This is a genomic window from Streptomyces sp. NPDC004327 (genome assembly GCF_042873935.1).
In the GTDB taxonomy this organism is placed as follows: Bacteria; Actinomycetota; Actinomycetes; order Streptomycetales; family Streptomycetaceae; genus Streptomyces.
This window is the reverse complement of record NZ_JBIAME010000001.1, coordinates 57,672-115,342: the sequence shown is the minus strand read 5'-3', so window position 1 is coordinate 115,342 and position 57,671 is coordinate 57,672. Positions and strand designations below refer to the sequence as shown.

At 73.6% G+C, this 57,671-nt stretch carries 36 protein-coding genes and 1 riboswitch (2 of these 37 cut by a window edge); of the genes, 17 read left to right on the top strand and 19 right to left on the bottom strand.

Annotated elements, in window-relative coordinates; all coding sequences use genetic code 11:
- Positions 1-1,148 carry the end of an ATP-dependent Clp protease ATP-binding subunit gene (locus tag ACFYU9_RS00435; RefSeq protein ID WP_389209417.1) on the top strand. 1,366 nt of this gene lie to the left of the window's left edge, so only the last 1,148 of its 2,514 coding nucleotides appear in the window; its start codon lies off the left edge, out of view; the stop codon is at positions 1,146-1,148.
- Positions 1,149-1,189: 41 nt separating this feature from the next.
- On the opposite strand, the gene ACFYU9_RS00430 is transcribed toward ACFYU9_RS00435, so the two are convergent.
- On the bottom strand, positions 1,190-2,455 hold the full coding sequence (locus ACFYU9_RS00430) for a YhgE/Pip domain-containing protein (protein ID WP_389340926.1): 1,266 nt from the start codon (positions 2,453-2,455) through the stop codon (positions 1,190-1,192).
- 130 nt (positions 2,456-2,585) lie between these two features.
- Between ACFYU9_RS00430 and ACFYU9_RS00425 the strand changes: the two genes are divergently transcribed.
- Positions 2,586-2,957, top strand: a complete 372-nt coding sequence (locus ACFYU9_RS00425; protein WP_389340923.1) for a hypothetical protein — start codon at positions 2,586-2,588, stop codon at positions 2,955-2,957.
- A gap of 95 nt (positions 2,958-3,052) precedes the next feature.
- On the opposite strand, the gene ACFYU9_RS00420 is transcribed toward ACFYU9_RS00425, so the two are convergent.
- Entirely contained in the window at positions 3,053-7,390 is a 4,338-nt protein-coding gene (locus tag ACFYU9_RS00420; protein ID WP_389340920.1) for a ricin-type beta-trefoil lectin domain protein, read from the bottom strand.
- Between the two features lie 391 nt (positions 7,391-7,781).
- Here ACFYU9_RS00420 and ACFYU9_RS00415 point away from each other — a divergent pair, with 391 nt between their 5' ends.
- On the top strand, positions 7,782-14,729 hold the full coding sequence (locus tag ACFYU9_RS00415) for a ricin-type beta-trefoil lectin domain protein (protein ID WP_389340918.1): 6,948 nt from the start codon (positions 7,782-7,784) through the stop codon (positions 14,727-14,729).
- Between the two features lie 87 nt (positions 14,730-14,816).
- On the opposite strand, the gene ACFYU9_RS00410 is transcribed toward ACFYU9_RS00415, so the two are convergent.
- From ACFYU9_RS00410 to ACFYU9_RS00400, 3 genes are all read right to left on the bottom strand, one after another.
- Positions 14,817-15,701 (bottom strand): geranyl diphosphate 2-C-methyltransferase, encoded by an 885-nt coding sequence (locus ACFYU9_RS00410; RefSeq protein ID WP_389209408.1) that lies wholly within the window; start codon positions 15,699-15,701, stop codon positions 14,817-14,819.
- 18 nt (positions 15,702-15,719) lie between these two features.
- Positions 15,720-16,985, bottom strand: coding sequence for a family 2 encapsulin nanocompartment cargo protein terpene cyclase (locus ACFYU9_RS00405; RefSeq protein ID WP_389209406.1), 1,266 nt, complete (start codon positions 16,983-16,985; stop codon positions 15,720-15,722).
- Between the two features lie 74 nt (positions 16,986-17,059).
- Complete coding sequence (locus ACFYU9_RS00400) at positions 17,060-18,472, bottom strand: family 2B encapsulin nanocompartment shell protein (RefSeq protein ID WP_389209404.1); 1,413 nt, start codon at positions 18,470-18,472, stop codon at positions 17,060-17,062.
- Between the two features lie 635 nt (positions 18,473-19,107).
- On the opposite strand from ACFYU9_RS00400, the gene ACFYU9_RS00395 reads away from it, so the two are divergent.
- Positions 19,108-19,800 carry a class I SAM-dependent methyltransferase gene (locus ACFYU9_RS00395; RefSeq protein WP_389340915.1) on the top strand — a complete coding sequence of 231 codons (693 nt, stop codon included), beginning with the start codon at positions 19,108-19,110 and terminating at the stop codon, positions 19,798-19,800.
- 67 nt (positions 19,801-19,867) lie between these two features.
- Positions 19,868-23,056, top strand: coding sequence for an ABC transporter substrate-binding protein (locus tag ACFYU9_RS00390; protein ID WP_389340912.1), 3,189 nt, complete (start codon positions 19,868-19,870; stop codon positions 23,054-23,056).
- On the opposite strand, the gene ACFYU9_RS00385 is transcribed toward ACFYU9_RS00390, so the two are convergent.
- The 4 genes from ACFYU9_RS00385 to ACFYU9_RS00370 all read right to left on the bottom strand — a co-directional run bounded on the left by ACFYU9_RS00385 (position 23,046) and on the right by ACFYU9_RS00370 (position 27,914).
- The gene (locus tag ACFYU9_RS00385; protein WP_389340909.1) at positions 23,046-24,878 is read right to left on the bottom strand and encodes an ABC transporter ATP-binding protein; all 1,833 of its coding nucleotides are present in this window, start codon (positions 24,876-24,878) and stop codon (positions 23,046-23,048) included. The two genes, ACFYU9_RS00390 and ACFYU9_RS00385, sit on opposite strands and share 11 nt — an antisense overlap.
- Positions 24,879-24,991: 113 nt before the next feature.
- Complete coding sequence (locus ACFYU9_RS00380) at positions 24,992-26,290, bottom strand: cytochrome P450 (RefSeq protein ID WP_389340906.1); 1,299 nt, start codon at positions 26,288-26,290, stop codon at positions 24,992-24,994.
- 131 nt (positions 26,291-26,421) lie between these two features.
- The gene (gene thpR, locus ACFYU9_RS00375; RefSeq protein ID WP_389340903.1) at positions 26,422-27,021 is read right to left on the bottom strand and encodes an RNA 2',3'-cyclic phosphodiesterase; all 600 of its coding nucleotides are present in this window, start codon (positions 27,019-27,021) and stop codon (positions 26,422-26,424) included.
- 80 nt (positions 27,022-27,101) lie between these two features.
- The gene (locus ACFYU9_RS00370) at positions 27,102-27,914 is read right to left on the bottom strand and encodes a transglycosylase SLT domain-containing protein (RefSeq protein WP_389340900.1); all 813 of its coding nucleotides are present in this window, start codon (positions 27,912-27,914) and stop codon (positions 27,102-27,104) included.
- Between the two features lie 4 nt (positions 27,915-27,918).
- A riboswitch (cyclic di-AMP (ydaO/yuaA leader) is annotated at positions 27,919-28,109 on the bottom strand.
- Positions 28,110-28,434: 325 nt separating this feature from the next.
- On the opposite strand from ACFYU9_RS00370, the gene ACFYU9_RS00365 reads away from it, so the two are divergent.
- Positions 28,435-31,161, top strand: coding sequence for an aminotransferase class I/II-fold pyridoxal phosphate-dependent enzyme (locus ACFYU9_RS00365; RefSeq protein ID WP_389340897.1), 2,727 nt, complete (start codon positions 28,435-28,437; stop codon positions 31,159-31,161).
- 14 nt (positions 31,162-31,175) lie between these two features.
- On the opposite strand, the gene ACFYU9_RS00360 is transcribed toward ACFYU9_RS00365, so the two are convergent.
- Together ACFYU9_RS00360 and ACFYU9_RS00355 are read right to left on the bottom strand one after the other, a co-directional pair.
- Positions 31,176-31,817 (bottom strand): hypothetical protein, encoded by a 642-nt coding sequence (locus ACFYU9_RS00360; protein ID WP_389340894.1) that lies wholly within the window; start codon positions 31,815-31,817, stop codon positions 31,176-31,178.
- Positions 31,814-32,119: a hypothetical protein gene (locus ACFYU9_RS00355; protein WP_389340891.1), complete on the bottom strand. Its 306-nt coding sequence runs from the start codon at positions 32,117-32,119 to the stop codon at positions 31,814-31,816. The genes ACFYU9_RS00360 and ACFYU9_RS00355 overlap by 4 nt, the downstream gene beginning before the upstream one ends.
- Before the next feature lie 195 nt (positions 32,120-32,314).
- Between ACFYU9_RS00355 and ACFYU9_RS00350 the strand changes: the two genes are divergently transcribed.
- Genes ACFYU9_RS00350 through ACFYU9_RS00340 form a run of 3 tightly spaced genes read left to right on the top strand, consistent with a single transcriptional unit; the run spans position 32,315 to position 37,229 of the window.
- The gene (locus ACFYU9_RS00350) at positions 32,315-35,905 is read left to right on the top strand and encodes a CHAT domain-containing protein (RefSeq protein ID WP_389340888.1); all 3,591 of its coding nucleotides are present in this window, start codon (positions 32,315-32,317) and stop codon (positions 35,903-35,905) included.
- Positions 35,902-36,564 (top strand): hypothetical protein, encoded by a 663-nt coding sequence (locus tag ACFYU9_RS00345; RefSeq protein ID WP_389340885.1) that lies wholly within the window; start codon positions 35,902-35,904, stop codon positions 36,562-36,564. The genes ACFYU9_RS00350 and ACFYU9_RS00345 overlap by 4 nt, the downstream gene beginning before the upstream one ends.
- Positions 36,564-37,229 carry an RES family NAD+ phosphorylase gene (locus ACFYU9_RS00340; RefSeq protein WP_389340882.1) on the top strand — a complete coding sequence of 222 codons (666 nt, stop codon included), beginning with the start codon at positions 36,564-36,566 and terminating at the stop codon, positions 37,227-37,229. Before ACFYU9_RS00345 ends, ACFYU9_RS00340 begins: the two co-directional genes overlap by 1 nt.
- 28 nt (positions 37,230-37,257) lie before the next feature.
- Here the strand turns inward: ACFYU9_RS00340 and ACFYU9_RS00335 are convergent, their stop codons facing one another.
- From ACFYU9_RS00335 to ACFYU9_RS00320, 4 genes are read right to left on the bottom strand one after another with little or no spacing between them, the layout of a single operon-like run.
- A complete protein-coding gene (locus ACFYU9_RS00335) occupies positions 37,258-37,758 on the bottom strand; it encodes an FHA domain-containing protein (protein ID WP_389340879.1) in 501 nt (166 codons plus the stop codon).
- Positions 37,755-39,803, bottom strand: coding sequence for an AAA family ATPase (locus tag ACFYU9_RS00330; RefSeq protein ID WP_389340876.1), 2,049 nt, complete (start codon positions 39,801-39,803; stop codon positions 37,755-37,757). The genes ACFYU9_RS00335 and ACFYU9_RS00330 overlap by 4 nt, the downstream gene beginning before the upstream one ends.
- On the bottom strand, positions 39,800-41,545 hold the full coding sequence (locus ACFYU9_RS00325; RefSeq protein ID WP_389209377.1) for a hypothetical protein: 1,746 nt from the start codon (positions 41,543-41,545) through the stop codon (positions 39,800-39,802). The genes ACFYU9_RS00330 and ACFYU9_RS00325 overlap by 4 nt, the downstream gene beginning before the upstream one ends.
- Positions 41,542-43,914 carry a protein kinase gene (locus tag ACFYU9_RS00320; RefSeq protein ID WP_389340873.1) on the bottom strand — a complete coding sequence of 791 codons (2,373 nt, stop codon included), beginning with the start codon at positions 43,912-43,914 and terminating at the stop codon, positions 41,542-41,544. Before ACFYU9_RS00320 ends, ACFYU9_RS00325 begins: the two co-directional genes overlap by 4 nt.
- A gap of 200 nt (positions 43,915-44,114) precedes the next feature.
- Between ACFYU9_RS00320 and ACFYU9_RS00315 the strand changes: the two genes are divergently transcribed.
- Positions 44,115-45,344: a macro domain-containing protein gene (locus ACFYU9_RS00315; RefSeq protein WP_389340870.1), complete on the top strand. Its 1,230-nt coding sequence runs from the start codon at positions 44,115-44,117 to the stop codon at positions 45,342-45,344.
- On the opposite strand, the gene ACFYU9_RS00310 is transcribed toward ACFYU9_RS00315, so the two are convergent.
- Entirely contained in the window at positions 45,319-46,029 is a 711-nt protein-coding gene (locus ACFYU9_RS00310) for a 4Fe-4S single cluster domain-containing protein (protein WP_389209371.1), read from the bottom strand. The two genes, ACFYU9_RS00315 and ACFYU9_RS00310, sit on opposite strands and share 26 nt — an antisense overlap.
- A 223-nt stretch (positions 46,030-46,252) precedes the next feature.
- On the opposite strand from ACFYU9_RS00310, the gene ACFYU9_RS00305 reads away from it, so the two are divergent.
- From ACFYU9_RS00305 to phaZ, 5 genes are all read left to right on the top strand, one after another.
- Positions 46,253-47,122, top strand: coding sequence for a hypothetical protein (locus ACFYU9_RS00305; RefSeq protein ID WP_389209369.1), 870 nt, complete (start codon positions 46,253-46,255; stop codon positions 47,120-47,122).
- Entirely contained in the window at positions 47,119-47,895 is a 777-nt protein-coding gene (locus ACFYU9_RS00300; protein WP_389209367.1) for a hypothetical protein, read from the top strand. Before ACFYU9_RS00305 ends, ACFYU9_RS00300 begins: the two co-directional genes overlap by 4 nt.
- Positions 47,870-49,594, top strand: coding sequence for a hypothetical protein (locus ACFYU9_RS00295; protein ID WP_389340867.1), 1,725 nt, complete (start codon positions 47,870-47,872; stop codon positions 49,592-49,594). Before ACFYU9_RS00300 ends, ACFYU9_RS00295 begins: the two co-directional genes overlap by 26 nt.
- Positions 49,595-49,688: 94 nt before the next feature.
- A complete protein-coding gene (locus ACFYU9_RS00290; RefSeq protein ID WP_389209363.1) occupies positions 49,689-51,410 on the top strand; it encodes a PHA/PHB synthase family protein in 1,722 nt (573 codons plus the stop codon).
- A complete protein-coding gene (phaZ, locus tag ACFYU9_RS00285; protein WP_389340864.1) occupies positions 51,410-52,228 on the top strand; it encodes a poly(3-hydroxyalkanoate) depolymerase in 819 nt (272 codons plus the stop codon). Before ACFYU9_RS00290 ends, phaZ begins: the two co-directional genes overlap by 1 nt.
- Here the strand turns inward: phaZ and ACFYU9_RS00280 are convergent.
- The 3 genes from ACFYU9_RS00280 to ACFYU9_RS00270 form a co-directional block, all read right to left on the bottom strand.
- A complete protein-coding gene (locus ACFYU9_RS00280) occupies positions 52,150-53,241 on the bottom strand; it encodes an AraC family transcriptional regulator (protein ID WP_389340861.1) in 1,092 nt (363 codons plus the stop codon). The two genes, phaZ and ACFYU9_RS00280, sit on opposite strands and share 79 nt — an antisense overlap.
- A 158-nt stretch (positions 53,242-53,399) precedes the next feature.
- Positions 53,400-54,797, bottom strand: coding sequence for a hypothetical protein (locus ACFYU9_RS00275; RefSeq protein ID WP_389340858.1), 1,398 nt, complete (start codon positions 54,795-54,797; stop codon positions 53,400-53,402).
- Between the two features lie 65 nt (positions 54,798-54,862).
- Entirely contained in the window at positions 54,863-56,170 is a 1,308-nt protein-coding gene (locus ACFYU9_RS00270) for an MFS transporter (protein WP_389209354.1), read from the bottom strand.
- Positions 56,171-56,580: 410 nt separating this feature from the next.
- Here ACFYU9_RS00270 and ACFYU9_RS00265 point away from each other — a divergent pair, with 410 nt between their 5' ends.
- Complete coding sequence (locus ACFYU9_RS00265) at positions 56,581-57,498, top strand: acetaldehyde dehydrogenase (acetylating) (RefSeq protein WP_389340855.1); 918 nt, start codon at positions 56,581-56,583, stop codon at positions 57,496-57,498.
- Positions 57,495-57,671, top strand: the start of a protein-coding gene (gene dmpG / locus ACFYU9_RS00260; RefSeq protein WP_389209350.1) for a 4-hydroxy-2-oxovalerate aldolase. It continues 837 nt past the right edge of the window; only the first 177 of its 1,014 coding nucleotides appear in the window; its start codon is at positions 57,495-57,497; its stop codon lies beyond the right edge, outside the window. The genes ACFYU9_RS00265 and dmpG overlap by 4 nt, the downstream gene beginning before the upstream one ends.

Below are 57,671 nucleotides of genomic sequence, written 5' to 3'. Positions count from 1 at the left end.
AGCTGCGCCGCGAGAAGGACCAGGCGGTGGCGGGCGAGGAGTTCGAGAAGGCGTCGGAGCTGAAGAACGAGATCGCCGGGATCGAGGGCGAGCTGGCGGGCATCGAGGAACGGCGCGAGGGCGTGGTGTCGGTGACGGCCGCCGACATCGCCGAGATCGTCGCCCGCCGCACCGGCATTCCGGTCGCCCAGCTCACCGCCAGCGAGAAGGAGCGGCTGCTGAAGCTGGAGGAGGAGTTGCACGAGCGGATCGTCGGCCAGACCGAGGCGGTCACGGCGGTCTCCGAGGCGGTGCGCCGCAACCGCGCGGGCATGGGCGACCCGAACCGCCCGGTCGGCTCCTTCCTCTTCCTCGGCCCCACCGGCGTCGGCAAGACGGAACTGGCCAAGACGCTGGCGGAGCTGCTGTTCGGCGACGAGAACCGGATGATCCGCTTCGACATGAGCGAGTTCCAGGAGAAGCACACCGTCGCCCGGCTGGTCGGCGCGCCGCCCGGATACGTGGGGTACGAGGAGGCCGGCCAGCTCACCGAGAAGGTGCGCCGCCAGCCGTACAGCGTGGTCCTCTTCGACGAGGTGGAGAAGGCCCACCCGGACGTCTTCAACACGCTGCTGCAGATCCTCGACGACGGGCGGCTCACGGACGGCCAGGGCCGCACGGTCGACTTCCGGCACTGTGTCGTCATCATGACGTCCAACATCGGCGCGCACCGGATCCTGGCGCACCAGGGTGACGCGGCGGAGCTGAAGGACGAGCTGATGGAGGATCTGCGCGGCCGGTTCCTGCCGGAGTTCCTCAACCGGATCGACGACATCATCGTCTTCCACAGCCTCACCGAGCAGGACCTGTCGGAGATCGTGGAGCACCTCCTGGACCGCAGCAAGCGCCGCGTCCACGCGCAGGGCATGACCCTGGAGGTCACCGAGGCGGCCAAGAAGCTCCTCGTCGCCCACGGCTACCAGCCGGAGTTCGGCGCCCGCCCGCTGCGCCGCACGATCCAGACCGAGCTCGACAACCGGATCGCCTCGCTGCTGCTCGGCGGCGAGGCGGGGCCCGGGGACACGATCGTGGCGGACGTGGTGGACGACTCGCTGCACTGCGTGATCCGCAAGGGCGAGCCGGCCGGGACGGACACGGCGGCGGCGTAGGACTCGGCCGCCCGGGCTCCCGCGGCCCGTGGACCCGGTCGCTAGGCTCCCGCGGCCCGTGCCCCGGCCCCGTCCGGCGGCACGGGCTGCGGCACGTAGCGGGCCAGGCCCCGGCGGTCGTAGTAGGACGTCATCGCGAAGCCGAACAGCAGCGCGCCGACGACCGCGATCGCGATCATCGCCCAGGCCCGGCCGAGCCCGGCGTCGGCGCGCGCGTCGAAGTAGAGGATGGCCCGCACCCCGCCGGTGACCTGCCGCATCGGCTCGAACGCGCCGAGGAAACGGTAGAAGCCGGGGACGGCCTGCAGCGGGATGGTGGCGCCGGACGACGGCAGCGCGAGCGCGATGAAGACGAACATCGACACCAGCTGCCCGATGCCGCCGAAGGCCGCGTTGATGGCCTGCACGCCCAGGCCGACGGCCACGGTGGCGCAGTACGAGAAGATCCACAGCAGCGGGCGGTGGGACGCGTCCATGCCCAGGATGCCGATCGACGCGACCATCAGGAGCGTGGTGGTGAGCAGCGCGATGCCCGCGGTCATCAGCATCTTCAGGATCAGGGTCTGGGTGCGGTCGATGGGCACGGTGGCGTGCCGGGTGTGCCAGGGGCCGATCTCGCTGTCCGCGTAGCCGAGCGCGGTGTCGACGCCGGTGTGGATGAGGTTGCCGCCGATGAAGCCGGACAGGACGAGCAGCAGCGTGTAGTAGAACGCGGTGAGCCCGAGCCCGCTGTGCCGGCCGATCGGATGCCCCACCCGGGTCACCACGGCCACCGGGTCGGAGAGCAGCACCCTGGCCGTCGGGTCGGGCGCCGCCGCCGCGAGCCGTTTGCCGATGGTCACGGACGCCTGGTGTGCCACGGCCTGGTTGAGCTGCGCGGCGATCGACGAGCCGAGGCTTCCGACGCCCGGGTTGGTGAGGACGGTGATCGTGGGCCGCGTGGTCGCCCCGCGCGTGGTCAGCGCCTGCACGGACGCGGTGAAGTCCGCCGGCACGACCAGCGCCCCGTACACCTTCCCCGACGCCAGCATGTCCTGCGCCTCGGCGGGCCCGGCCGTCCGCCACTGGACGTGCCCCTCCGGTGCCGCCTTGCCGAGCGAGCCGGTGATCTCCTTGCCGAGCGCGCCCCGGTCCTGGTCGACGACGGCGATGGGCAGGTGGTGCAGGTTGTCGTTCGGGCTGAGGATGCCGCCCAGGTAGAGCAGGGCGAGCACCATCGTGACGAGTCCGCTGAGGACGGTCGGCACGAGCCAGAGCTTGGGGCGGCGGACGAGCTCGCCGGCGCGGCGGGAGGACGCGGAGGCCATGGTTCTCCGAGGTGGTGGAGGGTGTGGGAACGGTCCGCTGCCCATCGTCGACGCACCTGAGCGATTTGCCCGGCATTGACACCGCCAGGCGGGGTAGGCGCGCAGGCGGGGGCGAAGGAGGCCGGCTCCCATGGCACGCGTGGGCGTGGAAGGCAGCGAGGTCGTCGTCCGGCTCGGGCTCGGCGAGATGCCGGCCGCGCGGCGGCGCACGGTCCGGTTCGCCGTGTCGGCGCTGCGCGAGGTCGGCGTCGAGACCAGCTGGTGGCGGGTGCTGCGCGGCGAGGCGGGCCGGGGCCGGTGGCTGCCGGGCCGCTGCGTGGGTCTACGGCACGGTCCTGACGGCACCGACTTCGTCGCGCTGAGCGCCGACGGCCCCGTCCTGTGGATGGATCTGGACCTCGCCGCCCCGTTCAGCCGCGTCGCCGTCTCCGTCCCCGACCCGCGGGCGACGGAGCGTGCCCTGCGCGCCCTCATGCCGGCGAAGCCGCCCCCGGAGCCGTGACAGACACGGGCCCGACAACGCGAACGCCCCGTCCGTGAGGGACGGGGCGTTCTTGCTGGGTACTACGGGGTACTACCGGGTGCTACGGCGGGGTACTACGGGTTGACCGGCAGCTCCGGCGTGAAGATCGCCGGGACGCTCCACTGCTGCGCCGGCGTGCCGTTGCAGTCGAACATCTGGAATGCGGTGCCCCAGCTGCGGTTGGCCCACGGCACGTCGAGGCAGCGGCCCGACTGCGGGTTGTAGATCGAGCCGTCGGCGCGCGGGAGCCACTGCTGGCCGCCCTCGCCCAGGCACTGCCAGAAGATCACGGCCGTGCCGGACGCGGTCTGGTTGCCGCTGGCGGCGACGCACTGGCCCTGCTGGGTCAGGGTGCCGTTGGCGTTGACGCTGATCTTCTGCGCGTCGGTGCCGTTGCAGCCCCACAGCGCGGGGTGCATGCCGTTGCCGCTGTTGTTGCCCGGGGCGTCGACGCAGATGTCCGGGGAGGGGGCGAAGCGGATCGGCGTGCCGGCCGTGGTGACCTGCGGGGTGTAGCCCTGGTAGACGGCCAGGTTGCTGACCCGGCCGGCCAGCCAGGCGGTGGGCTGGCTCTGGTACTTGTAGCGGCCCACGACCAGCTTGCCGCTCGGCGCCGGGCTGGTGCCCGCCGCGTGGTAGGCGCTGGCGGCGAGACGGCCGTTGACGTACAGGCTCATGGCGCCCGTGGTGGCGTTGTACGTCGCGGTCAGCTGGGTCCAGACGCCGGCCTGGAAGGCGTTGGCGGCGTTGGCGGTGGCGGTGTAGTCGTACGACCAGCCGTCGTCGTCGCTGCGCGCCAGGGCGAAGCGGTAGCCGTTGGCGTCGGCCCAGAGCATGAACGCGCTGCCGTGGAGCATGTCCTGGCTGACGATCACGCCGTCGGGCTTGTCCATCTTCGCCCAGGTGCTGACGGTGAAGCTCTGCCGGGTGTCGACGACGCTGTTCGGCGCGGTGAGGCTCGACTTCAGCGTGTCGCTGAGGACGGCGACGGTGGCCGGGCGGCCGTCGACGGTGTCGGCGGCGTAGCTGATGTTCGCCTCGGTGCCGTCGTTGCCGGCGGGGATGGACTTCTTGTTGTCCAGGCGCCACTGCACGGTCGGCGCCTGGGTGGTGCCGCGCACGTGGTAGCCGCCGAAGCCGTTGACCGCGCCGGCGTTGACGGTGCCCGCCCAGGCGTGCAGCGTGCCGGCCGTGTCCAGGGCCCAGAAGTCCGGCACGCCGTCGTCGGTGACGTCGCCGTCGGATCCGACGCGCGGGAATCCGTCGCCCTTGATGCCGTAGCCGATGCGGGCCGCGGGCTGCGCGGTGACGCCGGTGATCACGGTGTACGTGACCCCGAGGACGTCGTCGGTGCGGGTGCCGGTGGCGAGCTTGTACTGGAAGATGTCGCCGCTGGTGCGGTTGCGCACCCACAGGGCCGGGGCGGTGTCCGCCGTGGTGGCGGTGCCGATGTCCAGGGTGTTGCCCGGGATCATCAGGTCCTTGTCGTCCCAGTCGCCGGTGCCGGACACCAGGGTCGGCGGGGCGAGCGTCTGGTTGGGCTTGACCGGGTAGAACCAGAGCTTGCCGGCCTCGACGGCGAGCAGACCGGTCGCGTCGGACACCTTGCGGCTCGGCGTGCGCGAGGTGCGGGCCGGGCCGGTCGGGGTGATCTGGCTGGAGTACTGCCAGGTGCCGACGTTCTGGTAGCCGGCGCAGGAGCTCGCGTACGCGGTGTCGCAGTCCGGCTTGTCGACGGTGTGCTTGGTGCCGAGGGTGAACACCCCGGGGTTGGACAGGGTGTTGTCGTAGGCGAACAGGTCGCTGCCGCCGAGGGCGCCGACCGTGGCGGGCTCGCGGTGGACGAAGAGGTCGTCGACGTTGCGGCCCGGGTCGAGGGAGCCCCGGTGCGCGATCCGGTAGTCCTTCCAGGTGCGGCCGGAGGTCACCTCGGGCGCCTGGAGGGCGGTCGCGGCGGTGCCGCTGGGCACGTAGCTGGCGCTGGTGCCGTCGCTGGCGCGGCCGTGGGTGACCAGGTTGCCGGCGTTGTCCGGGACGAGGATGTCGGGCCGGGCGTCACCGGTGGTGTCGCCGAAGGCGACCGGGCCGTCCTTCCAGGGCACGTAGAAGGCGTACGAGAGGGTCTGGGAGGCGTTGCCGGCCTCGTCGAGGACCCGCGCGTAGACGATGTTGGTGCCCCAGTGGGTGGGCTTGACGCTGATGCTGCTCACGCTGAGCGGGCTGCCGCAGTTCTGCTGGAGCCCGGCGAGCTGCGGGTCGAAGCTCCACTGGACGCAGGCGAGGCCCGAGGAGCGCAGTCCGGCGCCGGGGCTCGGGTCGGAGGCCGAGACCGGGATGGAGCCGGTGTCGCCGAGGCGCAGGTTGGTGATCTGGCCGTTGCCGGCCGGCGGGTACTGGGTGTTGGGGTCGGTGAACTTGCCGAAGGCCATGACCGGCGGGGTCATGTCGACGGCGAAGTGGCAGGTGGTGCTGGACGGGCCGCGCAGCAGACCGTCGTCACCGTGGGTGGCCCAGGCGTAGTTGTGGCCGTTCTGCAGGGTGCCGACCGGGATGGAGTACCGGGCCTCGGACCAGTTCGGCACGAAGCCGGACCAGCCCTGGTTCGCGGTCGCGTTCGCGGTCTCGTCCCAGACGTCGGCCCACTCGGTGAGCTGGCCCTGGTTGGGGCTGCTGACGCGGGAGACCAGGTCGGCGTGGGTGTCGGTGACCCAGCCGTACGCGGACTGGGGCACCGAGCCGCACGCCTGGGTGTCGCCGGCGACGACGCGGCGCGGGACCGGGTCGGCGCGCAGGTTGTCCGGGGTGCCCGGCGGGAAGTCGTACTCGGTGCTGAGCGTGGCGTTGTAGTTGAACCGCTTGAAGCCCATCTTGTCGCCGGTGCCCTCGTTGCCGCGCAGGGCGAAGGCGATCGGCTTGCTGGTGTCGCGGATCGCGTCCCGCATGGCGCCGGTGACGTTGAAGTCGACGGGGATGTCGTTGTAGCAGGCGGAGTTGGTGCCGTTGCCGGGCACCCACTTGCCGTCCAGCCACTCGCGGACCTCGTGGTTGTTCCAGGACACCGATCCGTCGAACTCGCGGGCCCGGTAGACGTTCACGGGGTACGTCGTGGAGCAGGACCAGTCGGAGGAGATGTACTGGTTGACGCGCAGGTTGGCGTAGTTGATGGTCGAGCCGTAGTACCCGTTGATGTCGAACTCGAACAGGGCGCGCTCGATGCCGTACGGGGACTCCCAGCCCTGGAAGCCGGAGCCGGGGTGGTCCCGGTCGTTGGAGCCGGAGCGGTCGAAGTTGCTGGTGCCGGGCCAGGCCTGCATGACCCAGGCGTGGTGCTGCTTGCCGCGGGAGTCGCGCGACCAGTCCGGGTCGATGTAGACCGGGTAGCTGGTGTCGGCGCCGTCGAGCAGGTCCATGGTGGGGGCCAGGGCGATGGCGCCGCGCCCCTTGCCGCCGGCGCCGTTGGCCTTCGCCTGGGTGACGGGGATCTTGGCGACGGTGGCCCGGGCGCCGGGTCCTTCGGGGCTGGACAGTCCGTCGATGGCGCCGTTGGTCTTGTCGAGGGGCGCGGAGGCGTCCAGGTCGGCGTTCTTGTTGCCGCGCGCGGCCGGCTTCCGGGCCTCCTTGGCCGACCACATGATCGGCGCGGGCGAGCGGAAGACGGTGTCACGGCCGTCGCCGGCGGTGAGGTTGCCGTCCTTGTCCTTGGCGAGCGAGAGGCCCTTGGTCTCCGCGGGGAAGACCAGGTTCCTCACCGCCGGGTTGGCGGCGGCGGCCGGGCTGCGCAGGATGACGACGGTGGCGTAGCCGCCCCACTTGGTGGCGGTGACCTTCAGGTCGGTGTCGGGCGCCACGTTCTCGAAGAGGGCGCCGTTTCCGGTGAGCACCGGCTTCGGCAGCGCGCCGGTGAACGGCGAGGAGACGGCGAGCTGCTGGCCGTCCTCGGTGGTCATGGTGGCCAGCGGGCCGGTGCCGCCGCCGGAGATCACCAGGTCGGAGTCGGCGGCCTTCGGGGCCACGGTGCCGTCCGCGCGGGTGACCAGGGTGTCGTCGAGGGTGATCCAGCCACCGCCCGTGCCCTTCATGCGCTGGGCTTCGAGGCTGCGCTCGGTGCGGAGCTTGCCCTGGGGCGTGACGACGGTGGTGCTGAACTCGTCGGTGAGTTCGGCGACCTGGACGTCCTTGCCGGTGGCCTTCGCCTTCAGCCTCGCCTGCTCCAGAGCGGTGCGGGCCGCCGTCGGCTTCGGGCGCCCGGTGCCCGCCTGGGCGGGAGCGGCCGGGGAGGCCGAGGGATCGGGCTCGGGCGAGGGCGCGGCCTGTGCCGCGTAGGGCGTGGCGGCCAGCATCGCCGCCGATATCGCCAGGACGGCGGCGGCCGCAACCGGCCGTCTCCGTCCGGCTCTTGGTGCAGTGGACATGCTCGTGTACTCCCCCATGCATGCGCGTGGTCCCGGCGCGTGGCGCGCAGAGATCGGGGGCACATTGACAGGCTCATGTCGGCCAATCAAATTCCGCCACATGGGTTGTGTCCGGCTTGTGCGTGACCTTCACCAATTGCGCACGGAGTGATCTAGAACACAGGCGCCTTTCAACTACTCATCACATACGTGAGGTTGGCGCGACTGCTACCTTCCCGTCCGATTGTGCCGTCGATTCGCGCCGATCGGTCGGACCGGCGGCCCTTGCCTACTTTCAACTTTCAACGGGGGATGAGCGATGCCTCGCTTTGGCATGCGCCGAACCGGGCGACTTTCACGGACACGGGCGACCGTTCCGCTGATCGTCGCCCTGACGGCGTCCCTTCTGGCAGTGCCGGCGGCCCAGGCCGCTCCGGCGAAGCCGGACTTCGACAGAATCTGGCAGCCGCCGAAGACGCCGCTGCCGCACACCGCCTCGATATCCGGGACCACGGCGAAGAAGCGCCGGCCGGTGGCCCCGCCGCACGCGGTGCCCGGGCGCGCCACGGCGGCTCCCGCCGTACCGGCCGTCACCGCGCTGAGCGGCACCGCGCTGCCCACCACGGCCCCGGCGCGGGCCGGCCGGCTCCCCGTGTGGGTCGGCCCGGCCGCGAAGGGCACCAAGGCCCTGCCCGCGGTGACCGTCGTGCGCAACGACGGCAAGGCGGCCCGCGCCGCCGGCGTGCACGGCCTGCTCTTCTCGGTCGCCGCGGTCGACCAGGGCGCGTCCGGCACGGTGAAGGTGCGGGTCGGCCTCGACCTGGCGGAGCTCCAGCGCGCCACCGGCGGGCAGTTCGCCGCGCGCGGCCGCCTGGTGGCGCTGCCCGCGTGTGCCGCGACCACCCCCGAGCGCGCGTCCTGCCGGGTCCGTACCCCGCTGGCCGCCCACTACGACAAGGCCACCGGCCGGCTGACGGCCGACCTCGCCGTGCCGGCCGTGGCGCCCGCGCCCGCCCGGGTCACCGGAGGCGCGGCCCAGTCGTCGCCGCTGCTCACGTCCGCCGCCGCGCCGGCCGGCGCGCCGATGCTGCTCGCCGCCGAGACCGGCTCCTCGGGCGGCGGCGGCGACTACAAGGCGTCCGGCCTCAACCCTTCCTCGGCCTGGGCCGCGGGCGGCTCCTCGGGCGCGCTGACCTACAGCTACCCGTTCCAGCTGCCGCCGGCCATCGGCGGCCAGGCGCCGTCGCTCGCGCTGGGCTACGACTCCTCGTCCGTGGACGGCCGCACCTCCGCCACCAACGCGCAGGCGTCCTGGATCGGCGACGGCTGGGACCTCAACCCCGGCTTCATCGAGCGCACCTACAAGCCCTGCGACAAGGCGGGCATCACCAACTCCGGTGACCAGTGCTGGGGCGGCTTCAACGCGAGCCTGTCGCTCGACGGTCACTCCGGGCCGCTCGTCCGCGTCGCCACCGGCGCGGCCGGCACGGACGCGGCGACCGGTGTGTGGCGGCTGAAGAACGACGACGGCACGAAGATCGAGTTCGGCTCCGGAGCCGCCAACGGCGTCCAGGACGGCGCCTACGCGAAGGTCACCGACTCCGCCGGCACCGTCTACTACTTCGGCGTCAACCACCTGCCCGGCGGCGACAAGAGCGACCCGGCGACGAACTCCGTGTCCAGCGTGCCGGTCTACTCCCCCAAGTCCGGCGACCCGTGCTACGACTCGGCCAAGGGCAACGGCTCCTGGTGCACGATGTGGCAGCGCCTCCAGCTGGACTACGTCGTCGACGCGCACGGCAACCTGACGACGTACACCTGGTCCCCCGAGACCAACTACTACAGCCGCGGCGGCGGCCAGAACCCCGGCGCCGGCACGCTCACCGCGTACACCCGCGCCAACACCCTGGCCTCGGTCGCCTACGGCCAGCGCCTGCCCGACCAGGTCGCGGCCAAGGGCGGCCTGCAGCCCGCCGTCCGGGTGACGCTCGGCACCGCCGAGCGCTGCCTCGACACGGCCGTCTGCGACCCCTCGCAGCGCACCGAGGCGAACAAGAACAACTGGCCCGACGTCCCCGTCGACCAGGAGTGCAAGAGCTCCGGCACCTGCGCCAACCTCTCGCCGACCTTCTTCACCACCCGCCGGCTGGCCTCCGTGCTGACCCAGGTCCGGGTGAACAACGCCTGGCAGGACGTGGACTCCTACGTCCTCAAGCACTCCTTCCCCGACCCGAAGGACGCCACCAGCCAGAAGGCCCTGTGGCTCGACTCGGTCCAGCGCACCGGAAAGGCCGGCAGCCCGGAGATCACGCTGCCCGCGGTGACCTTCGTCCCCGTGATGCTCGCGAACCGGGTCGACGGCACCGACCTCGTGCCCGCGCCGCCGCTGATGGACCGGCCGCGCATCCAGCAGATCAAGAACGAGACCGGCGGCGTCCTCAACGTCGACTACAACCTGCCGGCCTGCTCGCGCCGCAACCATGTGATGCCGTCCGCCGAGGACGACAACACCATGGCCTGCTACCCGGTCCGCTGGCTGCCCTCCGGCTCGGTCGTCGGCGCGGATCCCGTGCTCGACTGGTTCAACCACTACACCGTCGCCTCGCTCACCGAGAACGACACCACGACCGACGCCCCGCAGAAGATCACGAGCTACGCCTACGGCCCGGCCGGCTGGCACCGCGACGACAGCGAGTTCACCGAGGCCAAGTCCCGCACCTGGGGCGAGTTCCGCGGCTTCGCCACCGTGACCGCCACCACCGGCAGCGGCAACGACGGCCCGAAGTCGCAGGTGCGCACCACCTACCGGCAGGGCATGAACGGTGACGTCCGCAAGGACGGCTCGACCCGGAGCGTCCAGCTCACGGACGCGCTCGGCCGCTCCGTCACCGACCAGGACTGGCTCAGCGGCCAGGCGCTGCAGACCGAGACGTTCGACCAGGCCGGCGGCAGCGTCGTCAGCCGCACCGTCAACGGCGCCTCGGGCGAGGTGACGACCGCGACCCACGCGCGCGGCTCCGGCCTCCCGGACCTCGTCGCCCGCTACACCGCCACCAGCATCACCAACACCGCCGAGGGCAAGAAGGCCGACGGCACCTGGCGGTCCACGGTCACCACGACCACGACCGACCCGGCGCACAACAACCGGGTCGTCACCAGCCTGGAGCAGGCCGAGGGCCTGCCGGACCTGTGCTCGCGCACCGACTACGCCACCGGGCCCGACCCGCAGGTCACCGGCCTGGTGTCGGAGAAGCTCGTCGTCTCCGGCACGAACGCCTGCACGGCCGGCGCGACCGCGGCCAACACCGTCGCCCGGACCCGTACCTCCTACGACAATCTGCCCAACGGACAGGCCGCCGCCACCGGCGACGCGACGACCTCGGAGGTCCTGGACCGCTACGACACGGGCGGCACGCCCGTCTTCGTGCCGACGGCGGTCACGACGTACGACGCCTACGGCCGCGCCACCTCGGTCAAGGACCCGAACAGCAAGGACGACCAGCACCTGAACGGGGCCGTCACGGCGACGACCTACACGCCCGCCGCGACCGGCGAGCTGCCGTCCACGCTGACGGTGTCCGCCCCGGTGCCCGGCTCGACGAGCACCTGGGACACCGTCACCACGCTGGACGTACGGCGCAATCTGGCCCTGACCGTCCAGGACCAGAACCTCAAGACGACCACCGAGACCTACGACGCGCTCGGCCGCCTCACCGGCGTCTGGCTGCCCGGCCGCACCCCCGCGGCCAACCCGAACGCCAACATGACGTTCCAGTACGGCGTCTCCAACACGGCCGGCGTCCCCTCGACGACCACCACCAACAAGCTGACGAAGGACAGCCAGACTCCCGTCTACGTCAAGACGGTCGACATCCTCGACGGCTTCGCCCACACCCGGCAGACGCAGATGTCGCCGGCCAACCCGGCCTACACCGGCCGGCTGGTCTCCGACACGCTGCTCGACTCGCAGGGCCGCCCGCGCACGGTCAACGCGCCCTGGTACAACGACGTCTCGGGGCCGACCGGCACGCTGCTGCCCTCCGCCGAGGGCACGATCCCGTCGCAGACCCGCACTACCTACGACGGCCAGGGCCGCGCGGTGGTCACCGCCGCCTGGTCGCTGAACGTGGAGCAGTCCCGTACGACGACCGACTACAAGGGCGTCGACCGGACGGACGTCGTGCCGCCGAAGGGCGCGGCGCCGACCACGACCCTCACCGACGGCCGCGGCCGCACCAGCGAGCTGTGGCAGTACACCACGCCCACCGCGACGGGCGTGGCCGCCGACGCGACCATCACGCGCACCACCTACACGGCGGACGGCAGCCCGCTCACCCGCAAGGACGCGGCCGGCAACACCTGGTCGTACGGCTACGACCAGCGCGGCCGTCAGATCACCTCGACCGACCCCGACACCGGCACCACCACACAGAAGTGGGACACCGCCGGCCGGCTCGGCAGCACCACCGACGCCAAGGGTCAGACGGTCACCTTCACCTACGACCTGATCGGCCGGAAGGCCGGCATGTTCGACGGCACCGCCACGACCGGCAACAAGCAGCTCGCGGCGTGGACCTTCGACACCGCGACGGCCGGCAAGGGCAAGCCCGCCTCGTCGACGCGGTACGTCGGCGGCACCGGCGGCCAGGCGTACACCACCACGGTCAAGGGCTACGACGACGGCTACCGCGTCACGGGATCCACGGTGAGCATCCCCGGCACGGACGCCGGACTGGCCTCGGGCACGTTCACGTACACCACCAGCACGGTGTACGACAAGATCACCGGCAGCCCCAAGGAGACGGTGCTCCCGGCGCTCGGCGGCCTGCCGGTGGACGACGTCGTGTACTCGTACAACGACTACGGCCAGATGTTCAAGTACGCGGGCGCCACCACGTACGACACGCAGACGGAGTACGACGCCTTCGGACGTCCGGTCCGCTCGACCGTCAACCCGTGGGCCACCCAGGTCGTCTCCACCACCGACTACGACCAGGCCACCGGGCGGGTCAAGCAGCAGTTCACCGACAAGCAGACGTCCACCACGGGCGCCGTCCAGCAGACCGGCTACACCTACAACGACGTCGGCCAGATCACCTCGATCACCGGCATCGCCGACAACACCCCGGCCCAGACCGACCGCCAGTGCTTCGGCTACGACACGCTCGGCCGGCTCGCCACCGCCTGGACCGACAACGGCGGCCTCACCGCCCCGGAGGCGGGACAGACCCAGGACCAGGGCGGCTGCGCCACCACGACGCCGACCGCCGCGAACATCGGCGGCCCCGCGCCGTACTGGCAGGACTACGGCTACGACCTCACCGGCAACCGCACGCGGCAGGTCAGCCACGACCCGGCCGGTGACACCACCAAGGACGTGACCACCACCCAGACGTTCAACGCCCCCGGCACCGTCAACGCCCCGAGCACCGCGCCCACCACGGGCGGCGGCACGGGCGGTCCGCACGCGCTGCTCACGGCGACCGCCAAGACGGCGACGACCACCAACAACGACAACTTCCAGTACGACGCGGCCGGCAACACCACGTCCTTCCGCGCCGGCAAGGCCGGCACCAGCAGCCTGAACTGGAACAGCGAGAACAGGCTCACCTCGCTGACCACCGCCACCCAGATCAAGGGCATCGGCGGCAAGTGCCTGGACATGCAGGGCGGCAGCTCCGCCAACGGCAACCCGGTGCAGATCTACACCTGCAACACCGGCGCCGGGCAGAGGTTCGCCACCGCCGGCGACCGGCTCGCCACCGCCAACAAGTGCCTCCAGGCCATGGGCACCGCCGCCGGTTCGCCGGTCCAGATCCAGCCCTGCGACGGCACCACCGCCCAGACCTGGACCGCGCGCGCCGACACCACCTTCTTCAACCCCGCCTCCGGCCGCTGCCTCGCCGTCCCCGGCGACGTCACGACCGACGGCACCGACCTCGTCCTCGGCGACTGCGCCACCACGGTGCCCGCCGGACAGAAGTGGATCGTCCCCGACACCACCACGACCTACGTCTACGACGCGGACGGCAACCAGCTGGTCCGCCGCAACCCGGGCAAGACCACGATCAGCCTCGGCACCGACGAGCTGACCGTGGACACCTCCTCCGTCAACAAGCCGCAGACCGGCGTGCGTTACTACCCGATCCCCGGCGGCATGACCATCGTCCGCACGGGCGCGGGCACCGCGGCCGGAGCCTTCGTCGCGCAGGTCGCCGACCACCACGGCACGAGCGCCCTCGCCGTCGACCTGTCGACGCTGGCCGTCACCCGCCGCCCCACCGACCCCTTCGGCAACGCGCGCGGCACCCAGCCGTCGACGTGGGCCGGCGACAAGGGCTTCGTGGGCGGCACGAAGGACACGGCGACGTCCCTGACCAACCTGGGCGCCCGCCAGTACCTGCCGACCGCGGGCCGGTTCATCAGCACGGACCCGCTGTTCGACGGCGCCGACCCGCAGAGCTGGAACGCGTACGCGTACGCGGACAACAACCCCGTCACCAACTCGGACCCGGACGGGCGGCAGTGCCTGCACGGCTCGCCGGGCGGCGGCAAGGACGGGATCTGCGCGGGAGTCGGCGGCGACACCGACGGTGTCATCGGCGACAACTCCAACAACTGCGTGTGGGACTACTGCGCCGGACACGCGCAGGAGATGGAGGAGGCCGCGGACGCGGCGGGAGTCTGGAACCGCACTCCCCGCCGTGAGGGCTCCGGCCCCAACCACATGTCGGCGGAGAAGAAGGCCTGGAACGCGGCCCACAAGGCCATCCGCGTGGCCAAGGAGAAGGCCGCCTCGCGTCTGCTGGGCGCGGCGCGCTGGAAGATCGCCGAGGACTACATGTACGACGAGATCATGCGGAACCTGCGGTCGTCGGACTTCAAGTCGATCTCCCGCCTCAACGACCTCGCCGACTGGTACGTCCCGATGGCCGGCGGCAGCGCCCTGCTCGAGTGGACGGGCATGGTGAGGGCCGGGGCCCCGTGGGACCACAAGCCGAAGCTCAAGGCGATGATGAACCTCCGCACCTCGTCCGACTACTACTTCACGGTGCCGGGCGGCGAGGACGAGGCGTACTACGACATCTGGTCGAACGTGCACTACGGCTTCGTGGGCAACGCGGCGGGCTTCAGCGAGAAGGACCTGCAGGACGGTGCCAACGGAGGCATCCCCGGTACCGGCTTCCTCACCGGAAAGACCGACATCGGTGACGTCACCAGCGTCCGCAACGGCGTCGAGATGTTCAAGAAGTACGGCACCAACATGACCCGGGAGCAGTTCCACCAGGGCATGCTGGACACCGTCGCCGCGATGAAGAAGGCCGGAGCCGAGACCCAGATCCGGTCCTCGACCGGCTGATCCGGCAAGCTCCACCGCACGACCCGGGCGGCGGGTGCCCTCACCTCGGTGAGGGCACCCGCCGCCCGGCGTTTCGCCCGGTCGGCGTCAGACGCGGTCGGCCGCGATCAGCACGTACTGGAACGAGCCGTCCTTGTACGACTCGATGAACGCCTCCTCGATGCCGGTGACCAGCGACGACGTGGCGCGCAGCTCCCAGTACGGGAGGGTCTCGGGGGTCAGGTCGATGACGGCCTGGGGCACCAGGCGGTTGTCGGCCATGGCGCGCAGGTACTCGCGGCGGGAGTGGATGTTGCACTCGAAGTGGGCGTTGATCTGCGAGACCCACTTGGAGGGCTGGCCGTACTTCGGGTTCCAGCAGCCGGTGATGGTGACGTAACGGCCGCCGACCGCGAGGATGCGGGAGTGCTCGGCCATCAGGTCGTGCAGGTCGACGTACATGCTGGACTCGTTGTTCCAGGAGGCGGCGGCCTGGCCGGTCTCGAAGGGGGTGGCGAGCATGTTGCAGACCCGGGCGTGGACGTGGTCCTCGATGCCGAGCTCCTGGGCGCGCCGGTTGGCGAAGTCGGCCTGCGTGGTGGAGAGCGTGACGCCCTCGACCTTGCAGCCGAAGCGCTGGTGGGCCATGACCATGGAGCCGCCGCGGCCGCAGCCGGCGTCGACCAGCGTGTCGTCGCGGCCGACGGAGCCGAGGTTCTCCAGGAGGACGTCGGTCTGCGCCGACTCCAGACGGTGCAGCTCGGCGATCAGCTTCTTCTCGTACTCGCTGTCCTCGGGGCTGCCGAGGGCCGCGTGGTCGACGTCACCGATGCCGTAGTGGTGGTGGTAGAGACCGTCGACGTCGCCGAGGCGGAGGTTCACGGGCCTGGCCTCGGCGTTCCAGTAACGCGCGATGTCACCCTGGTAGGGCGTCGCCGGCGCGGGGACGAATGTCGAGGTGCCGTCGGCGGTGGTGAACTCGGTGCTGGTCACAGATAAAAGTCCGTTTCTTTACCAGAAGTCGGGCAGGCTGTATCGGTACGTGTTGGTCATGTGCCAGTAGTGGTTGCCGTCGACCCAGGCGGCGACGCCCTTGAGGAAGCGCGCCACGGTCGGTACGGGGCAGGCCGCGGCCAGTTCGGCGGCCTCGGCCTCGAAGGCGTGCATGAGGTCGTTGTGGACCTCGACCGCCTTCAGATAGGCGTCCTTCTCGCAGACGCCCTCGCGTTCGGCGATCACCACGGGCAGGTTGAGGTGCAGGCCGGGGCTCTTCTGCTCCTTGGTGTAGGAGTAGAGGTCGTTCACGATGGTCGTCGCGTTGCCGGCCAGGGCGATCACCCGCTGCATGGCGGGCTGTGCGTGCAGGTCCGCCGGCAGTTCGTAGCCGCCGACGGTGTCGGTGATGGTGGGGCAGGGGCGGAAGTTGTTGAACTGGCGCATCGCCAGGTACTCCCACACCTCCGGTACGGTCCCGGTCTCGGCCCAGGCGGCCTCGGCGAGGTACCCCATGTGCAGCCGGGCCATGTCGTGCCGGAACCGGTCGGCCTGGGACGGCGTGGCCAGCTGCGCGAAGTACTCCATGGCGGAGCGGTAGGCGCGCCGCGGGGCGTCGGCGTACAGGGACTCCGCCCAGGCCGGCGCGTACTCCCCGGTGGTGTGCAGCGCGTCGAGCGCGGTGTGCGCGAGCAGCAGCCGGCTCCCGAGTCCGATCGGCGATCCGCCGTGGTCCTCGCAGTAGCAGTCGTCGACCGCGTTCTCGGCGACCATCAGCCGGGTGGCGGCCATCAGGTGGTCGACGGTCGGCGCGTCCGGGTGGCAGGCGACCATGTAGCGGCCGACGGAGAAGCCGTCGAACTGGTCCTCCCACTCCGGCGGGTAGACCTCGGCCTCGTCGACCGCCCACGCCTTGATGCGCAGGCTGAGCTCCTCGACGCGGACCGGGTCGGGTTCCGCGACCGGGTGGTAGTAGAGGCCCGGGATCGGGGTGCCGGGTGCCGGAGCGGGCGGCTCCGCGGCCTCGGCGGGCGGCGCGGGCACCGGAGCGGCCTCCGGGGCCGGCGGCAGCGGCACGGGCTCCGCGGGGCGGGCGAACGACAGGGTGGCCGTGCCCAGACCGCTGGGTCCGCGCAGGATCCGCGCCAGTTCCGGTCGGGTGGCTGCGGCCGCGAGCGCGGCCTCCGGCCCGGCCGCCGTCCCCGTGCGGGGGAACAGGGCGGCCGGCGGGCCGGGCAGGGCGGGCAGGCTCGACTGCCCAGGGGAAAGCCCGGGGTCGGGCATCCGTGGCTCCTTGCGGGATGGATGGGGGCCCGGCCCGGACGTCCGGGCCGGATCGGGCCTGCGAAGCCTCTGCGCTAGTTGCGGCGGGCGATCTGCACGTTCTCCAGGACACCGAGCGCGTCGGGGACGAGCACCGCGGCCGAGTAGTACGTGGTGACCAGGTACGAGATGATCGCCTGCTCGCTGATGCCCATGAAGCGCACGGACAGGCCCGGCTCGTACTCCTCGGGCAGTCCGGTCTGGCGCAGACCGATGACGCCCTGGTTGTCCTCGCCGGTACGCATGGCGATGATCGAGCTGGTCTGCTCCTTGCTGATCGGGATCTTGCTGCAGGGCAGGATCGGCACGCCGCGCCAGGCCGGGACGGACTGGCCGCCGAGGTCGACGTGGTCCGGGTAGAGGCCCCGGGCGTTGAACTCGCGCCCGATCGCGGCGATCGTCTTCGGGTGGGCGAAGAGGAACTTCGTGCCGCGGCGGCGGCACAGGAGCTCGTCGAGGTCGTCCGGGGTGGGCGCGCCGGAGTGCGGCTGGATGCGCTGCTTGAAGTCGGCGTTGTGCAGCAGACCGAACTCGGGGTTGTTGATGAGCTCGTGCTCCTGGCGCTCGCGCAGCGCCTCGATCGTGAGCCGGAGCTGTTCCTCGGTCTGGTTCATCGGGCCGTTGTAGAGGTCGGCGACCCGGGTGTGGACCTTGAGGACGGTCTGGGCGACGGAGAGCTCGTACTCGCGCGGCTTGAGCTCGTAGTCGACGAAGGCGCCGGGCAGCACGGCCTCGCCGACGTGGCCGGCGGACATGGCGATCTCGGCCTCGCCGTGCTTGTTCTGCCGCTGCTGGGGCAGCGAGCTGAACTCCTCGATGTGCGCCGCCAGGCTGGGCGCCTGGGCCTTGATCGCCTCGAAGTCGGCGCGGGAGAGGGTGAGCAGGGTGCCGGGCGTCTCGGCGGTGGCGGTGTAGTCCCACGTGGCGTCGGCGTCCAAGAGGGCGTTCTCGCCGAACCGGTCGCCGTCGGCGAGGGTGGCGACGGAGACCTCGTCGCCGTACTTGCCGACGGAGGTCTGGTTGACCCGGCCGTGCGCGATGAGGTGGATCTGCTCGGCGGGGTTGCCGCGCTCGACGAGGACCTCGCCGGCGCGGAAGTCGCGCTGGACGCAGCGGCCGGCGAGGGCGGCGAGCACCTCGTCGTCGTCGAAGCCGCGCAGCAGGGCCAGTTCGCCGAGTTCGCGGGGGATCACCCGGACGGTGGCGCCGTCCTGGACGAACTCGATCACCCCGTCGCCGACGGTGTAGCTGAGTCGGCGGTTCACCCGGTAGGCGCCGCCCTTGGTCTCCACCCAGGGGAGCATGCGCAGCAGCCACCGGGAGGTGATCTCCTGCATCTGCGGGGCGGACTTGGTGGTGGTGGCGAGGTTCCGGGCAGCCGCGGTGCTCAGGCTGGACTGCGGCCGCGGCGGCTCCAGCTGAGTGTCCGGGCCGGTCTCAACGGTCATGGGGCGAGCGCTCCTTGAAAGAGGAAAAGCGGAAAAATCGACACAATCTGTTGGATTCCGTCTCAATCACTGGGAATCCGTCCAGATCCCGGGGAACAGTAACGGCCCGCGCTCCCTCATCAAGGCATCGGACCGGGAGCATTACCTCGATGCAGTGATCTTGTGCGGTGCGGCGTTTATTCGCGCGACCTATGACATTCGAGCCACCCGGTGCTACGAGCGCCCGGCGCGCGCTCCTTCGCCGCGCGCCCCGCCAACTTCCACCGGAAAATGGTCACATGACATGCCATCAGCGCGAACGTCGCGCCGCCGCCGGGGCACGCCCGGTGCACGCCCGCCGGTCGAGTGCTTCGCGCGCCGGTGGGCACGCAGGTTTCCGGCCAGAAAGGAGCGGTGAGCACCCGGCAAGTGGCGGTCTGCGGCCGAGGGGCTCGGTTCGCGTCGAAGAGCGCCCGAGCGACACGGTGGTGCCGAACCGTCGCGGAGCGAGCCGCCGGCTGCCGCTTCGGGGCGCCACGGGGGTGCTTCCCCTTCGGGGGTACGAAGCGCCCGGCCGACATGCGCCGGCCTCTCCATGGGTAGGCGACCTTGATCGGGGCCGCGACCGGACCGCCGGCCCACGGGAAGGGAGCGTCATGAGCGAAGAGGGTGCCGAGCGTCCCGGGGAGCGGACGCTGTCCGCGGCGGAGCTGTTCGACGGTCTCGGGGCGGACTACGAGAAGGCCTTCGTGCGGCTGCCCGAGCAGCTGGCGGCGGTCGACTGGCTCACCGCCCGCCTCCCCGCCGGGTCGCGCGTCCTCGACGTCGGCAGCGGCACCGGCCGCCCGGCCGCCGCACTCCTCGCCCGGGCCGGGCACGACGTCACCGGCATCGACGTGTCGGCGACGATGGTGCGGCTGGCCCGCGAGCAGGTGCCCGGCGCGCGCTTCGAGCAGTGCGACGTCCGGGACTTCGAGGCCCCGGCGGGCTCCTTCGACGCCGTCTGCGCCTTCTTCCCGCTCCTGATGATGACCCGGCGCGACGCCGTCGCCGCCCTGCGCCGGATGACGGACTGGCTCGCGCCCGGCGGCTGCCTCGTCAGCGCCACCGTCCCCGCCGACATCGAGGACGTGGACATCGTCTGGATGGGCCGGCCGGTCCGCGTCTCCAGCTTCCCGGCCGAGGAGTACGTGCGCCTGCTGCGCGAGGAGTGCGGACTGGAGGTGCTCCACCAGGCGGTCTCCGTCTTCCAGCCCGACGGGCCCGCGGTCGAACCGGAGGAGCACCTCTTCTGTTACGCCCGGCGCCCGGACGGCGACCACAACGAGAGGGAGGGGACGGGCCGATGAGACGCCCGGGTCTGATGTAATCGTCACCGGACGGCCTCCGGAGGTGGGGCCACCGGCGGGGGGAACGTTGGAAGAGCTGACCGCGGCCGACCCGAAGCGGGTGGGGCGCTATCGGATCCTCGCGCGTCTCGGCGCGGGCGGCATGGGCCGGGTGTACCTGGGCCGTTCCACCAGCGGCCGGATGGTCGCGGTCAAGGTGGTCCGGGCCGAGCTGGCCGAGGACCAGGAGTTCCGCCACCGCTTCGCCCGCGAGGTGGCGGCGGCCCGGCGGGTCACCGGCTTCTTCACCGCGGCCGTCGTCGACGCCGACCCCGAGGGCGACCCCGCCTGGCTCGCCACCGCGTACGTCCCCGGCCTCCCGCTCGACGCGGCGGTCCACGCCCACGGGGCCTGGCCCCGGCGCTCGCTGCTCTATCTGGGCGCCGGCCTGGTCGAGGCCCTGGAGGCGATCCACGGCACCGGACTCGTCCACCGCGACCTGAAGCCGTCGAACGTGCTGCTCGCGAGCGACGGCCCACGCGTGATCGACTTCGGCATCTCCCTCGCCACGGAGACCAGCGCCCTCACCCAGACCGGCATGGTCATCGGCACCCCCGGCTACATGTCGCCGGAGCAGGTGACAGGACGCCAGGTCGGCCCGGCCAGCGACGTGTTCTCCCTCGGCGCCGTCCTCGCCTTCGCCGGCACCGGCGCGTCGCCCTTCGGCATCGGCGCGCCCCACTCGGTGAACTTCCGCGCCGTGTACCAGGATCCGGACCTCTCCGGACTGCCCGCCGAGACGGACTTCATCGCCCGCTGCCTGGCCAAGGATCCGGAACAGCGACCCACGGTCGCGGAGTTGCTGGCCGAGTTCGCCCGGCTGCTCGGCGAGACCGGCGTACAGACGTACGGCGCCGGGCTGCCGCAACAGACGGACTGGCTGCCGGGCGCGGTGGCGGGGGCGCTGACGGGGCCGGGCGATGCCGGGCCGGGCGACGACCCGGCCGGTGCGCCCGAGCCGGCCGACGACCCGGCCGGTGCGCCCGAGCCGGCCGACGCCGCGCCCGTAGACCTGCCCGTGGCGGCGACGCCCCCGGATCCCCGGGACGCCCTGGCCAAGTGGCCCGCGCCGGTCCGCGACACCCCGGCTCCGCAGGCCCCGGCCCCACAGGCCCCGGCCTCCCAGGCCCCCGGCCCGCAGACGCCGGCCTCGGCATCCCCGGTCCCGCAGACGCCGGCCTCGGCGACCCCGGTCCCGCAGACTCCCGGCCCGCAGGACCTCGTCCCGGCGGCCCCGGCCCCCCACACCCCCGCGACGCCCGCCCCCTCCCCCGCCGCCTCCGCCGACGCTCCCCCCGCCGTCCCGCCGGTCACGCCTCCCATGCCGGAGCACGCGCCGCCGCGCCCCTTCGGCGATCCGCCGCTCGTCTCCTCCGCCTGGCAGCCCGGCCCGGCGGCCGCGCCCGTCGTCACGGCCGGGGCCGGGCGGGGCAGGGCCCGGCGGATCGTGGCGATCGCCGTCGCGGCGGCTCTCGTCGCCGGCGGCGGTGTCACCGCGGCCATCCTGATGAACCAGGGCAAGGACAAGGGCAACGACAACGCGGACAAGAACAGCGGTCCGACCTCGACCAGCCCCGCCTCCGGCTTCGACGCGGCGGTCGGCAACGTGGTCAACGCCTCCGCCAAGAAGGGCGGCACGCTCAGGCTGCGCAGCGCCTATGACGCCGACTCCTGGGATCCGGGCCGTGCCTACTACGGCTGGGTCTGGAACTTCCAGCGCCTCTACGCCCGCACGCTCCTCACCTACCGGGCCAAGCCGGGAGCGGCGGGCACCGAGCTCGTGCCGGACCTGGCCGAGGGCCTGCCGCAGGTGTCGGCCGACGGCCTGACGTACTCCGTGCGGCTGAGGTCCGGGCTCACGTTCGAGGACGGCACGCCGATCGCCTCGAAGGACGTGAAGTACGCGATCGAGCGGATCTTCGCGCAGGACGTCATGAGCGGCGGCCCGATGGATCTGATCGACGCCCTCGACCAGGGCCAGAAGTACGCCGGCCCGTACAAGGACAGGTCCGCGCAGGGGCTGCGCTCGGTCACCACGCCCGACGACCGCACGCTCGTCTTCCGCCTCGCCAGGCCCGACTCGCGGTTCCCGTACCTGCTGGCCGCCGGCGTCACGGCCCCGGTGCCGGAGGCCCACGACACCGGTGTCCGGTACGCGGCGAAGCCGGTGGCCTCCGGGCCGTACAAGTTCGCCTCGTACACGCCGGAGAAGTCCCTGGTCCTGGTGCGCAACGACAAGTGGGACCCGGCCACCGATCCGCTGCGCAAGGCGCTGCCGGACCGGGTCGAGCTGACCATGACCCAGGACCAGGAGAGCGTGAACGCCGCGGTGCTCGACGGCTCGGCGGACCTCGACGCGGAAGGGTTCGGCCTCACGCCGTCGGCCGCGTCACGGGTGCTGGGCGACGCACGGCTGAAGGCGCAGGCGGACGCGCCGTTCAACGGCCGTCTGACCCTGGTCGCGCTCGTGTCGAAGACGCCGCCGCTCGACAACGTGCACTGCCGCAAGGCCGTGCTGTACGCGGCCGACCCCACCGCTCTGCTGAACGCCCGGGGCGGCCCCCATACCGGTGCCCTGCACGGCAATCTGCTGCCCCCGACGATCCCGGGTGCCGACGCCTACGACCCGTACGGGCTGACCGCCGGACAGCCGCGGCCCGCCAAGGCGAAGGAGGAGCTGGCGAGTTGCGGCCGCCCCGGCGGGTTCACCACCAAGCTCCTGACGAAGACCACCCGGCCCCAGGACCTCCAGACCGCCACGGCGCTGCAGAACTCGCTCAAGGCCGTGGGCATCACCGCGCAGATCGTGCAGAAGGACGGCTCGGCGTTCTTCGAATTCGCCGGCTCACCGGACACCGTCAAGAGCCAGGGCATCGGCCTGGTCACGACCAACTGGTCCGCCGACGACCCGATCGGCACGACCTTCCTCCAGCCCCTGGCCGACGGACGCCGGATCACCCCGAGCGGCAACACCGACTACGCCCAGGTCGACGACCCCTCCGTCAACGCCCTGTTCGACCAGGCGAAGGCCGCGCCCGACGCCGGCAAGGCGAGCGAGATCTACCGGCAGCTCAACCACAAGCTCACCGACGGGGCCTACTACCTGCCGGTCGCCGCCAACAAGACGCTGAACTACCGCAACCCGCGGCTCACCAACGTGTACGTCAGCCAGGCGTACGGCATGGTCGACCTGCAGGCCCTCGGCGTCACGTCGTAGGCAGCGCGTCCGCCCCCGCCCGGGTCTCGTCGAGGAAGCCGCCGGACTGGTGCTGCCACAGCTTGGCGTAGGCGCCGTCGGCGTCGAGGAGCTCCTGGTGGCTGCCCTGTTCGACGATCCGTCCGCGGTCGAGGACCACGAGCTGGTCCATGCCGGCGACGGTGCTGAGCCGGTGGGCCACGACGAGCGCGGTACGGCCCTCCATGAGCCGCCACAGCGCGTCCTGGACGAGGATCTCGCTCTCCGAGTCCAGGGCGCTGGTGGCCTCGTCGAGCAGCAGGATCGGCGCGTCGCGCAGGATGGCCCGGGCGAGTGCGACCCGCTGGCGCTGGCCGCCGGAGAGCTTCACGCCGCGCTCCCCCACCATGGTGTCGAAGCCGTCCGGCAGCGCGTCCGCGAACTCCGTGACGTGTGCCGCCTCGGCCGCCCGCCGGATCTCGGCGTCGGTGGCGCCCGGCCGGGCGAAGGCGATGTTCTCCCGCAGGCTGCGGTGGAACATGGCCGGTTCCTGCGGCACGTACGCGATGAGGCCGCGCAGGTCGGACTGGGTCATCCGGCTGATGTCCTGGCCGGCGACGAGGATCCGGCCGGCGTCGACGTCGTTCATGCGCAGGAGCAGCCGGGTGAGCGTGGTCTTGCCGCCGCCGGACCGGCCGACCAGGCCGATCCTGGTGCCGGCGGGGACGTCCAGGTCGAGGCCCTCGAAGAGCGGCTTGCCGCCGCCGTGGGTGAAGCCCACCTTCTCGAAGCGGACGTCGCCGGCGCGCGAGCGCAGCGGCTCGGGCGTCTCCGGGTCGGTCACGGCCGGCGGCTCCAGGAGCAGTTCGGTGAACTGCGCCGCCTCCGTCATGGAGCTCTCCAGACGGCGGTAGATCTGGTTGAACTCGAACATGATGCGGGTCGCGTTGCCGTAGTAGGTGAAGGCGACGACGACCGCCTCCACGCCGTGGTCGGCGGCGCCGAGGGCGAGGGCGAGGACCAGGCCGATGACGTTGGTGAGCACGGACATGGGTGCCACGAGCGTGTCGACGCGCAGGTTGCCGTAGTCCCAGGAGCGCAGCGTGGCCCGGCGCGCCTCGGCGAGGCGGGAGCGGTTCTCGGCGGCCTCGCGCCGCTCGGCGGCGAAGGCCCGTACCGTGTCCATGTTCCCCAGGCTGTCGGCGACATGGCCGGACACCCGGGCGATGGCCGCCTCGCGCGTGGCGACCAGGGCCTGGCGGCGGCGGATCAGCGGGGTCACGCCGAGGGCGGTGACGGCGATCATCGCCAACAGGCCGACGACGAGCAGGGGTTCGTACGTCCACAGCACCACGCAGGCGAAGCCGAGCGGCACGAAGCTGCCGAGCACGTTGAAGGTGAGGGTGTCGACGAACTCCTCGAAGCACTTGCCGAAACCGATGACCCGCTTGGTCAGCGAGCCGGCGAAGTTGTCGTGGAAGAACGTGGCGTCCTTGGCGAGGAGTTCGTCCATTCCGACGACGGTGAGGTGCTCGATGCCGAGCGCGTCGACGCGGTTCAGGAAGTGCAGTCCGACGCGCCACAGGGCCTCGGAGAACAGCAGCACGCCGGCGATGCCGAGGACGTACGGCAGCATGGCGCCGGTCCAGCCCGCGCCGCCGGTGCCGCCGTCGGCGATCCGGGCGACGAGTTTGGCGACGATCAGCGGCGCGAGGTAGCTGATGCCGATGTTGCCGAGCGGCGGGAGCAGCATCGCGGGCACGGTCATGCGACGGAGCCGGGCCAGCTCGCGTCCGTAGTGGCGGAGGGCGAGCAGTACCGCGCCTTTGCCCGGCGTACTGCCGCTCGATTCAGACAATCCCATCACAACCCTGCTTTGTCGGACCGACTGGAGAGGGTCCGCAGTCTCCCGCGACGCCGCCCGCGCGGTCCACGCGTTTTTCGCCCGGCGGTCCGCCGCGGCCTGCGGGAGGGTCGCTAACCAGCCAGGACGGCAGGGGTGGGGCCGTCGGGCCGTACGGTGATGCCATAGGCGGCGCGTTCGGGGACCGACCGGAAGCGCGGGGCGTGCGCCGGGAGCAGGAGTTCGAGGAGCGCGACGGTCTCGCGGAGGGCGAACTGCGCGCCCAGGCAGGCGCGCGGGCCGACGCCGAACGGGAAGTAGCCGCCCGGGTGGGCGGGGCGCCGGCCCGGCACGGTGAACCGGGACGGGGCGAACTCCTCGGGATCGTCCCAGAGTTCCGGGTCGCGGTGGGTGAGGTAGGGGCAGACGACGATGTCGGTGCCGGCCGCCACCGCGTACCCGTCGAGCACGTCGTCCGCGGCCGCCCAGCGCGGCAGGATCCACGCGGACGGATAGAGGCGCAGCGTCTCGTGGACGAGCGCGGCGATCGCCCGCTGCCGTTCGGGTGAGCCCTCGGGTCCGGCGGCGAGCGCCCGTGCCCGTTCCCCGGGGTGGCGGTCGAGGAGCAGATGCAGCCAGGTGAGGGTGGTGGCGGTGGTCTCGTGGCCGGCGAGCAGCAGCGTGACGAGTTCGTCGCGGATCAGCCGGTCGGTGTACTCGGGGTGGGTGTCCGCCGCCTCGACGAGGACGCGCAGCAGGCCCGGCCCCTCGGGGCCCGGGCCGCCGTCGCGGGCGGCGGCGACGGCGCGGTGCGCCACCGCGTCGATCCTGGCCAGCTCGGCGGCGACGGCCCGCTGGGCACTCGCGCCGTCGGCGGGCAGGCTCGGCAGCGCGGCCACCACCTGTGGGACGGCGGCCAGTTCGCGGTCGGTCGCGTCGTCGAGGGCGTGTCCGGTGAGCGAGCGCCAGACGGTGTCCAGGGCGAAGCGCCGCATCTCCTCGCCGAGGTCGAAGAGCTCGCCCGTGCGGGCGTACGCGTCCCAGCGTGCCGCGGTGGTCCGCGCCGCGGCGGCGATCCGCTGCTCGTAGCGGCGCATCCCGCGCCCGGTGAACTGGGCCTGGAGCATGCGGCGCTGGCGCTGCCAGGCCTCGCCGGTCGCGGAGAGCACGCCGTCGCCGACGAGCACCCGGGCGCGGTGCGAGCGCTTCACGTAGACGTCCGGGCGCACGGCGAGCACCTGCCGTACCGCCTCGGCGCCGCTCACCACCACGGTGGGCCGGTCCCCGAGCCGTACGGCGGCGACCGGGCCGTGTGTGTCGCGGGCCTGCGCGAAGAGGTCGATCAGGAGTCCGCCGCCGGTCCGCCATCGTTCGACGGCGGCGGCGTCCAGCTCGGGCACGTCGCGGGACTCTTCGCGCTGGGGGACGACCACGGGCTGCTCCTGATTCGGCGGGCCGTTCGGCGGGACCGGTGCATCACGCACTGTAGGAGAGCGGCCGCGCGGGGCGACACCCGTCGTTTTCGGCCCCGGCGCGACCCGGTCGCCCGGCCGCCGGACAGGCCCTAGGGACCGCCGAGGGGCCAGGACTCGATGTCGCGGTAGCGGATCGGCCCGGGGCCGCGTCCGAAGTTGCTGCCGACCAGGTGCAGGCGCTCGGTCCGCCAGGGCCGGCCGGCGAAGCCGGCGAGAGCGGCGGCGACCTCGGCCACCGAGGCCGTGTCACCGCGGCGGGCCCGGGCGAGGGTGAGGTGCGGGCGCAGCGGCCGGTCCTCGAAGGGGATGCCGCGCGCCTTCACGACGGCGCGGACGTCCGCGGCGAGGCGGTGCAGCCCGTCGAGGTCGCCGGCGATGCCGCTCCACAGCACGCGCCCGTCGAAGTGCCCGCCGCCGCGCAGGGCGAGGTCCAGCGGCCGGCGGGCGGCGGCGAGCTCCGCGAGCGGCGGCCGCAGCGGCGGGACGGCGGCGACGGGGAGCTCGCCGAGGAAGGCCAGCGTGATGTGCCAGTCCTCGATGCGGTTCTGCCTCAGGGCCGGGTACGCCTCGTACGCGGGCCGCAGCTCGCGCGCCAGCTCGTCCTTGGCCTCGTCGGGCGGTGCCAGGGCGATGAACACCCGGACGGTCGCCTCCCGGGGGTTCGCGTGCTCCTGAGGTTGATCCTTCACGCAGGCCTTCGTACCTCTTTTCGTACCGCCCGGTCCATTCGGGGGCCGGGCGGTACGCGGTGGCGTCCTCGGACGCAGGCTCAGTACGCGCCGAAGACGTTGTCGATGGAGCCGTACTTGGCGGCGGCGTAGTTGCAGGCCGCGGCGATGTTGGCGACCGGGTCGTAGGGGTCGTTGGCGGTGCCGGCCACGTGGTAGGCCTGGAAGGTGGGGTCGATCACCTGGAGCAGGCCCTTGGACGGGGTGCCGGCGACGGCGTTGGAGTCCCAGTTGTTGATGGCCTGCGGGTTGCCCGAGGACTCGCGCATGACGTTGCGGTAGATGCCGTCGTAGCTGCCGGGGATGCCGTTGCGGGACATGACGTCGAGGGCCTGGCGGATCCATCCGTCGAGGTTGTTCGCGTACGTGCCCGTCGAGGCGGTCGTCGCGGCCTTGGCGGCGGCCGGGGCGGCGGCCTGGACCACGGTGCCCGTGGCGCTCGCGCCGGTGCCGGTGAAGCGCGGAGCCGTCGGGGCCTTCGCGGACGTGGGGTCGACGGTGATCGTCAGACCGGGCCGGATGAGCCGGGGGTCCTGGCCGATGGCCCGGCGGTTGTCCTGGTAGATCTTCTGCCAGCCGCCCTTGACGGAGTACTTCCGGGCGATAGCGGAAAGCGAGTCCCCGGCGATCACGGAATAGCGGACCGGGCCCGCCTGAACGGCCTTGATTACGGCCGGCTGGGTCACGGCCTTTTCGACTGCGACGGTGTGTGCCGCCTGCGGCACGGCCGCCACGGCGCCGGTGGCCCCGGCCAGCGGCAGGGCGAGAGCGGCGCTGCCGGTGATCCCGGCGAGGGCGAGACCGCGGGCGAGCGGGGTGCGCTGGGTACGTCGGTGCTTACCGTGTCCACGCATGGCGAATTCCTCTCCTCCGCCTGCGAGGTGAGCTGTCGGGTTCGGGCAGGAGATGCCCGGCCGTGCGCAGCACGGCTTCACCCCTAGCCGCCCCGGAATCCCGGGACCGGCGGCAAACCTGGGTCCCCCGCTCCTGCCGGACGAGTGTGGTGAGTGCGGTTTCCGGGCGGTGGCAGGATTCGGCGTTTCCGTCCGGTTGCGGCGTGACCGTATGCGAAAACAAACGGCGAATACAAGACGGAATTGGCGAACCGAAAATGACCTTTCACGGAAACACAAAAGGATCATTCCGCTTGACCGGGGCCGATTCGCCAATCCTTTTCCGGGAGTACGGACTTGACGCCGCACCAGCATCGGGCGGGCCGGGCGGGCCGTGACCCGAATCACCCTCCCCACCCCTGGTCCGCCTTATCCGCCAAATGCCCTCATAGGGCACCTCATCCGCATTTCGTCATTTGAAGAGAATGCGGGAATATCGTCCGGTTTGCGGGATAATGCACCCCCACCTAGCATCGCCCTCATGGACCCCTCGAAGCCCGCCGTCTCCGCCTACAACAGCGTTTCGCAGCTGCTCACCGACCTCTGGTGGTCGATCGCGGACAGCGCGCGCCATCTGGCGATGCCGAACCTCGACCCCGTCGAGCAGAGCGAGGGGCAGGCGGCCCTGGAGCGCGGCCTCGCGGACGCCGACGTGCTCACGTATTACCTGAGCCGTCCCGGCCGGCAGGCGGCGGCGAAGCTGCGCGCGCTCGCGGTGCCCGACTCGTACCTGGAGCTCAGCCGGGAGGCGGAGCGGATCGGACGCAGCCTGATCGGCGACGTGCCGCTGTCGGTGACGGCGGTCTCGGGGACCGAGGCGCCGGCCGCCGACGCGGTGGAGGCGGAGGCCGCCGTCGACACCCGGCCCCGGTTCGACGTGCTGGTGGTGGCCGACCTCTCCGAGGCCGAGCAGGCCCGGATCGCCCGGGACCTGCGCGCGCTGCGCCGCCGGGAGGACCCCTTCGTCTACGACATCGTCGCGGTGCCGAGCTTCGTCGACGCCATGGTCGCGGTCCTGGTCAACCCGTGGATCCAGGCGGTCGTCGTCCGGCCCGACCTCCGCGGCCGGTCCGCGCTCGACCTGTCGCTGCTCGACGACCTGGTGCCCGCGCTCGACGTCCCGGACATCGACTTCTTCACGGCGGCGGAGCGGGCGAGGACGCTGGCGACGGCGGTGCGGCACGAGCGGCCCGAACTCGACCTCTATCTGGTCGAGCAGGCCTCGGTCGAGCAGCTGGCCACCGAGATCGGGCGCGACTTCGACTCGGTCTTCCTCCAGCAGGAGGACGTCCTCGACCTGCACCTGACGATCCTGCGCGGGATCGGCAAGCGCTACCGGACGCCGTTCTACTCGGCCCTGCTGCAGTACGCGCGCAAGCCGGCCGGCGTCTTCCACGCGCTGCCGGTCTCCCGCGGCAACTCGGTGGTCCACTCGCCGTGGATCCACGACATGGCCAACTTCTACGGGCTGAACCTCTTCCTCGCCGAGACCTCGGCGACCTCCGGCGGCCTCGACTCGCTCCTGGAGCCGCACGGCCCGATCAAGGAGGCGCAGGACCTGGCCGCGCGCGCCTTCGGCTCGCGGCGGACGTACTTCGTCACCAACGGCACCTCCACCGCCAACAAGATCGTCACGCAGTCGCTGGTGGCGCCGGGCGACGTGGTCCTGGTCGACCGCAACTGCCACAAATCGCACCACTACGCGCAGGTGATGGCCGGATCCCACGTCGCCTACCTCGACAGCTACTCGCTCGACGCGTACGCCATGTACGGCGCGATCCCGCTGGCCGACATCAAGCGCACGCTGCTCACGTACCGGCGCGAGGGCCGGCTCGACAAGGTCCGGCTCATCTCGCTCACCAACTGCACCTTCGACGGCGTCGTCTACGACGTCCAGCGGGTGATGACCGAGTGCCTGGCGATCAAGCCCGACCTGGTGTTCCTGTGGGACGAGGCCTGGTTCGCCTTCGCCCGCTTCCACCCGGTGTACCGGCAGCGGACCGCGATGGCGTCCGCGGCCGCGCTCGCCGAGCGCTTCGGCACGGCGGAGTACCGCGCGGAGTACGAGGCGCACCGCGAGCGGATCCAGGGCATGACCGACGAGGAGCTGGTGCACGAGCGGCTGCTCCCCGACCCGGACCGGGTCAGGATCCGCGCCTACGCCACGCACTCGACGCACAAGACGCTGACCTCGCTGCGCCAGGGCTCGATGATCCACATCTACGACGACGACTTCAGCCGGCGCAGCGAGGAGGCGTTCCACGAGGCGTACATGACGCACACCTCGACCTCGCCCAACTACCAGATCCTCGCCTCGCTCGACATCGGCCGGCGCCAGGTCGAGCTGGAGGGCTTCGAGCTGGTCCTGCGGCAGGTCGAGCTCGCGATGACCCTGCGCGACCGGATCGCCGGCCACCCGCTGCTGTCCAAGTACTTCCGGGTCCTCGCGAGCAGCGACCTGATCCCGGACGCGTACCGGCCGTCGGGCCACGCCGACCCGCTGTCCATCGGGCCGGTGGCGATGGAACGGGCCTGGCAGACGGACGAGTTCGTCCTCGACCCGTGCCGGCTGACCATCGAGATCTCGGCGACCGGCATCGACGGCGACACCTTCAAGCACCGGCACCTGATGGACCGCTGGGGCATCCAGGTCAACAAGACCACCCGCAACACGGTCCTCGCGATGACGAACATCGGGACGACCCGCAGCGCCGTCGCGCACCTGCTGCGGGCCCTGATCGGCATCGCGGAGGAACTGGAGGACGGGATCGAGCAGTTGGCGCCGGAGCAGCGGCAGGCGTTCGACCTCAAGGTCGACTCGCTGGCCCACGACCACCCGCCGCTGCCGGACTTCTCCCGCTTCCACGACGCCTTCCGCGCCGACTCCGCCGGCGAGGCGTCCGACGGCGACATGCGCAAGCCGTACTACATGGCCTACCGCGAGGAGCTCTGCGAGTTCGTCACCTCCGAGGAGGCCCGCCGCCGCCTCGACGCCGGCCGTCCGGTCGTCTCGGCGATCTTCGTCACGCCGTACCCGCCCGGCTTCCCGATCCTCGTCCCGGGCCAGGAGTTCAGCAAGGACATCCTCGACTTCATGGACGCCCTCGACACCAAGGAGATCCACGGCTTCGACCCGGTGCGCGGCTACCGCGTGTTCGTGGAGGCGGCGCTGGAGGAGGCGGCCGGGGAGCAGGGCACCGCGGCCTGACCGGGCCGCTCGCGTCACGGCGCCGCGCAGGAGGCCACGGCCTTCAGGGTGAGGACCCTCCTCAGGTCGACGGACACCTCGCCCGTCTCCGTCTTGAGCCGGAGCAGCCCCCCGGCGGTCGCCAGCGGTTCGCCGCAGGACGTGCCGGCCGGGGTGGTGACGGAGAGCAGGGGGCCGTCCTTCGCCGGGCCGTACCAGGTCAGGGCCACGGCCGCGGTCAGCAGCACCGCGCACGCCACGGTGGCCCGTACGCCGCGGATCAGCGCGCGGGCCGCGCGCAGCGCCTCCGCGTGTCCGGCGGTGACGGGCCCGGCGGGCAGGGTGCCCGGGACGGGCGCGGGCAGGGCGGAGGCGGCCGGGCGGCCGTGGGCGGCCCGCAGCAGCAGGACGCCGCCGCCGGCGCCGCACAGCAGCGCGCCGAGCAGCAGCCCGCCGACCAGCGCCCCGTACGGCGGCGCGAGCGAGCCGACGTCCGTGCGGCCCTTGAGCAGCCCGAAGCCGATCAGGCCGGCGAGCAGCGCCCCGAGGCCGTTGCGCCAGGCCAGGGCCGCCTCGCGGACCCGCGCCAGCTCCCCGCGCAGCAGCAGCCGGCCGCGCCGGGCGGCGATCAGATCGGCGGGGGTCCCCTCGGGGCCGGGACGCGCCTGCCAGCTCATCGCCCCGTCCTCTCAAGGAGGACGTTCCAGTACGCGCCGCAGCCCTCCTCCTCGTCGGGGCGCCCCTCGTGGTGCGTCTCGCACACGCACAGGACGGGCACCGTGACGGTGTGCGCGGACCGGCCGCCGGCCGGGCGGTCGCGGTAGACGCGGCGGGTGTAGGTGAAGTCGAACGGGCAGGCGCAGCGGGGGCAGGTGCCGCTGAGCACGACACCGTCCGCGGTGTCGGTCATCCGCAGCCGGGCGGTGTACGCGGCGGCGTAGCCGGCGGCGGTGACTTCGAGGTACGGGAGCACGGTCAAGGACGGTCGCCTTCCCGGATTGACGGACCAGGAGCCTTCGCTCCCCGATGCTGCCACGGCCGCCGCCGGTCGATCGGGGCCGGCCGGGCGCGGGCCGGTCGATTCCCGGGCGGCTTCCGCGCGCCCGCGCAAGCCCTCCCCGCGCGCCGGTCGATGGGGCCATGATGGTCCGTATCCGCCTGCCGGGGAGGGGTGTTGGGAACACGGGACGAAGCGGCCGACCGCGCCAGGGACTTGGTACGGCGCTCCGAGGGCGCCCAGGTGATGCCGGACCCGCAGGCCGCGGCGAAGGGACCGTCGGCCGCCGAACGGGACGTGCTCATCGAGGAGTTGCGGGACCTTCTGCCGCGGCTGGAGGACGTGCCGCCGGGCGACGGTGTGCTGCCGGCGGAGGCCCGGGCCCGGCTCGGCGCGCTGCTCGGCGCCCGCTGGACCGAGACCCGGGACGAGGCCGACCGCCAGGAGGCCACCGGTCTGCTGCGCCGGGCCCGGGAGGGCGAGCTGCTGGACGCCGGTGCGCGCACGGACGCGGCCCGTGACCTGCTCATCCTGCTGGTGGGCGGCTACGGCGAGCGGCGGCCGCTGGGCCCGGAAGCGGTCCAGAGCATCCTGAACGCCTCGGTGCCCGAGCAGCACGGCGGCCCCGGGCTGATCGAGTCCGCTCCCGAGATCGAGCGGCTCGCCCATGAGATCGCCGCGGCCCGGCGCGGCGGGATGCCGGCCGCCATGGCGGAGTTCCTGGCCTTCCAGACGGATCTGCAGGCGGCGCTCGCGGCCGGGGACGGTGCCGGGCTGCTGGGCCTGATGGACCGGATGGACACCCTGGACCAGGCGATGCTCGGGCCGATGGCGCCGATGGTGCGGATGCTCCGGCGCATGCTGCCGGAGTCGGTCGAGGAGATCCCCACCGCCGACGTGCGGCCTCCGACCCCAGAGGAGCAGCAGGAACTGCGGCCGCTGCTCGGGCTGATGGCCGCCGCCCTCCAGCCGGAGGCACTCTCCCAGGAGCAGCTCACCGAACTGCTCCGGGAGGCCGACGAGCCCCGGCCGCAGACGGGCCTGGAGATCTCGGACGGGATGCGCGCGATGGCCCGGGCCCTGCTCGGCGCCCGCTCCGGCGACCCGGACCAGCACCAGGAGGCGCTGCGCCTCCTCGGGCGGGCCGCGCGGGAGCAGGGGCAGGACGAGGACTTCGGCTGGTTCGTCCGCGGGGTGCTGCCCGGGGTGCTCGCCGGATCCTCGCTGACGAGCGGCAGCAGGCTGGACTTCGCCGTCGCCGAGCAACTGCTGCGGGAGTCGCTGGCGCCGGAGGCCGGGCCCATGGTCGCGCAGCCGCCGCCGGGCCGCCCCGGCGCCGACGACCTGCTCCGCTGGAACCGCCAGATGCTGCTGATGACCCGGGTGTCCCAGGCCGCCGACGCGGAGGACACGGACGCCCTGGAGGCGCTGATCGGAGACGTCCTCGACCTCCTGGACGAGGTCGAGGGCGGGGACGGGGAGGACGGGGACGGGTCCGGCCCGGCCGGCGCGCGGGCCGCCGAGCGCTTCATGCCGCTCTTCCTGCTGGGCTACGCCCATCTGGGCCTCGCGAAGGCCGCGTCCGACGCCGCAGCGCTGCGCAGCGCGGCCCACCATCTGGAGCAGGCGTACGCGGACTCCCACGCCTTTCCGTTCGCCCGCGTACTGATGGACGCGCTCTGGGCGCCGCTCCTGGCCCTCACCTCCTACCTCGATCCCGAACCCGAGCGGGTCGCCGCCGCCGTGGTCCGGGCCCGCGCGTCCCTCCAGGGCAATCAGGTCGTCGCCGACCAGCGGATCCGCACCCGGATGGGCATCGCCATGGCGCTCACCCTCCAGCACCGCACGCTTCAGGAGCGGGCGACGCCGGACCCGGGCCTGCTCGACGAGGCGCTCGCCGAGCTGGAGACCGCCCGGGGCGAGCTGACCGCCGGAACCGCGCCGGTGGCCGGCCCGCTGCTCTGGGACCTGGCCGAGGGCTATGCCACCCGGGCCGGCCGCGGCGGCGGGCCCGACCTGGCCAGGGCCGTCGCCGAAGCCCGCGCGTCGCTGCGCGCGACCGCCGCCGACGTGCTGCTCCAGGAAGGCGTGCAGCACGGCCTGGAGACCGCGCGCGGCGGGGCCAGGCGGGGACTGCTCGCCGCGGCCTGGGCCGTACGGGCGGGCCGGCCGGAGCAGGCGGTGGCCTGTCTGGAGGCCGGGCGCGCCCTCGTGCTCGCCGCCGCGGCCGTCTCGGCGACGGTGCCGGAGCGGCTCGCCGCGCTCGGCGAGGAGCAGCTGGCCCGGCAGTGGCGGGAGGCCCGGCCGGGGGCGGCGGGGACGGCCGCGGAGGCGGGCACGGCCGGGCTCCTCACCTCGGTGCTCGACGGTTCGCCCGGCGGGCCCGATCTGCCCAGTGGACTGCGCCGCCGGGTGCTGGAGCTGCTGCGCGGGCAGGGCGACGGGCGGGACGGCGAGGGGCCGGGCGTCGCCGAACTGCGGGGCGAGGTCGGCCGGTCGGGCGCGGACGCGCTGGTCTACCTGCTGCCGGGCGAGGCGGACGACGAGGGCTGGGCGCTGTTCCTGGTGCCGGACCGGGCGCCATGGGCGCTGCCGCTGCCCGCGCTGTCGGGGCGGGGGCGGGCGCCGGTGGCCGCCTATCTGGCGGCGGGCGAGGTCCGCTCCACGGCGCGGCGCGGCCACGAGCGCTGGGAGGCGGCGCTCGACGTGCTGTGCGACTGGGCCGGCGACGGGGTGATGGGGCCGGTCCTGGGCGAACTCGGTCTGTGGGAACGGGGGCTCGGCGAGGCGGGGCTGCTCGACGGGCCGGCCTCGGCGGCGCCGGTGCGGCTGGTCCTGGTCCCCTGCGGGAACCTGGGCGTGGTGCCGTGGCAGGCGGCCCGGCTCACCGTCCCCGACGAGTGGCGGGCGGCCGGCGCCCCGGCGGCGGTGCGGGCCTGCGAGCCGGTGGTGCTGACGTACGCCGCCTCCGGCCGCGAGTTCCTGCGCGCGGCGCGGACCCGGCGCCTCCCGGTCGACCGGGGGCAGGCGCTGGTCTGCGTGCCCGGCGAGCTCGAGACGGCCGAGGACGAGGTGCTCGCCGTGCACGACGCGTACTACCCGGACGCGGCGCTGTACGGGGAGTTCGACACCCTCACGTTCGACGCGCCGCCGCCCCGGGGCACCCCGGCCGAGGTGCTGGGGCTGCTCGGGGCGCGGGAGGCGGGCGCGGAACCGGTCGCCGTCGTGCATCTGGTCTGCCACGGCACGGCGGGCGCGGAGCCCGGCGCTTCGGTGCTCGAACTGGGTCCGCCCGACGGTGCGGACGACGAGGCGGGCCTGCTCTCGGTGACCCGGCTGCTCGACACGCCGGCCGGGCCGGCCGGGGCCGGGCGGCCGCTGGTCGTGCTGAGCGCGTGCGAGACCGACCTGAGCACCCGGGACCACGACGAGGCGCTGACCGTGACCACCGCCTTCGTGCACGGTCTCGCGGCCGACGCGGTCGGCTCGCGCTGGAAGGTCGCCGACGACGCCTCGGCCGTGCTGATGACCGTCTTCCACCACCATGTGGCCGCCGGCCTGGCACCGCCCGACGCGTTGCGGGCGGCCCAGCGCTGGATGCTCGCGCCCGCCGGACAGCGCCCTGCCGTCCGCGGTCTGACGCCGCACCTGCTGCGCATCGCGGCCCGGTCGGAGCTGACCGGGCCCGCCTTCTGGGGCGCCTTCATCCACCAGGGCAACCCGGCCCCCCGCGGCGAAGCACCTCAGGAAGGAGACCCGACCGCATGACACCCGACGACATCGTCGCCCTGCTCCGCGAGCACTGGCCGCGGACCGTCGCGGCTCTCGACCCGGCCGCCCGCGAGGAGCTCGCGGCGGTGCTGGCCGCACTGGCGGACGCCACGGGCGAGCGGGACACCCAGGCCGCGCTGCGCCGTCTGCGGCGGGTACTGCGGGCCCTGCCCGACGACCACCCGGTGGCGCTCGCGCTGCGGGAGGCCGGTGCCGTCCGCTTCTCGGGCACCTCGGAGACCCGGGTGGTGGACCGGGTCCCGGTGCTCGCCCTGCTCGCGGCGCTCCACGCGCCACCGGAGCGGGCCGCGGATCCCGACCCGGTCCGCGCCCGGCTGCTCGCCGCGCCCGCGCTGGCCGCCGCCGACGTCGCGGCCGCCCCGGGCGACCCCGGCCTCATCCGGCTGCGCCACCCCGAACTCGGTGACCGCTACCCGCGGTTCCAGTTCGCGGCGGACGGCCGGGACACCGCCCGGCCGCTGCCCGTGGTCGGCGTCATCAACCGCCTCCTGATGGCCGACCGGGATCCGTGGGGCGCCGCGGACTGGTGGCTGGGCGGCAACCGCTGGCTGCGCGGCGTACCGGCGGACCTTCTCGGCTCCGTACCGGACGAGGAGCTCGCCCGGGCCGCGCGCGAACTGGTGGAGGGTGACTGATGGTACGTCAGATCCCGCCCGCCGGCGTGCCTATGCGGCCCCTGACGCACACCGTGCCGGCCGGCACCCGGATGTGGCGGCTGCACCAGCACCGCTACGACGCGACCGCGTTCAACCCGACGCTGGCCCACGAGTTCTTCCGCGGCAGCCGCTTCGACGCCACCGAGAAGGACCCCTACCCCTACCTCTACGCGGCGCTCGACCCGGTCACCGCGGTCTCCGAGGTCCTGCTGCGTTCCGTCGAGTTCGACGACGTCACGGGCGAGCGCCTGGTGCCCTGGGCGCAGGCGTCCCGCTACCACCTGTCGGTGCTGCGCACCACCGCCGAGTTCCGCCTGGTCGACCTGACCTCGGCGGAGGGCCTGGCCGCGGTCTGGCAGGACGCCTGGCTGGTGGACTGCGAGGAGGAGGACTACGCCAAGACCCGGTACTGGGCCCGGCTGATCCGGGAGCACTGCGCCGGCGCGGCCGGCCTGCTCTGGCAGTCCAAGCGCTGCCGCCCCCGCCCCGCCCTCCAGCTGTTCGGCGACCGCTGCGGCGAGGGCCCGCTGCGCACCGAGCCGGACGCGACCCTGCGCCTGGACGTCCCGGCCGACGTACGGGAGGTGAACGCCCTCCTGGCGCCGCTGCGCGCCCGGATCTCGCTTCCCGAGGAGGACCTGTAGGCCGCCGGGGGCGATCCGCCGGGCACGCCTAACACCGCCGGCCGAGGGTCACCGTGCAGCTGATCCGGGCGCCGAGCCACACCCGGTCGCCGTCGGTCAGCGGGTAGGGCCGGCCGGCGATCAGGTCGGTGCCGTTCAGCCGGGTGCCGTTGACGGCGCCCGGCGGTTCCTCGGTGACGGTCGCGGTGCCGTCGGCGGCGACCGCCACGCTCGCGTGCCGCGCGGAGACCGTACGGTGCGGGCCGAGCGCGCCGGCGGTGCCGGGCGCCCACTCCGGGTCGCGGCCGAGGCCGGCGACCGTGCCGGGCGCGACGCTCAGCGTCAGGCCGACCTCCATGAAGCGCAGCACGGCGGGGCCGACCGAGGGATCCGGCAGCACGGCGACCGGCACGGCGGCCGGCGCCGCCGGGTCGGGTTCGTGGCGGCGGCGCGGCGGGCGCGGCGGGCCGTCGAGGTCCTCGTCGTAGTCCTCCCCCGCGTCGACGGCGTACCCCGACCCGTCCTCCACCTCGTCCCAGGGCGTGCTCACCGCTCCCCCGGCAGCGTCTCGATGTCGATCTCCACCTGTCCGTCCTCCGCCTCCCGGACCGCCCGCACTCGCAGGGTCTCGCCCGGGCCGGTCCCGGGCCGGTCGAAGAGTTCGCAGGCCAGCGGGTTGAGCAGATGGGTCTCCAGGATCATTCCGATGCCGCGGCCGCCGTTCCACAGGTCGCGGGTGCAGTAGGTGGCGAGCTGTGTCCTGGCCTCGGGCGCGATCTCCAGGTGGAGGCGGTGCTCGGCGGCCAGCTGGCGCCGGATGTTGCCGATCTGGAGGTCGAGGATCCGGCCGGCGGTCTCCTCGGTGATGAAGCCGAAGACGACGACGTTGCCGCCGATGCGGTTCATCAGCTCGGGCCGGCCGACGACCGCCTCGAAGTGGTGCTTGACGTTGCGCTTCACCCGCTGCGCCAGCTCGCGGTAGGGGGTGCCGGGTTCGACGATCCACTGGCGTTCCTCGGTCACCGGGTCGGTGCGCTGGACGCCCAGGTTCGAGGTGAAGATCAGGACGCACTCGCTGAAGTACGTGGTGACGCCCTGGCCGTCGGTGAGCCGGCCGTCCTCCAGGACCTGGAGGAACTTGTCCAGGACGCCCTTGTCGGCCTTGTCGATCTCGTCGAAGAGGATCACCCGGAACGGGTTGGCCCGCACGGCCGTGGTCAGTTCGCCGCCGGCCTCGAAGCCGACGTAGCCGGGCGGCGCGCCGACGAGCCGGTCGGCGGAGTGCGGGGCGGAGAACTCGCTCATGTCGAAGCGCAGATAGGCCTCGTCGCTGTCGAAGAGCACCGAGGCGACCGCCTTGGCCAGCTCGGTCTTGCCGGTGCCGGTCGGTCCGGCGAAGAACAGGGTGCCGCGGGGCCGGTGGCCCGGGCTGCTCGCCTGGGCGCCGGACAGGCCGAGCGCCGCCCGCTTGAGGATGGCGAGGGTCATCGACACGGCCGCGTCCTGGCCGAGGACCCGGGCGGGGATCTCCCGCTCGCCCGCGCTGATCCGCTTGCGGATCTCCTCGCGCCGCCACGGGTTCTTCTCCACGCCGAGCCGGTAGACGCGCACCGCGTCGGGCATCGCGGTGAACGGCATGTGCCGGGCGAGCGCCAGGTTGACGCTCTCCCGCATCGCCCGCAGGTTCAGGCCGGTGGCGGCCCGAGCGAAGGCCTCCACGTGATCGGCCCCGGCCGCCCGGGCGGCCGGCACGGTGGTGCCGGGCTCGGTCCGCCGCACCCGGCCGGTCTTCTCGGCGTGCTCGCGTTCCAGCAGCCCTGCCATCCGGCGCCGTTCGTCGGCGTCCGGCTCGGGAACGGCGATCGTACGGATCCGGTCGCTGCCGGAGACCAGCCAGTTCGGCAGGTCCCGTTCGCCGTCCGTGAGCCAGATGACCGGGTTGAACAGCTCGGGCGGCTCGCGGTCGGCGGAGGTGAGGGCGGCGACCTGGCCCGGCTTCACGAGCGGGGCGGAGTCGGCCAGTTTGAGACAGGCGACGAAGAAGTCCCGTTCGGCGTCGGTGAGCCGGCTCGGGTCGGAGGTCAGCCGGGCGGCGTGGTCGACGATCAGGGCGACCCGCAGCGGTTCCGGTTCGCGCCCGCTGCCCGGAGCCGCCTTGCGCTGCGCCCAGCCCTCCACCAGGTCGGTGAACTGCGGGACGACGTACTGGAGTTGCGGCGGCCGGTGGCCGCGGCCGGTGCGCGGCAGCGCGGCCGGTCCGCTCTCCGCCAGCAGGTGCCGGACCAGGTCCTGCTCGGGCCCGGCGACCACGCTGAAGCCGTCGATCTGGTCGTAGCGGACGAGCGCCTGGTAGCCCTGGGCGCGCAGGGCGTTCCACAGCACGGTGACGAGTCCGTGGTGCCGGTAGCCGCCGGGGTGGCGTACGAGGTGGAGGTCGCGGATGTTGCCGTAGAGGACGTACTGGGCGTGGACGCTGAGCGTGCCGGTCAGTTCCTCGACGAAGAGCGGGACGCGCCGCTCCGCCGGGGGCGCCTTGGTGAGGCGGTCGGGCGGGGCGGGGGCGTCGGCGGTGTTCCGGGTGTCGTACGTGCTCATCGGCGCGTGCTCCTCTGGTCGTCGCCCACGGTGCGTGCCCTGGGCCGGTCCGCGTCCGGCCGCCGCCGCGACGTCCGGGTGCCGTCCAGGTCCGCCTCGTCGCCCTCGCCCAGGACGATGGCGCCGTCCCCGCCGCGGACCCCGGCGACGGCCGTCCCGGTCTCGGTGAACTCCCCGCGCAGGTCGATGCCCCAGCGGCGCCCGGCCTCCCGCAGTTCCTCCAGGTGGCCCCGGGCCTCCTGGCAGCGCTGCCGGTCGAGGGCCAGGTCCGCGGCGGTGCGCGGCCCGTCGTGCTCGGCGTACATGGTGACCAGCTCGGTGGTGCCGTCGCGCACGGTGATCCGCAGCCAGTGCCCGGGCCACCAGCCGGCCGGCGTCAGGTCGAAGCACAGCGGTCCGTCGGCGTCCTCCGGGGCAGCGGCCCGGCCCGCGGCGGCCGGGTCGGCGAGCCGGGTGACGGCCACGCCGAGCAGTTCCCTGGTGTAGCGGCACTCCAGGTCCGTCAGGCGCTCCTCCACCTTCCGGTCCACCGCGCGCTGTTCGTCGGCGTCCAGCTGCCGTCCCTCCTCGATGACGGCCCGGAGCAGCTCGACCTCGGCCGCGGCCGGGGCCAGCGGCGGTTCGCCGGTCGGCGCCCGGGTGAGGAGGAGGTCGAGCTGGACGGCGGCCTTCTCGCACGCGGCGAGCCGGGCCCGCACCGCCCGGTTGGCGTCGGCGACGAAGCGGCGGGCCTCGCGCAGGTGGATGCGGGCCTTGGCCGGGCGCTCGGCGGCGGACTCGACGGCGTGCCGTACGGCGGCGAGCGCCAGCTCGGCGTCCTTGGGGTCGGCGCCCGGCTCCAGGAGGGCGAGCAGTTCGGCGCCCGACTCCTCGGCCTTGCGCCGGTCGAGTCCGTCGGCGGCGGGCGGCCGGGGCAGCTCGGCGGCCGGGGACACCGGGTCGGCCTGCCGGGCCCGTACGGCGGCCTCGCGGCGGGCCAGCAGGTGCCCGCGCCACTCCGCGTCCTCCGCTCCGGCGGTGGTGTGCAGCGCCTGCTCCATGGTCCAGCGCGCCTGCGCGGCCTCGGCCCGCCCCAGCGCCTCTTCCATCAGGGCGAGTTGCCCCCGCAGTTCGGCGAGCGGGGTGCCGGTGCAGGTGAGCGGGGGCGGCAGGTCGGGCTGCGGGGGCGGGGGCGTGTCCGGCCGGGTGCGGAAGGCGGCCCGGCGGACCCGGGCGAGCAGCGCGGTGCGGCGGGCGTTGGCGCGCACGGCCGCGAAGGCGGCGTGCTCCCACTGGGCGGTGACGGCGGCGGCGATCCGCTGGCCCTGTTCGAGGCAGCGCTGCTCGTCGGCGGCCTTCACGGCCGCGGCGGCGAGCACATGGGTGGCGACCATGGCGGCCCGGCCGACGAAGAGCGCCCCGCTGAGGGCGCCGAGGGCGACGGCGGCGGGTTCCAGGAGCTGGTGGAGGGCGTGGCCGGCGGCGTCCAGGGCGTGCGTGGCCGCCGTGTTGACGCCGTCGACGGCGTGCCCGGCGGCGTGCCCGGCGCCCGACCGGGCGCTGTCGGCGAGCTGTCCGAGGCTGACGGGGTCGTGGGTGAGGGCGCTGTCGGTGAGCGCGCCGTGGGTCGTCGTCGCGGCGTCGGTGAGGGTTCCGGTCGAGTGCTGGACGACGTCGCCGGTGCCGGGCAGGTAGCCGGTGCCGGAGTAGTCGACGGTCGGCACGATCTCGGCGATCGAGGGGTAGGCCATGCCGTAGCTCATTGGTTTCTCCCGGTGGGTGCGGCCGTTCGCGCGGGGCCGGCCGTTCGGTGCGGGCCGCCCTGCCGGACCGGAGCGGCCGGGCGGAGTGTCGGGGCCGTCGGGGCGGCCCGGTGGGCGGCGCGGGCGAGGCGGGCGTCCCGGGCGGTGCGCCGCCAGGCCCACCAGCGCTGCACGGTCCACCCGGTGAGGGCGACGACGGTCGCGCACGGCCAGGCCCAGGGGGCCCAGACGACGGCCCAAAGGCCGAGTGCGCCGAGGCCGACCAGGACCGCCGCGCCGATGGCGTTGCCGAGCCGGCCGCGGGAGCGGGTGGCGCGGGCGGGCCGTTCGCCGGTGCGGATGACGAGGCCGGCGAGGGAGCGCGTGGGGTGGTAGACGGGCGGGCCGATGTAGAGGGCGATCCACAGCTCCAGGGCGAAGACGATCGCGGCGGCAGGCAGCGCGAGCATCCAGGCGACGACGATCTCGGCCTGGTTCGCGTGGTTGAACAGGTCGGCGAGTCCGATGACGAACGTCCAGGGGGCGGTGGCCAGGGTGGCGCCGAGCAGGGCCCAGCCGAGGGTGGGCGGCCGGTCGAGGCGGCGCAGGACGGCGTAGCGGGCGTCGGTCTCCCGGGCGAAGAGCCGCTCCACGGCGGCGACGCGCAGGGCGTCCTGGCGCTCTTCGGCCTCCTGCCGGGCGAGTCCGCCGAGCAGGAAGGCCGCGAGCAGCCGCAGCGGGTGGTCGGGGTCGGCACGCAGGTCGCGGTACCAGTGCGGCGCCTCGCCGAGGCCCCGGTCCCAGGCGGTGCGGCGCAGCAGCCATTCGACGGTGCCCTCGGGCCGGTGGGCGAGGCCGAGGAGCCGGGCGTCGAGGTCGCCGGTGCGGCGCAGCAGCCGGGCGGCGGCGCGGCGGTCGGCCGGGCCGCCCTCGGCGAGCAGGTCGCGGGTGGCCGCCCGCCAGTTGTCGCGGTGGTCCTGCCAGCGCTGCTGCACCTCGTCGAGGCCCTCGCCTTCGGGCCGGGTGCTGAGCAGGGGCAGCAGCTCGGGGTGCCGGGCCAGGGCCGCGACCAGTGCGCGGGCGCGGTCGTCGCCGCGTACGGCCGCCGTCTCCAGGTCCGCGAGGCCGAGGGCGTCCAGGGGGAGGCCGTGCCAGGAGGCGGGCAGCCGCGGGCCCATCCAGTTGAGCAGGCGCAGCATGTCGGGCGGGCTCGGGGCGCGTTCGAGGAGCCGGTCGAGGAGTTCGGCGTCGTCCGGGGAGCCGCCGGGCGCCTCGGTGAACTGCCCGAGCCATTCGCGGAGCCGTTCGCGGCCGCGGCGGCGGGCGAGGAGGTCGTCGGCGGCCCGCCGGTAGTGGTCGAACTGGTGGGCCAGTTCCTCGGTGCTGACGACGGCGCGGCCGAGGAAGGGGAAGGGCTCGACGGTGGGGCGGGGCGGCAGGTCCTCGGGCGCGGCGCCGACGGTGCGCGGCGCGACCGGCGGGTCCTCGCCGGTGAGCCAGCGGCCGACCTGTTCGGCGCCCCAGCGGTGTTCGGGGGCGCGGGTCAGCAGGCCGTGGCAGAGGGCGCGCACCCGGGGGTCGGTGACGAGCGGCAGCTCCGGGTCGTGAGTGGCGATCTCCGCGAGCACCTCCTCGTCGCCGCGGAAGTCGATGGGGTGGCGGCCGCCGGCGAGTTCGGCCACGACCATGCCGGCGGACCACCAGTCGGCGGCCGGGGTGACGCTCTGCCGGTGGGTGCTGGCCTCGGGGGCGAGGTAGAGGGGTTTGCCCTTCCAGGCGCGGCGGCGCGGGACGTCCTCGTCGCCGCCGGTGTGCACGGCCGCGCCGAAGTCGACGAGGACGAGGTCGAGGCGGTCCTCGCGCTGGGCGCGCACCACGAGGTTGTCGGGGGTGACGTCGCCGTGCACGACGTCCTCGTCGTGGACGGCGCTGAGCGCCTCGTAGAGCTGGGTGATCACGCCGTGGAGCAGGGGCGCGGGCAGCGGTCCGGGGTGGCGGGCGTGGTAGTCGGCCAGGGTGGTCTCGCCGTAGGAGGGGAGCAGTTCGTACGGATGACCGTCGGCGGTCCCGTGTTCGAGGACGCGTGCGACGTGCGCGCCGAGGTCTTCGCCGAGCGCGCGGCGCACGCCGGGGTCGGGCGCGTAGGCGCGGTGGTACGTCTTGAGGACCAGCGGCACGTCGGCGTCCCGGTGCCGGGCCTCGCGGTCCTTCACGCGCAGCACGACGGCCTGGGTCGGCGCGACCCCCCTGCGCAGGAGTTCGGTGAGGTCGAGGCGGCCGTCGAGGGTGGCGGGGACCCGGTCGAGCCGGGGGCGGGTCTCCTCGGGGCCGCGGTGGGAATCGGCGCCGAATCCGTGGTCGTCCCATTCGGTGGGCGGGACAGTCGTCATGACGTCGGCCTTCCGCCGTACGGGAAAGTGTGAAAACGGGCGGGGGAATTTTCAGGAGCATTCACGACATCCGACCCGAACGGGCATTGTTCGAATTTCTCGTCCGCGCAACCTTTCGCGCACAATCGGAGAAGATCATTCCGGCCGGTTCGCACACCACCCGGCCCCTGAATCGGGTGACCGGGATTATCGTGTCGGCCATGAGCCCCGGCACCGAACCGCCCTCGCACGAACGCCTGACCGAGGAACTGCACGCCCTGCGCCGCCCCGGCCTCGCCGCGCTCCGCCGCATCCGGCCCGAGGCCCTGGCGCGGGCCGCCGACGCGGCCGGTTTCACCGCCGGCGGCACGGACGAGGCCGCCGCCATCGAGGCGCTGCTGGAGGCGGCCGTACGACGACTGGCGGCGGCGCCCGGTCCGGACGGCGAGGCGGCCGGGGCCAACGGGCCCGGTCCTTCCGGAGGTTCCGGCGCTTCCGGTGCTTTCGGTACCTCCGGTGCTTCCGGCGCGCCGGTCCGGGAGCCGGGCGGCGCTCGGCGGGGCGATCCGCTCGGCCGGGCCGCGGCCCACACCTTCGGACTGCTGCCCGGCCTGCGCGGCACCTCGGCCCCCGAGCGCCGCAAGGCCGCCGCGGCCGTGTACGGCGTCACCGCCGAGCGGTTCCGGCGCGGTCAGGAGCAGGAGGTCATCGCCGAACTCGCCGGCGCCGTCCTCGCACTGGCCCGCACCGGCCCGGCCGGACCCGCGGGCGGCGGCACCCCCGCGGCGCTGCCCGATCCCCCGACCCGCGCCGCCGGACCGGAACTGCCGCCGGCCACGCTGCGCCGCATCACCGTGCACGTGTCCTCCATGGAACTGCTGCGGGACATCGACATCCTGGTGTCCTCCGAGAACACCCATCTGGAGATGTCCAAGACCTTCCGGCCGACCGTCTCCGGCGCCCTGCGCCGGGCCGCCGCGATACGCGACGGGGCCGGTGAGATCACCGACGACGTGCTCGCCCGCGAGCTCGCGGACTGGCTGCGCGCCCACGGCCGCACCGGACTTCCGGTCCGGCCCGGGATCGTCGTCCCCACCTCCCCGGGCGCCCTCGCCGAACGCGGCGTGCGCCGCGTCTACCACGCGGCCGTCGCCCGCCCGCTCGCCGACGGCACCCGCTACCACGTCGACCCGCAGACCCTGGCCGACGCCGTCGCCGCCGTCTTCGCCCTCGCGGACGCCGAACGCGACGCGTACGACCCGCCGTTGACGTCCCTCTGCTTCCCGCTGCTCGGCTCCGGGCAGGGCGGCCTTCCCCCCGTGAAGGCCGCCCGCTGGCTGCGCTGGGCCGTTCAGGAGGAGCTGCGCCGCCGTCCCCACTGGACGGTGCACTTCGTGGCCCGCGACCCCGAGCTCGCCCAGCTGTTCAACGACGCCAGCTCCGCTCCCTGAGCCGCAGCCCCCGCTCACCCAGCCACCTTTCGTAGAAAGCCAGTTCACCTCGGGCCGGCACGCCCAGGAGATGGGCGGCCGGAGCCTCGCCGGGCCGCCCGGCCGGCTCGACCACCACCTGCACCGTGGGGCCCTCCGCCCGCCGGCGCTGGTGGGGCGCGTAGCGGGCCCGGCCGAGCGCGGTGCGCGGGAGCAGCCGCTGGTTCGCCGACCCGCGCCAGACCAGGGCGGTCGGCTCGGCGATCCGGAAGCGTCCGGCGACGACCGCGTCCGCGTGCCGCAGGGCCCGCAGCCGGGGCGGATCCCACTCGTCCTGCTCGTAACCGGTGTAGACGAGGAAGTCGGCACGCGAACCCCCGTGTCGCCCTCGCGTGCCGCTCCCCCGCTCCCGCTCCGCGGCGTCGCGCAGCCGGTCCGCGCCCGCGAGGAACGCGGCGAGCGCCGGGGCCTGTTCGAGCGGCTCGCCACCGCTCACGGTGAGCCCCTGCGCGCCCCGGTCGAGCGCGTCGCGCCACAGGACGAGCAGTTCGTCCACCGACGACTCCCGGCCACCCGCAGCGTCCCAGGTGTGCCGCGACATGCAGCCGGCGCAGGCCAGCGGACAGCCCTGGAACCACACACCGAGACGCCGGCCAGGGCCGAGCGTCTCCAGCGGGAAATGCGTCCCGCTGATTCTGATGCGCATCACACCTCCCCCGATGGACGGGAATCGAGTATCAACGCAATTGGCCGCCCGCCGCAAACGCTTCGGGAGAATAATCCGGTCGTTTTCCGGGCGGCAACCGGGTGACTTCGGGGAACGGCTTCCGCGCTCTTCAAACCTCTCGAATTCCGGGCTCCTTTCTGCTTTCCTTCGGCTACTGTCCTCCATCCGGAACGAGGATGCGGAGAAGGGGGAATCCGTCGTCATGATCGCCACGGACCAGATCAGGGGACCCGCGCGCCGGGCCCGGCTCGGGTGGTTCACCGCCCGCCGGGCGCGCCGCCGCGGCCGGCTCGACGCGCCCGGGCTGCGCCCGCTGCTGCCCGCGCTGCCGGCCGAGCCCGGCGAACTCCTCGATCTCCCGGACGTCGTGACCCCGTTCGCGATGGAGGCGCGGGCGGGCAGCCTGCGGGCGGTGGCCCAGTTGCGCGCCCGGCTGCTCGGCGACCAGCGGCGGGCGATCGTCCGGATCCACGAGGAGTCGGTGCGCGTCGTCACCCAGTACGACGTGCGGGCCCAGCCCAGTCCGGCCGCGCTCGCCCGCTACGGCGCGCTGGTCGGCGCCTGGCGCGCCGACGCCGAGGTGTGCCGGGCCCGGGCCGTCGCCCTCACCCACGAGGCGAACCAGCGGCTGGCCTGCTACTGGGACGCGGTGTGGCTGACCGTGCAGACCGCCCGGGCCGAGGAGTACCGGCGCGCCGAGGAGCGGCGGCGGGCCGAGGAGCAGCGGCGGGCGGAGGAGGCCCGCCGCGCGCAGCTGCCGGGCCGTCCGGTGGCGGTGACACCGGGTCCGCGGGCGCCGGAGCCCGCCGCCGGGCCCGTTCCCGCCGGCCAGGAGGGCCCGGGCTTCCCTCCGTTCACCGCCCGGCCCGCGCACTGGCTGCCCGGCCGGGTCACCCTCGACGACTCCTGGAACGACGTCGACGCCTGGCTGCTCGACGGCGGCGCCCCGGCCGAGGCCCCGCCGGTGCGCGTCCGCACGCCCGCCGTCGCCCGGGCCCTGGAGATCCTCGACACGCAGGCGCACCACGGGCGGGTGGCCGCCGCCACCGAACACCGGAGGGGAACCCGATGAGGTCGCACCACCACCCGAACGACCGCCCGCGCCGCCCGCGCGCCCGGCGCCTCGCCCGGTCGCTCGCCGCCCTGCCGGTGCTCGCGCTGCTCGCCACGACGACGGCCTGCTCCAGTGACAAGCCGGAGGCCCTCGACACGGCGTGCGCGGTGGTCGTGGACGGGTCGGGCTCCGGCTCAGCGAAGAGCGGCTTCGACGCCAAGGCCAAACTCGACGCGACGATCGTGCCGTTCATGAAGGAGCGGCACTGCGGCACGATGGCCTTCGCGCCGATCACCGGCTCCTCCCAGGCCTCGCCGTGCCGCGTCAGCGACGTGGACCTCGATCCGCCGGCCCAGACCACCGACGACGTGACGGCGATCCGCCAGGAGGCGCAGGTGCGGGCCGTGATCGGCGCCCGCACGATGCTCACCTGCGCGCAGAAGACCAACAGCGGCTCCGACGTCCTCGGCGGCCTCGCGCGCGGCGCGCGGGCGATGCCCTCGGGCGGCGGGTCCAAGGCGCTGCTCGTGGTCAGCGACTTCGAGCAGTGGGACCAGCAGTTCGGGCTGACCGCCAAGTCGATCGCCACGCCCGAGGCGCGCCGCACGGCCGTCGAGAAGCTGCTCGGCCCGCGCGGGGTGCCGCCGATCGACGGCATGGACGTCTATCCGGTGGGCTACGGCATGAGCCGGCAGGCCAAGCCGGGCGAGTACGAGCCGTTCAACGCGTTCTGGACGGAGATCATGGTGGAAAGGGGCAAGGCGCGTGTCCACGACGACTACCGGCGCTGACCCGGAGCCGACTCCCCGCCGGGCGCGGTTCGCCCGCCCGTTCCGGCGCCGGACCGGTGCCGGCGCGGACGGCGCGCGGGGTGCCCAGGCGGCCCCGGCCGGGGTGCGGCGGGTGCCGCTGGTCACCCAGAACAGGAACGAGGAGCGCGTCCGGGCCACCGCCCGTGAGCGCGGCCGGGCCGTGGCCAGGGAGGGTGTGCTCGACCCGTGGGTCCTGGTCAGCGGCGACCGGGTGCCGTACCTCTCCGAGCTGGCCTCCGTGCGCGACCATCTCAACGCCCGGATGGACCAGGAGGCCCTGGAGGAGGAGACCCGGGCGCGCGCCGAGGACGCGCACGCGGCGGCGGTGGCCGAGGACGCGTCGAACGAAGTGCGGCGGATCGACCGGGAGCTCGGCGAGAACGAGCGGTGGCTTCAGACCAACCGCCGGCAGCTGGACCGGCTCGCGGCCGAGGCCGTGCGCGGCGAGCGGTTCCGGGACGGCGTGCGGCGGCGCGTCGAGGCGCGCTGGCTGCGCGCCCGGTTCGGCGACGTCGCCCTCGACGAGGGCACGGACGGACCCGGGCGCGGTGCGGACCGGGCCGCCGGGGAGGCGGACGCCGACGGCTCCGTGGGGCCCGGTGCCGGCGGTGAGGCGGACGGCGGCAAGCAGGCCGAAGCGGCCACGGCGGCCGGGACCGCCCGACCGGGCGAGGACGAGGAGTGGCAGAGCCTCGACGCCGATCCGGCGGCGGCCGGCGCGGCCGGGCCGGGCGCGCGCCGGGACCCGGCCGAGGCCGGGCCGGAGGACCCGTACGCCGATCCGTTCACCGGACTGGACGCCGGCGTGCGCGAGGAGACGGACGCGGCCCGGTGGGAGGGCCTGCCCCACCGGCCCGGACTGCCCCGGTGGATGGTGTGGGCCCTGCTGCTCGTCATCGCGGCGGTGGAGGTGCCGATCTACTGGATCGCCTTCCAGCCCTTCCACGGGGCCGGCAGCACCGAGTCGGACGCCCTGTCCGGCACGCTCGCCATCTCGGCGGCGATCGTCATGGTCGTCGTCCCCCACCTGGCCGGCCGCGCCCTGCGCGCCCGGCCCGCGACCGGCGCGGCGCGGTGGGCGAACCTGCCGGCGATCGCACTGCTCGGCGCGTGGGCCTTCTCCACCTGGGCGCTCGGCTATCTGCGCTCCAAGCTGGTCTTCCGGCACCGCGACGCGCAGACGCTGCCCACCGACCTCGGTGACGTGGCCGGGCTCGACCTGCGGCCGCCGCCGACCCTGGTGGACAGCCTGCACCTGGAATTCACCACGGTCACCTGGATGTTCGTCACGCTGCTCGTGCTGTCGGGCGGCATCGGCCTGCTGCTCGGGCTGCTGCGGGAACACCCGTATCTCGACTCCTACCGCTCGCACCTGGAGCGGGGCGCCCGGCTCCGGCGCGACCGGGAGGCCGCCGTCGCCGCCCTGGAGCGGGCGCGCGCCGTGCAGCAGTCGGCCGCCGACCGCACCCGGCTGCGCGCGGAGACCAACCGGGCGCGGCAGCGGGCCACGACGGACCTGTACGAGTCCGCGGCGAACGCGTTCCTGATGGGCGTGGCCGAGGGCTCGCGGGATCCGGCGGTCACCGAGGCGGCCATGCGCCTGTCGAGCAGCTGGCCGCTGCTCCCGTTCCGGAACGCCGCGCCGGAGCGCGCGGGCGGCGGCGGCCGGAACGAGTAACTCCGCGGCCCGTGCGCACATGTCGCGGGCCGCCGCCGCCCTTCTAGCGTCGAGGAGGTAAGCGGAAGGCGCGAAACGAGACGGAGCGTGACCCATGACAGCCGCTCGGCCGTATCCCGAGGCACCGGCCCTGCCGTTCGACGGTGACACCGAGGAGGTCGCCGGCGCCCTGGACGCGATGCTCACCGGCGCGGCGCTCGGTGTGCACCGCCGTTTCCTGCCCGGTGCCTCCACCGCGAGGTTCGCCGGCGCGCTGGTCCGCCGCCCGCGCCGGGTCGCCAGCCGGGCGGGCGGGCTCGCCGCCGAGTACGCGAGGATCGCGGCCGGCTCGTCGAGCGTGGCCCCGTCCACCCGCGACCGCCGCTTCGCCGATCCGGCCTGGACCGAGAACCCGTTCCTGCGCCGGATCGTGCAGGCGTATCTGGCGACGGCGACGACGGCCGAGGGTCTGGTGCAGGACGTGCCGCTGGAGTGGCGGGACCGGGAGCGGATCTCGTTCCTGCTGTCCAACCTGGTGGAGGCGCTGGCGCCGTCGAACCATCCGCTGCTCTCCCCGGTGGCCTGGAAGGCGGTCGTCGACAGCGGCGGCGTCAGCGCGCTGCGCGGGCTGCGCCAGCTCCTCGGCGATCTGGCCGGGGCGCCGCGGGTGCCGACGATGGTGCCGCCCGACGCGTACGAGGTGGGCCGCGACCTCGCGGTGACGCCGGGCGCGGTGGTGCTGCGCACGCCGATGTTCGAGCTCGTCCAGTACCGGCCGCGGACCGAGAAGGTGCACGCGACGCCGCTGCTCGTCGTCCCGCCGACGATCAACAAGTACTACGTCATGGACATCGCGCCGCAGCGCAGTCTCGTCGAGTACCTCGTCGGCCAGGGCGCGCAGGTGTTCCTGGTGTCCTGGCGGAACCCGGACGCGCGGCACAGCACCTGGGGCCTGGACGCGTACGCGCGCGCCGTGATCGAGGCGCTCGACACCACCCGTACGATCGCGGGTTCCGGCGCCGCGCATCTGCTCGGCGCGTGCTCGGGCGGCATCCTCGGCGCCCTGGTGTCGGCCTACCTCACCGCCGAGGGGCGGCAGGACCAGCTGGCCTCGCTGACCCTGCTCGTCACCCTGCTCGACCAGGCCCGGGCGGGCACGGCCGGGGCGATCGTCGACGAGAACGTGGCGCGGGCGGCGCTCGCCGCGTCCCGGGCACGCGGCTATCTGGACGGCAAACAGCTGGCCGAGGTGTTCGCGTGGCTGCGGCCGGGCGACCTGGTCTGGAACTACTGGGTCAACAACTACCTCCAGGGCCGCAAACCGCCGGCCTTCGACCTCCTCTACTGGAACGCCGACACCACCCGGATGCCGGCCCGGCTGCACCGCGACTTCCTCCGGATCGCCATGGCCAACGCCCTGGTCCGGCCCGGCGGCGTCACGCTGCTCGACCGCGAGATCGACCTCGGCCAGGTGACCCTCGACTCGTACGTGGTGGCCGGCAGCGCCGACCACATCTGCCCCTGGCGCAACTGCTACGCCAGCACCCAGGTCCTCGGCGGCAAGAGCCGGTTCGTGCTGTCGACCAACGGGCACATCGCCGCGCTGATCAACCCGCCGGACAACCGGAAGTCCAGCTACCGGGTCGCCGAGGACACCACGGCCGCCGCCGAGGACTGGGCCGCCACGGCGCCCGCCACGGCCGGCTCCTGGTGGCCCGACTACGCGCGCTGGCTCGACGAGCGCTCCGGCGGGCAGGTCGCGGCGCCCGAGGCGCCCGGCGGCGGACAGTTCCGGATCCTGGGCGACGCGCCCGGCAGCTACGTCCTGGACCGCTGATGGGCGCGACCGTACGGAACGTCACGGTGGGCCGGCAGCGGCTGCGCGTCGCCGTCCGGCCCGGCACCGACCCGGCCCGGCCGCCCCTGCTGCTCTGCAACGGGATCGGCGCCAGCCTGGATCTGCTCGACCCGTTCGTGGCGGCGCTCGACCCGGCGATCGAGGTGATCCGCTTCGACCCGCCGGGCGTCGGCGGGTCTCCCGTGCCACCGCTGCCGTACCCGTATCCGCTCCTGGCCCGGCTGGCCGGCCGGCTCCTCGACGCGCTGGGCCACGACCGCTTCGACGTGCTCGGCATCTCCTGGGGCGGCGGTCTGGCCCAGCAGCTCGCCCTGCAGAATCCGCGCCGCGTCCGGCGGGCGGTCCTGGTGGCCACCGCGACCGGCTGGCTGATGGTGCCGGCCCGCCCCGGGGTGCTCGCCCATCTCGCGACACCGCGGCGCTACTGGGACCCGGGGTACGTGCGGGCCATCGCCGGCACGATCTACGGCGGCCGGATGCGCGAGGAGCCGGAGCTCGTCCAGCGGTTGCTGTACGACTACGAGCGCAAGCTGACCACCCGCGGCTATCTCTACCAGCTCGCCGCGGGCGCCGGCTGGACCAGCACCCCGTTCCTGCCGCTGCTCCGCCAGCCCACCCTGGTGCTGGCCGGCGCGGACGACCCGATCGTGCCCCTGGTCAACGGCCGGCTGATGGCCCGCCTCATGCCCCGCGCCACGCTGCACGTCTACCCGGACGGTCACCTGGGGCTGCTCACCATGAAGGACGAACTGGCCGCCGTGGTCGCCGGGTTCCTCGCCCCGGACGTCTCCCGCTGACGCGCCCGGAACTCGCGCGGCCCCACGCCCTTCCACCGCCGGAACGCCTGAGAGAAGCTCGACAGCTCCACGTACCCGAGCCGTCGGGCGACCTCCGCGACCGGCAGCCCGGCGGTCACGAGCAGTTCCACGGCGAGGCGTTCACGCACCGCGTCGAGCAGCCCGCGGAAGGAGACCCCTTCCTCCGCGAGCCGCCGGCGCAGCGTGCGCTCGCTCATGTGCAGGGCGGCCGCGACCCGTTCGAGCCGGGGCGCGGTCGCCGTGCACGTCAGCAGCAGGTCGCTCACCCGCACGGCCAGGCCGGTGCGGGCGCGCCGGTCGGCCGAGAGCGCGCGGCACCGCTCCCGGGCGAGCGTCGCGGTGAACTCGTCGTACTGCGGCAGCGGAAGATCGAGGATCTCCGCCGGGATCCCGACGGAGTTCTCGGCGGCGCCGAACACCGGCTCCACGCCGAAGATCCCCGCGTAGCGCGCGGCGGCCGACGGCGACGGGGGCGGCGGGAAGGCGTAGCCGACGCTCCGGACCGGCATCGGCACGGCGAAGAGCTCGTCCTGGATGTTCCGGATCGCCGCGCCGATGCACTCCACGACGAACCGCCGCACGTTCCGCGGCAGGTCGGGCACGTCGAGCACGAGCCGCAGCTCGCCCACCCGCTCCCGCGCATGGATCCGGCCCACCGCGAACGTCAGGTCCAGGTGGCGCAGCCCCGTCTCGATCGCGCTCCGCCAGTCGCGGCTGCTGCTCACCGCGAAGCCCCAGACCCCGTACGTGGTGAGGTGGTAGCGCAGCCCGGCCTCCAGCCCGAGCCCGGGCGGATCGCCGAGCGCGCGCAGCAGGTTGGCGATCACCGTGAGCTCCTGCCGGACGGTGACGGTGGCCGCGGGATCGCGCAGCTCCTCCAGCCGGATCCCGGTGCCCTCCAGGCACACCCACGGCGGCAGACCGTGATCCACGCCGAGCCCGGTGAGCAGCCGCATGCTCGCGGGTGGCCGTGCGATGTCCCAGTTCCCCATGGTAACCCTCCGCACCCGTGCGAACACTCTGGATCATCGGGTCCGAATCTAACGGGCGGCCCTTCGACTCCGGCCGGGGGACGGCGAGTTGAGACGCTGGTCACGCCCACCTTGTCAACTCGCCGCAGAACCGGTGGTCCGCGTCCGCGAGGGCGGGGTCAGGCGCCGCCGTCGAAAACGCAGGCGACCCTGGCCCCGCTCCCCATGCTCACCACGCCCACGGCCGGATCCGCGCTGCCCCGCACGAAGCCGCCGCCGTACCCGTCGCCGTAGCCCTCGTCGTCGGCGCCGGGCGCGCCCACGTAGACGCCCCAGTTGAGGAAGAGCTCCAGCGCGCCGCCCTCGCCGTCCGGGAAGGGTTCGGCGACCGGGCGCACCCGGCGCTGGACCACGTACGGGCCGTTCATGGCCGCGGTGAGGCGGTGCTCCCACTCGGCCGGGCCGACCTGCCAGCCGGCGGTGATGCCGTGGCCGCCGTGGAGGAGGGTGGGCTTGAGGATCAGCTCGCCCTGGTGGTGGAGCGCGTGGGCGAGGAGGTCGACGCGGGAGCCGGCGGGGTCGGTGGCGTCGGGGCGGACGTAGCGGGTCCAGGGCAGGAGCCGGTCGATACAGGCGAGTTCGGCGGTGTCGAAGAGGGCGCGATGGCGGTCGTCGGAGAGCATCGCCAGGGTGCCCTTGTTGCCGTACAGTTCGGCGTCCAGCCGGCTGAAGAGGTTCACCGTGCCCTGCTCCGCCGCGGTGAGCAGCGGTTCCACCTGGGCCGCCGCCTTGGGGTCGGAGAGGTCTTCGGGCAGGAAGTAGCGGAAGACGACGTCGACGGCGCGGCCGCCGACCGTGGGGCGGCCGCCCGGATAGGTGAACTCGGCGAGGTCGCAGGCGAGTCCGTCGACTCCGTGGTCGGCCAGCTTGGCGGCGAGCACCCGCAGTCTGGGCCCGACGACGGCGAAGTTCTCCGGGGTGTCGACCACGGCGACGACCGGTGGGCGGCCGGCGGGGATGTGGGCGGCGCACTCGGCGCGCATGGTGCGCACCATGCAGGCGAGGGTGTCGCGGTAGCGGAGCCCGTGCCGCCGGACGAACTCCGCCAGGGGCGGGTAGGCCAGCATCGCGCGGTTGATGTCGGCGTTCTCGAAGCCGCCGAGCGCGCTGGTGATGTTGAACTCGAGGAGCTTGAAGCCCGTGCCGTCGTGGTAGAGGTCGGCCCGGCCCAGCGGGTGGAGCGAGCCGGTTCGCGCGCTGCGCGTGATGAGCGCCGACTGCAGCGGGTCCATGCCGACCGCGTCGGCCAGGGCGGTGACGCTGCCGTCGAAGACCCGCTCCGGCAGGGAGCGCAGCAGCGCGTAGACGGTGTGGAGGTCGCGTACGACTCCGGCGCGCTCGGTCTCGCCGAGGAAGGCGGGGCCGTTCAGGAAGCGGTCCTGGTACGCCAGGGTGAGGGTGGCGGAGTCTCGGGCGGCGGCCGTGGGGTGGACGTCCGGGGCGTGCCGGGCGAGCTGCTCCCCGTAGGCGTGGCCCAGCCGTGAGCGGGGGGGTACGGGCAGGTCCGTGGTCGTCATCGCTTGTCCTTCAACGGCTTTGCGGGGAGCGGCGGCTCGGCGGTGCGCTGCGGGCGGCTGTCCGCTCAGGCCGGCTCGGCCGGCTCGGCGGAGTGCTGGGCGGACTGCTCGGCACGCTGTTCGGCGCGGGTGATCCAGTGGGTGCGGGCGCCCACGAGGAGCGCCACCGCGACGACGGCCATGGCGACCGCGCCGGCGCCGAACACGGCGCGGGTGCCGACCTCGGCGGCGACGATGCCCCCGAGCGCAGCGCCGATGGGCAGTCCGCCCCAGGCGACGAGCCGGTAGACGCTGTTGGCGCGGCCGAGCAGGTGCTGCGGCACCAGGGTCTGGCGCAGCACGACCACGACGACGTTCCAGGTCACCGTGCCGCACGCGAAGATCGCGAGGGCCGCGCCGGCCGCGTACGCCGAGGGCACGGTGGCGAGCACCGTCTCGCTGACGGCGATCAGTACGGCGGTGGCGACCAGCGCCCCTTCGCGGCCGAGGCGTTCGGTCAGGGCGGGCGCGAAGCGCGAGGCGAGGACGGCGCCGGCGGCCTGGCAGGCGAGCATCACGCCGTAGAGGAACGGGCTCAGGTGGAGCACCCGCTCGCTGTGCACGACGAGCACGGCGAGCATCGCGTTGCCTGCCATGTTGATGAGGCAGGAGATCAGGGCGAGGCTGCGCAGCAGGTGGTGCGAGTAGAGCCACTTGGCGCCGGCGAGCATGTCCGCGAGCACGCCGGTCGACGCCGGTGCGGCGTCCACCGGCTTGGTGCGGCGGATGCGGCTGACCAGCACGGCGGAGCACAGGAAGGTGGCCGCGTCGGTGGCGAAGGGCAGGGCCATCGCCACGCCGAAGAGCAGCGCGCCGAGCAGCGGCCCGATGAAGCCGGTGCCGGCCTCCTGGGCGGCCATGACCCGGGCGTTGGCGGTGGCGAGTCCAGCCTGCGGGGTGAGGAAGGGGACCAGCACCTGGGCGGCGTTGCGGCACAGGACCTCGCCGGTGCCGAGCAGGAACATGCACACGTAGAGCAGCGGCAGTCCGCCCCAGCCGCCGAGGATCCCGGCGGCGAGCAGCGCGAGCAGGCAGGCCCGGACGAAGTCGACGCGCATCATCATCCTGCGGATGTCGACGCGGTCGACGACGAGCCCGGCCGGGATGCCGAAGAGGATGAACGGCGCGGTGAAGGCGACCGAGGCCGCGCCGATCAGCCGCGGGTCGTCGGTCAGCCGGGCGGCGAGCAGGGGCGCGGCGGCGATGGTGGCGCCGTCGCCGAGCGAGGACACGGCCGCGGACCACCACAGCCGGGAGAAATCACCCCCCAGACGCGGCCGTCGCGCGTCGGCCGGGTCCGCCGGATCGGCCGTGCCGGTCGTCGACGCGCTCACATCTCCCCCTCAGGTCCGCCCCGCCCCCGTCGCGGGAAATCCGCGCGGTCGGGCGCCCGGGCTCGCCGAGGATAGACCGCCTTCCGCGGCCGCGTCGAGGAAAAGATCAGCTTTGTGGATCAAGCCTGTCACCTGCGATTCCCGGCCGCATCACGTTCGAACTCCATTCAAGTCAGGGGGGTTTGAGTCAAACGCTCTTCTGGTATGTTCGCGGCCGCTGGCTGCTGAAACGGTGGCCGGCAGCGGTGTCTGCATGGGGGGCATGCCATCGACGGGGGTTTCGAAAACCGTGTGAAGACGGTGGGTTCACGCCATCTTCCCGACCGGCGACCACGCATCGGCTTCCCCGTGCCTGCAGTCAGGGCTGCCACAAGCAGCCGCACGCACATCGAACGGTGAGGACAACGCTCATGGGCCTGACGAACGCGCCTTTGGAGGTCGTCGAACCGGTGACGGTCGCCGTCATCGGCACCGGGGCGATCGGCCGGGATCTGGTCAGCAAGATCGACCGGTCGCCCTCCCTCGACCTGCGGCTCGTGGCGGGACGCAATCCGGAGTCGGCGGGCCTGCGGTACGCCGAGCGCCTCGGCTACGCCACCACCGCCGCAGGGATCGGGGCCGTGCTCGCGACCCCGCGCCCCTTCGACGTCGTCTTCGACGCCACCAGTGCCGCGTCCCACCGCGACCACTGGCCGCTGCTCGAACCGCTCGGGACGCTGGTGATCGACCTGACGCCCAGCAAGGTCGGCGAGATGGTGGCGCCCACGGTCACCGGGGTGTCGGCGACGACCGGGCGCAACGTCAACCTGATCAGCTGCGGCGGCCAGGCGTCCGTACCGGTCGTGCACGCGCTCGCGGCCCGGTTCCCGGTCTCGTACGTCGAGGTCGTCTCGACCGTGGCCAGCGACGTCGCGGGCCGCGCGACCCGGCTGAACCTCGACGAGTACGTCGCGACCACCGGCCACGCCGTGACGGCCTTCTCCGGTGTGCGGGACGTCAAGGCGATCCTCAACATCAGTCCGGCGGTGCCGCCGGCCACCTTCCGCACGGCCGTCCACGCCCGGATACCGGGCGCCGACGCGGCCGCGGTGCGCGCGGTGGTCGACGCGGTGGCCGAGGAGGTACGTTCCTTCGCCCCCGGCTACGAGGTCACCGCCGTCACGGCGGTCGGCGACCGGGTGACGATCACGCTCCGGGTCATGGCGCACAGCGACGTCCTGCCGCCGTACGCCGGGAACCTCGACATCATCAACTCCGCCGCCGTCATGGTCGCCGAGCAGCACGCGGCACGGCTCGGCAGCGCGTCCCGTTCGGGGGTGGCCCAGTGAGGCACGTCGTGATCCACGACCCGACGCTGCGCGACGGCCAGCACGCCGTCCGGCACCAGCTCGGGGTGACCGCCATCCGGCGCTACGCGGAGGCCGCCGACGCCGCGCGGATCCCGGTGGTGGAGGTCGGCCACGGCAACGGGCTCGGCGCCTCCTCGCTGCAGGTCGGTCTG

Coding starts and splice junctions, on each gene's coding strand:
- ACFYU9_RS00290 (WP_389209363.1), top strand. CDS start 49,689: ATGACAGCCGCTCGGCCGTATCCCGAGGCACCGGCCCTGCCGTTCGAC.
- ACFYU9_RS00395 (WP_389340915.1), top strand. CDS start 19,108: ATGAGCGAAGAGGGTGCCGAGCGTCCCGGGGAGCGGACGCTGTCCGCG.
- ACFYU9_RS00405 (WP_389209406.1), bottom strand. CDS start 16,985: ATGCCCGACCCCGGGCTTTCCCCTGGGCAGTCGAGCCTGCCCGCCCTG.
- ACFYU9_RS00385 (WP_389340909.1), bottom strand. CDS start 24,878: ATGGGATTGTCTGAATCGAGCGGCAGTACGCCGGGCAAAGGCGCGGTA.
- ACFYU9_RS00330 (WP_389340876.1), bottom strand. CDS start 39,803: ATGAGCACGTACGACACCCGGAACACCGCCGACGCCCCCGCCCCGCCC.
- ACFYU9_RS00300 (WP_389209367.1), top strand. CDS start 47,119: ATGAGGTCGCACCACCACCCGAACGACCGCCCGCGCCGCCCGCGCGCC.
- phaZ (WP_389340864.1), top strand. CDS start 51,410: ATGGGCGCGACCGTACGGAACGTCACGGTGGGCCGGCAGCGGCTGCGC.
- ACFYU9_RS00420 (WP_389340920.1), bottom strand. CDS start 7,390: ATGTCCACTGCACCAAGAGCCGGACGGAGACGGCCGGTTGCGGCCGCC.
- ACFYU9_RS00400 (WP_389209404.1), bottom strand. CDS start 18,472: ATGACCGTTGAGACCGGCCCGGACACTCAGCTGGAGCCGCCGCGGCCG.
- ACFYU9_RS00325 (WP_389209377.1), bottom strand. CDS start 41,545: ATGAGCTACGGCATGGCCTACCCCTCGATCGCCGAGATCGTGCCGACC.
- ACFYU9_RS00275 (WP_389340858.1), bottom strand. CDS start 54,797: ATGACGACCACGGACCTGCCCGTACCCCCCCGCTCACGGCTGGGCCAC.
- ACFYU9_RS00340 (WP_389340882.1), top strand. CDS start 36,564: ATGGTACGTCAGATCCCGCCCGCCGGCGTGCCTATGCGGCCCCTGACG.
- ACFYU9_RS00265 (WP_389340855.1), top strand. CDS start 56,581: ATGGGCCTGACGAACGCGCCTTTGGAGGTCGTCGAACCGGTGACGGTC.
- ACFYU9_RS00425 (WP_389340923.1), top strand. CDS start 2,586: ATGGCACGCGTGGGCGTGGAAGGCAGCGAGGTCGTCGTCCGGCTCGGG.
- ACFYU9_RS00370 (WP_389340900.1), bottom strand. CDS start 27,914: ATGCGTGGACACGGTAAGCACCGACGTACCCAGCGCACCCCGCTCGCC.
- ACFYU9_RS00315 (WP_389340870.1), top strand. CDS start 44,115: ATGAGCCCCGGCACCGAACCGCCCTCGCACGAACGCCTGACCGAGGAA.
- ACFYU9_RS00365 (WP_389340897.1), top strand. CDS start 28,435: ATGGACCCCTCGAAGCCCGCCGTCTCCGCCTACAACAGCGTTTCGCAG.
- ACFYU9_RS00360 (WP_389340894.1), bottom strand. CDS start 31,817: ATGAGCTGGCAGGCGCGTCCCGGCCCCGAGGGGACCCCCGCCGATCTG.
- ACFYU9_RS00310 (WP_389209371.1), bottom strand. CDS start 46,029: ATGCGCATCAGAATCAGCGGGACGCATTTCCCGCTGGAGACGCTCGGC.
- ACFYU9_RS00305 (WP_389209369.1), top strand. CDS start 46,253: ATGATCGCCACGGACCAGATCAGGGGACCCGCGCGCCGGGCCCGGCTC.
- ACFYU9_RS00430 (WP_389340926.1), bottom strand. CDS start 2,455: ATGGCCTCCGCGTCCTCCCGCCGCGCCGGCGAGCTCGTCCGCCGCCCC.
- ACFYU9_RS00345 (WP_389340885.1), top strand. CDS start 35,902: ATGACACCCGACGACATCGTCGCCCTGCTCCGCGAGCACTGGCCGCGG.
- ACFYU9_RS00280 (WP_389340861.1), bottom strand. CDS start 53,241: ATGGGGAACTGGGACATCGCACGGCCACCCGCGAGCATGCGGCTGCTC.
- ACFYU9_RS00320 (WP_389340873.1), bottom strand. CDS start 43,914: ATGACGACTGTCCCGCCCACCGAATGGGACGACCACGGATTCGGCGCC.